The 57,671-nt window shown below is 31.9% G+C and carries 45 protein-coding genes, 2 pseudogenes and 1 CRISPR repeat array (2 of these 48 cut by a window edge); of the genes and pseudogenes, 11 read left to right on the top strand and 36 right to left on the bottom strand.

The features are described from left to right. The 6 genes in view from sbnF to sbnA are tightly spaced (at most 20 nt apart) and all read right to left on the bottom strand, a layout consistent with a single transcriptional unit that may run on beyond the window. Positions 1-1,244, bottom strand: the 5' portion of a protein-coding gene (sbnF, locus tag SAMSHR1132_RS00495; RefSeq protein ID WP_096001294.1) for a staphyloferrin B biosynthesis protein SbnF. Its footprint begins 619 nt before the window's first position; the window shows 1,244 of its 1,863 coding nt (coding positions 1-1,244); it begins with the start codon at positions 1,242-1,244; the stop codon falls past the left edge of the window. Then, positions 1,165-2,889: an L-2,3-diaminopropanoate--citrate ligase SbnE gene (gene sbnE / locus SAMSHR1132_RS00490; RefSeq protein WP_001179902.1), complete on the bottom strand. Its 1,725-nt coding sequence runs from the start codon at positions 2,887-2,889 to the stop codon at positions 1,165-1,167. Before sbnE ends, sbnF begins: the two co-directional genes overlap by 80 nt. Continuing rightward, positions 2,879-4,135 carry a staphyloferrin B export MFS transporter gene (gene sbnD, locus SAMSHR1132_RS00485; protein ID WP_000572580.1) on the bottom strand — a complete coding sequence of 419 codons (1,257 nt, stop codon included), beginning with the start codon at positions 4,133-4,135 and terminating at the stop codon, positions 2,879-2,881. The genes sbnE and sbnD overlap by 11 nt, the downstream gene beginning before the upstream one ends. Then, the gene (gene sbnC / locus SAMSHR1132_RS00480; RefSeq protein ID WP_000556879.1) at positions 4,128-5,882 is read right to left on the bottom strand and encodes a staphyloferrin B biosynthesis protein SbnC; all 1,755 of its coding nucleotides are present in this window, start codon (positions 5,880-5,882) and stop codon (positions 4,128-4,130) included. The genes sbnD and sbnC overlap by 8 nt, the downstream gene beginning before the upstream one ends. A gap of 20 nt (positions 5,883-5,902) precedes the next feature. Next, complete coding sequence (gene sbnB, locus SAMSHR1132_RS00475) at positions 5,903-6,913, bottom strand: N-[(2S)-2-amino-2-carboxyethyl]-L-glutamate dehydrogenase SbnB (RefSeq protein WP_001031189.1); 1,011 nt, start codon at positions 6,911-6,913, stop codon at positions 5,903-5,905. Next, entirely contained in the window at positions 6,910-7,890 is a 981-nt protein-coding gene (sbnA, locus tag SAMSHR1132_RS00470; RefSeq protein WP_000572871.1) for a 2,3-diaminopropionate biosynthesis protein SbnA, read from the bottom strand. The genes sbnB and sbnA overlap by 4 nt, the downstream gene beginning before the upstream one ends. A gap of 230 nt (positions 7,891-8,120) precedes the next feature. On the opposite strand from sbnA, the gene sirA reads away from it, so the two are divergent. The 5 genes from sirA (at position 8,121) to spa (ending at position 14,036) form a co-directional block, all read left to right on the top strand. Beyond that, positions 8,121-9,113 (top strand): staphyloferrin B ABC transporter substrate-binding protein SirA, encoded by a 993-nt coding sequence (gene sirA, locus SAMSHR1132_RS00465; RefSeq protein WP_001045122.1) that lies wholly within the window; start codon positions 8,121-8,123, stop codon positions 9,111-9,113. 15 nt (positions 9,114-9,128) lie between these two features. Beyond that, positions 9,129-10,124 (top strand): staphyloferrin B ABC transporter permease subunit SirB, encoded by a 996-nt coding sequence (sirB, locus tag SAMSHR1132_RS00460; RefSeq protein ID WP_000925009.1) that lies wholly within the window; start codon positions 9,129-9,131, stop codon positions 10,122-10,124. Then, positions 10,121-11,119, top strand: coding sequence for a FecCD family ABC transporter permease (locus SAMSHR1132_RS00455; RefSeq protein WP_000136646.1), 999 nt, complete (start codon positions 10,121-10,123; stop codon positions 11,117-11,119). Before sirB ends, SAMSHR1132_RS00455 begins: the two co-directional genes overlap by 4 nt. 366 nt (positions 11,120-11,485) lie before the next feature. Next, positions 11,486-12,238 carry an HTH-type transcriptional regulator SarS gene (sarS, locus tag SAMSHR1132_RS00450; protein ID WP_000876720.1) on the top strand — a complete coding sequence of 251 codons (753 nt, stop codon included), beginning with the start codon at positions 11,486-11,488 and terminating at the stop codon, positions 12,236-12,238. A gap of 421 nt (positions 12,239-12,659) precedes the next feature. Next, positions 12,660-14,036 carry a staphylococcal protein A gene (gene spa, locus SAMSHR1132_RS00445; protein ID WP_000728777.1) on the top strand — a complete coding sequence of 459 codons (1,377 nt, stop codon included), beginning with the start codon at positions 12,660-12,662 and terminating at the stop codon, positions 14,034-14,036. A gap of 306 nt (positions 14,037-14,342) precedes the next feature. Here spa and SAMSHR1132_RS00440 read toward each other — a convergent pair whose 3' ends face one another. The 3 genes from SAMSHR1132_RS00440 to SAMSHR1132_RS00430 all read right to left on the bottom strand — a co-directional run bounded on the left by SAMSHR1132_RS00440 (position 14,343) and on the right by SAMSHR1132_RS00430 (position 18,259). Then, positions 14,343-15,935 (bottom strand): L-lactate permease, encoded by a 1,593-nt coding sequence (locus SAMSHR1132_RS00440; protein WP_000173882.1) that lies wholly within the window; start codon positions 15,933-15,935, stop codon positions 14,343-14,345. Between the two features lie 262 nt (positions 15,936-16,197). Then, entirely contained in the window at positions 16,198-16,671 is a 474-nt protein-coding gene (locus SAMSHR1132_RS00435; protein WP_000036336.1) for a DUF1648 domain-containing protein, read from the bottom strand. Between the two features lie 190 nt (positions 16,672-16,861). Then, positions 16,862-18,259 carry an aminotransferase-like domain-containing protein gene (locus SAMSHR1132_RS00430; RefSeq protein ID WP_001151812.1) on the bottom strand — a complete coding sequence of 466 codons (1,398 nt, stop codon included), beginning with the start codon at positions 18,257-18,259 and terminating at the stop codon, positions 16,862-16,864. Positions 18,260-18,371: 112 nt separating this feature from the next. On the opposite strand from SAMSHR1132_RS00430, the gene SAMSHR1132_RS00425 reads away from it, so the two are divergent. From SAMSHR1132_RS00425 to SAMSHR1132_RS00415, 3 genes and pseudogenes are all read left to right on the top strand, one after another. Next, a complete protein-coding gene (locus SAMSHR1132_RS00425; protein ID WP_001038109.1) occupies positions 18,372-19,244 on the top strand; it encodes a DMT family transporter in 873 nt (290 codons plus the stop codon). 173 nt (positions 19,245-19,417) lie between these two features. Beyond that, a pseudogene (locus tag SAMSHR1132_RS00420) lies at positions 19,418-21,193 on the top strand (oleate hydratase). A 323-nt stretch (positions 21,194-21,516) separates the two neighbouring features. Next, on the top strand, positions 21,517-23,178 hold the full coding sequence (locus tag SAMSHR1132_RS00415) for a Na/Pi cotransporter family protein (protein WP_001800966.1): 1,662 nt from the start codon (positions 21,517-21,519) through the stop codon (positions 23,176-23,178). Between the two features lie 478 nt (positions 23,179-23,656). Here the strand turns inward: SAMSHR1132_RS00415 and norC are convergent, their stop codons facing one another. The 15 genes from norC to SAMSHR1132_RS00340 form a co-directional block, all read right to left on the bottom strand. Then, positions 23,657-25,045, bottom strand: a complete 1,389-nt coding sequence (gene norC, locus SAMSHR1132_RS00410; protein WP_001006437.1) for a multidrug efflux MFS transporter NorC — start codon at positions 25,043-25,045, stop codon at positions 23,657-23,659. Between the two features lies 1 nt (position 25,046). Further along, complete coding sequence (locus SAMSHR1132_RS00405) at positions 25,047-26,225, bottom strand: M20 family metallopeptidase (protein WP_042355841.1); 1,179 nt, start codon at positions 26,223-26,225, stop codon at positions 25,047-25,049. Between the two features lie 159 nt (positions 26,226-26,384). Then, positions 26,385-28,622, bottom strand: a complete 2,238-nt coding sequence (aryK, locus tag SAMSHR1132_RS00400; RefSeq protein WP_001188477.1) for a transcriptional regulator AryK — start codon at positions 28,620-28,622, stop codon at positions 26,385-26,387. Between the two features lie 97 nt (positions 28,623-28,719). After that, complete coding sequence (locus SAMSHR1132_RS00395) at positions 28,720-29,490, bottom strand: tandem-type lipoprotein (protein ID WP_174221210.1); 771 nt, start codon at positions 29,488-29,490, stop codon at positions 28,720-28,722. 51 nt (positions 29,491-29,541) lie between these two features. Then, positions 29,542-30,309: a tandem-type lipoprotein gene (locus SAMSHR1132_RS00390; RefSeq protein WP_000977792.1), complete on the bottom strand. Its 768-nt coding sequence runs from the start codon at positions 30,307-30,309 to the stop codon at positions 29,542-29,544. 64 nt (positions 30,310-30,373) lie between these two features. Continuing rightward, entirely contained in the window at positions 30,374-31,141 is a 768-nt protein-coding gene (locus tag SAMSHR1132_RS00385; protein WP_000595806.1) for a tandem-type lipoprotein, read from the bottom strand. Between the two features lie 51 nt (positions 31,142-31,192). Further along, complete coding sequence (locus SAMSHR1132_RS00380) at positions 31,193-31,963, bottom strand: tandem-type lipoprotein (RefSeq protein ID WP_096001293.1); 771 nt, start codon at positions 31,961-31,963, stop codon at positions 31,193-31,195. Positions 31,964-32,025: 62 nt separating this feature from the next. Continuing rightward, a complete protein-coding gene (locus SAMSHR1132_RS00375; protein ID WP_000977804.1) occupies positions 32,026-32,796 on the bottom strand; it encodes a tandem-type lipoprotein in 771 nt (256 codons plus the stop codon). 220 nt (positions 32,797-33,016) lie between these two features. Then, complete coding sequence (locus SAMSHR1132_RS00370; RefSeq protein WP_000786506.1) at positions 33,017-34,003, bottom strand: phosphatidylinositol-specific phospholipase C; 987 nt, start codon at positions 34,001-34,003, stop codon at positions 33,017-33,019. Between the two features lie 203 nt (positions 34,004-34,206). Continuing rightward, on the bottom strand, positions 34,207-34,689 hold the full coding sequence (locus tag SAMSHR1132_RS00365; protein WP_000714389.1) for a hypothetical protein: 483 nt from the start codon (positions 34,687-34,689) through the stop codon (positions 34,207-34,209). Positions 34,690-34,999: 310 nt separating this feature from the next. Continuing rightward, positions 35,000-35,596 carry a hypothetical protein gene (locus tag SAMSHR1132_RS00360; RefSeq protein ID WP_000908961.1) on the bottom strand — a complete coding sequence of 199 codons (597 nt, stop codon included), beginning with the start codon at positions 35,594-35,596 and terminating at the stop codon, positions 35,000-35,002. Between the two features lie 570 nt (positions 35,597-36,166). Continuing rightward, complete coding sequence (locus SAMSHR1132_RS00355) at positions 36,167-36,592, bottom strand: MarR family winged helix-turn-helix transcriptional regulator (RefSeq protein ID WP_000186204.1); 426 nt, start codon at positions 36,590-36,592, stop codon at positions 36,167-36,169. A gap of 162 nt (positions 36,593-36,754) precedes the next feature. After that, on the bottom strand, positions 36,755-38,320 hold the full coding sequence (locus SAMSHR1132_RS00350; protein ID WP_001064958.1) for an FAD-dependent monooxygenase: 1,566 nt from the start codon (positions 38,318-38,320) through the stop codon (positions 36,755-36,757). 316 nt (positions 38,321-38,636) lie between these two features. Beyond that, positions 38,637-38,933 carry a TfoX/Sxy family protein gene (locus SAMSHR1132_RS00345; protein WP_000190004.1) on the bottom strand — a complete coding sequence of 99 codons (297 nt, stop codon included), beginning with the start codon at positions 38,931-38,933 and terminating at the stop codon, positions 38,637-38,639. Between the two features lie 48 nt (positions 38,934-38,981). Then, positions 38,982-39,185 carry a DUF6007 family protein gene (locus SAMSHR1132_RS00340; protein WP_000502636.1) on the bottom strand — a complete coding sequence of 68 codons (204 nt, stop codon included), beginning with the start codon at positions 39,183-39,185 and terminating at the stop codon, positions 38,982-38,984. A 308-nt stretch (positions 39,186-39,493) separates the two neighbouring features. Here SAMSHR1132_RS00340 and SAMSHR1132_RS00335 point away from each other — a divergent pair, with 308 nt between their 5' ends. Then, positions 39,494-40,480, top strand: coding sequence for a tRNA dihydrouridine synthase (locus SAMSHR1132_RS00335; RefSeq protein ID WP_000662038.1), 987 nt, complete (start codon positions 39,494-39,496; stop codon positions 40,478-40,480). 210 nt (positions 40,481-40,690) lie between these two features. On the opposite strand, the gene SAMSHR1132_RS00330 is transcribed toward SAMSHR1132_RS00335, so the two are convergent. The 11 genes from SAMSHR1132_RS00330 to cas1 all read right to left on the bottom strand — a co-directional run bounded on the left by SAMSHR1132_RS00330 (position 40,691) and on the right by cas1 (position 52,925). Further along, positions 40,691-40,972, bottom strand: coding sequence for a hypothetical protein (locus SAMSHR1132_RS00330; RefSeq protein ID WP_001171263.1), 282 nt, complete (start codon positions 40,970-40,972; stop codon positions 40,691-40,693). A 719-nt stretch (positions 40,973-41,691) separates the two neighbouring features. Then, a complete protein-coding gene (locus SAMSHR1132_RS00320) occupies positions 41,692-43,218 on the bottom strand; it encodes an RNA-directed DNA polymerase (protein WP_000359390.1) in 1,527 nt (508 codons plus the stop codon). A gap of 1,192 nt (positions 43,219-44,410) precedes the next feature. Further along, positions 44,411-45,145, bottom strand: a complete 735-nt coding sequence (gene cas6, locus SAMSHR1132_RS00310; RefSeq protein WP_000608706.1) for a CRISPR-associated endoribonuclease Cas6 — start codon at positions 45,143-45,145, stop codon at positions 44,411-44,413. Beyond that, on the bottom strand, positions 45,142-46,410 hold the full coding sequence (gene csm6, locus SAMSHR1132_RS00305) for a type III-A CRISPR-associated CARF protein Csm6 (protein WP_000865882.1): 1,269 nt from the start codon (positions 46,408-46,410) through the stop codon (positions 45,142-45,144). Before csm6 ends, cas6 begins: the two co-directional genes overlap by 4 nt. Then, the gene (gene csm5, locus SAMSHR1132_RS00300) at positions 46,410-47,432 is read right to left on the bottom strand and encodes a type III-A CRISPR-associated RAMP protein Csm5 (protein WP_000153150.1); all 1,023 of its coding nucleotides are present in this window, start codon (positions 47,430-47,432) and stop codon (positions 46,410-46,412) included. The genes csm6 and csm5 overlap by 1 nt, the downstream gene beginning before the upstream one ends. Positions 47,433-47,434: 2 nt before the next feature. Further along, the gene (gene csm4, locus SAMSHR1132_RS00295) at positions 47,435-48,343 is read right to left on the bottom strand and encodes a type III-A CRISPR-associated RAMP protein Csm4 (RefSeq protein WP_000208938.1); all 909 of its coding nucleotides are present in this window, start codon (positions 48,341-48,343) and stop codon (positions 47,435-47,437) included. A 10-nt stretch (positions 48,344-48,353) separates the two neighbouring features. Then, the gene (gene csm3 / locus SAMSHR1132_RS00290; protein ID WP_000286996.1) at positions 48,354-48,998 is read right to left on the bottom strand and encodes a type III-A CRISPR-associated RAMP protein Csm3; all 645 of its coding nucleotides are present in this window, start codon (positions 48,996-48,998) and stop codon (positions 48,354-48,356) included. A 1-nt stretch (position 48,999) separates the two neighbouring features. Beyond that, entirely contained in the window at positions 49,000-49,425 is a 426-nt protein-coding gene (gene csm2, locus SAMSHR1132_RS00285; RefSeq protein ID WP_000599363.1) for a type III-A CRISPR-associated protein Csm2, read from the bottom strand. Between the two features lie 2 nt (positions 49,426-49,427). Then, positions 49,428-51,701: a type III-A CRISPR-associated protein Cas10/Csm1 gene (cas10, locus tag SAMSHR1132_RS00280; protein ID WP_000359018.1), complete on the bottom strand. Its 2,274-nt coding sequence runs from the start codon at positions 51,699-51,701 to the stop codon at positions 49,428-49,430. A 13-nt stretch (positions 51,702-51,714) separates the two neighbouring features. Further along, entirely contained in the window at positions 51,715-52,020 is a 306-nt protein-coding gene (gene cas2 / locus SAMSHR1132_RS00275) for a CRISPR-associated endonuclease Cas2 (protein ID WP_000281075.1), read from the bottom strand. Further along, positions 52,020-52,925, bottom strand: coding sequence for a type II CRISPR-associated endonuclease Cas1 (cas1, locus tag SAMSHR1132_RS00270; protein ID WP_000655858.1), 906 nt, complete (start codon positions 52,923-52,925; stop codon positions 52,020-52,022). Before cas1 ends, cas2 begins: the two co-directional genes overlap by 1 nt. A gap of 73 nt (positions 52,926-52,998) precedes the next feature. Next, positions 52,999-53,468: direct repeats of the CRISPR family, unit length 36 nt; unit sequence GTTCTCGTCCCCTATTCTTCGGGGTAGTTATCGATC. A 229-nt stretch (positions 53,469-53,697) separates the two neighbouring features. Here cas1 and SAMSHR1132_RS00265 point away from each other — a divergent pair. Next, entirely contained in the window at positions 53,698-54,324 is a 627-nt protein-coding gene (locus SAMSHR1132_RS00265; protein ID WP_000567257.1) for a restriction endonuclease subunit S, read from the top strand. Positions 54,325-54,365: 41 nt separating this feature from the next. Beyond that, positions 54,366-56,887: pseudogene (locus tag SAMSHR1132_RS14410) on the top strand (HsdR family type I site-specific deoxyribonuclease); the annotation flags it as partial. Positions 56,888-57,379: 492 nt separating this feature from the next. Here the strand turns inward: SAMSHR1132_RS14410 and SAMSHR1132_RS00250 are convergent. Continuing rightward, on the bottom strand, positions 57,380-57,671 hold the final stretch of the coding sequence (locus SAMSHR1132_RS00250; RefSeq protein WP_000673114.1) for a hypothetical protein. It continues 329 nt past the right edge of the window; 292 of the gene's 621 nt are visible here — the last part of the coding sequence; its start codon lies beyond the right edge, outside the window — the gene reads right to left on this strand; the stop codon is at positions 57,380-57,382.

Genomic DNA, 57,671 nt, shown 5'->3' with positions numbered 1-57,671 from the left:
AGTGGCACATCATCTTTGTCACTTGCATAAAGTGCATTAAACGGTATCGCTTCTTCTTCATCATTCAACATATGATAAATATTTTCACGCCATATCACACCAAGTGCACCGTATATTTCCGTTTGCTTATAAGATGAAAGTTGTGTGTTTAAATAAGACTGTCCTAAGACTTCCCCTAAGAAAACCGTCTTTAAATCATCACTTAAATACGTATCTTTTTGCTGAATATGCTTTAACCAATCCGTAATTTGTGCAGCATTTTCAATTGTGTGTGGTGCCAATACTCGTTTCGTAGATGTATTCGTTATACTGATTGGTACTTTAAGATAATATTTCGATGTATCTGTCGGGGACATAGTTCGAATCGATTGTTGAGGGTGATATACTTCATCACTTTCACCCAACCATAGCACCGTTCCGTTGAGCCACTCCTCTGCCAATTCAACTTGTATTACATGTTCAAATTGCCATGGATGAACAGGAATAATCTCGACATCCTCTATACCTTTGCCAGATTTCTCAATTTCATCTACAAAACATTGGTACGTTGCATCGCCTAGTTGTTGACGCAGCAAATCATTTACTGCGATATTTTGAGATACCGTTGACTCCACTTTATCTTTATCAATGGCCAGCCACTGTAATTTAATTTCTGGTACGAAATCAGGTCCATAATTCAAATTATCACTCAACGTAAATCCTAAGCGTGATTTATAACTCGGATGATATCGGTGACCCTCCATAGCATAAAATTCGAAATCATTGAATGTTTTAGGTTTCGCTGGTGGATGTTCTTCGCGAAAATGCAAACTTTGCGTATCTTTCAACTCTGTTTGTAATAACTCAATGATAAATTGTTCTAACTTTTCATCATCTTTAGGGAATGTAAACAAAGCTTCTCTTAATAATTGCGCATAATCTGTTGTCTCGGTAATATCATTTCCTACAATACGTGTAACTGGTGATGTTAGACATATACGATCAAAACTATGTGCATTTTTAGCAGTAAAATGATATTCAGAACCATTTCCTTCTATTGTAAAATGATGCACAGCCTCTCGATATGATTCCTTATATACAACAATATTTTCATAAATAAGTGATGATACAAGTTGCTGCATTACTCTAGTTTTAACACGGTCAAGAATTACGTTATTAATGGTATTATTCACAATACGATACCTCCTTGTTATGACAAATTGGATTTGGTATATGTGTATAAATCGGGTTTCCACCACAATCATTCAATTTACTCATTAAGTTTGCTTTAGCAGCAATCGTCGGTGATTGACATAAATCTTCAACACATTCAACAAACACTGCATTATCAGCATATTCTTCCTTCCAATCCATAAGACGGCGCGCTACCAATTGCCACAATTCATCTTCATTCTGTGTTGCCTTACCAATTGTAGATACTAAATGCCCTAAATGATTTACTACAACGTAATATTTAAGTCGATGCCACGCTTCGTCATGCGCATATACAACAGGACTTGATGTAGATACTACATTGGGGATAAGTTGTTTTTCCATGGCAATTGTCGTTGAAAGACAAATACCTTCTAAATCTCTGACATAGCATACTTCAGGAATACCGTCATTTAATTCAATTAATGTATTTTGCACATGTGCTTCTAGACTAATACCTGTGTTACTAAATAACGTTAATATCGGCAATAACGTGCGGTCTAAATAACATTCGAGCCATACTTCCGATGTTAAACCACTTTCCTCAATCACTAGTGATAACTTAGACGTCGGCGCATCAGGCATTGTTTCGAATAATGACGCCAACACATGGATGTCTTTTTCTGAATGATAATTTGGAATACCTTCACGTACAATCATGGCACTATTCGTTAATAAATCCATTTCAGGCTCAACTGATTGTCCTAGTGGATTAGGTAATAACGCACGGTATCCTTCTTCAAACATTAATTTAAAATGAGGTGTTTCTACATCATCTTTAATCGATGCAATAACTTGTGCTGCATCAATCGTACGTTCAATCTGTTCGAGATCATTCGTACGTATAAAGTTAGTAATTTTAACGTGGATCGGTAATTTCAAATAAATGTTTAATGCTTTTGAAAATACCGTTCTTACAGAAGAAGTCGGATATACAATGTCACCAGAAACACCTAAATCTTTAATTAAGCCTTGTTCACTATATTGTATAAACTGCGGATGTTGTCGCAACACACCAATTTGATAAGGATGTATCGGTAATAATATAAAGTCTTTGGGTAGCTCTGACATATCTAAACCAGCTAATTGATGCAATACTGTCGCAACTTGATTTTCCATATTTTCAACATAACGTGACAAAATAACATCTTGATGTACAGCTATATAATGCAATTGAAATGACGTATGACATTCGGGTGCATATCGTTCTAAATCAGCTTCTGAAAATCCACTTGCACTCTTTGGAGTTGGATGAAACGGATGACCTAAATAAAGTGATTGTTCCGAGACAATATAGCGATCCTCTATATAGTCTGTCTTGCTACTTTGCAAATAGCGCGCTGTTCGATGAATACTGTTATCGATATCAGACATAATTTGCGTCATATGTTGCTGTACAGCTGTTTGATTATCAGCACTTTGTGCCATATATTGTAAAATACGTGCAATTGCTTCCTTATATGTTGTTAATTTTTTACTTTTGCCATCAAGAAGCCATACCTCTGGACCATACAAGTGATGTCCCATAGCGGACCAATAACGAAATGTACCAGTTAACGTTTCGAGTTCTGATAATTGTATAGACCATTGATTATCCTGAGGTGGTGCTTGATATAAGTTACTCTCTCTAAAATACTCATTTAAAATGCGCTCGATAGCCGCATACGCTGCATATTGTATTAATTCTTTATTTTGCACTTTTTTGTTTCAACTCCCATAATTTCATTAATGTGTGATCGTTGATTTGATTAGTGATGGATGAACAAATTAAAAACAAGCTACTTACAGCAAATACCACGCCCATAACGATAAACGTAGTTGCCGGTGTAGTATAACTTGTAATGGCAGCGCCACTAAGGCTACCAATAATTTGACCAATGACTAACATACTGTTCGTCGTTCCAACAAATGTCCCTTTAAGTTGTTGATGACACGCATTTACGACGACAAACATAACACTCTGAATCAGTGCACTGTATGTCAATCCTTGAAGTATTCTTGCGGCCATTAAAAATTCTACGTTCGTCGCTAAACCTTGTAATATAGCACTACAGCCGCATGCTACCGTTGCAAATATATATACTGATTTAACGTAAGATTTATCATTAAAGCGACCCCATAAAGGCGCACTTAATATCGAAGCTGTCCAAAAGGCAGATTGTAGAAAACCAATTACACTACGATCATCTAATGTTGTGTGGTTGACTGATGATGCTAATGGTGATAGCGCAGTTAACATACCGTACATAGCAAAATTTGCTAAAACACCAACTATAATAAATCGACACGTTTGTTGTGTACATAACAGACATTGAAATGAACGACGAATGCCTTTATTAATATTAGGTGTTTCCGATTTCGGTACATGTGCAGTTTCAATTAATTTCCATGCGCCAAAAATACAAACAATAAAAGTAATGACAGCAATACTCATTAATAGTGCGCCAAATCCTAATATCGAAGCCGTAATGCCACCAATTAATGGTCCAACTAGTGAACCAGCACTCACTGAACTTTGCAGCTTTCCTAATACTTTTCCACGATCTTCAGCTGGCGCTTCGGCACTAGCAAATGCACTTGATGCATCAACTACGCCACCAAATAACCCTTGTAGTAGTCTCACAACTACAAATTGTAATGGCGTCGTACATAATGCCATCAAAAACAGACATATAGCTAAACCAAGTAACGCTCTCAAAACCATCCACTTCCGGCTAATTTTATCGCCTAACTTTCCCCAAATCGGTGACGCTATCATCGTCGTAACAGCGGGAGCAGCAATAGCAATGCCACTCCACAACTGTATTTCAACGACTGAAAGGTTTTGTAATGATGCCATATAAATAGGTAATAATGGCACGAGCACTGTTAGCCCAGCAATCGCGATAAACTGACTGAGCCATAAAACGCGAAAGTTACTACGCCAGATAGACTGTTCAATCATATGTCACCATTGGATTTGGTACAGTAGTTAAACCAGAAGGCATACTACCTCCGCCGCTATCTCGTTGATATAGCAATGGCAATAAGATTTGCTTAAACGGCCATGTCTGTTTTTCAAATAAAATATGTCTTACTGCTAACTGATCCGCTGTAACCCAGGAAATAGTCGCAACTTCATTCTTCAAAATACGTTTTAACAACGACATGAGGTCATGCTCACTTACACCAAATAAATCTTGAAGTGCATCAATAATGGCATATAGATTTACCGATACAGCTAACGTTTGGAAATAAGCAAAGAATGTTTCCAAATCTTCGTTAATTAGCGTATTAGGCGTATCTTCTCTTACAACATATTGTGGCAATGAAAGTTGATGCGCTGTAAGCCATGGTTTATAAATTCTGACAGTATCATGATCACGTAATACGCATTTTTGTACGCGTCCTTCTTCAAATGACAATAATATATTTTGACCATGTAACTCTGGTAATGCACCATATTGCATAAATGATAAAGTCACTTTTAAAAAGACTTGAGCGATATCTTCAAACAATGTCATGATGTCATTTTGGGAAAGATTGTCTTTTCCACAAATCATTTGATATAAGGTACGGTCATTCGCTGCAAGTGCAGCCATTGATACAAGTTGTTGTTCATCATTTTGGGCTAGCACTTCCGGATATTTTCTTAATTGAACAGTTAAATGTCCTAATTGGTCTTTGAAAATATCATTATCTTGACCCATATACGACCACCACGCTGTCTCATCACAAACTGTCACATATTTAGCTAATACTTCATCCTTATTAATAAGTTGACGCAATAATCGTTCTGCTTGTTCGCCATTTTTCATATAGCGCGTAGGCGTTAACCTTAATGCACCTAATGACTGCATCGCAAATGGTACTTTGACATGATTATAAGGAGATGCGACGTCAATTAATGAACGCATACTTGAAGATGAAAGATAATCACCGAATTTAAGCGGCAACAAGACAACTAATTTCTCAGCAATCTCTTTCGCAAAGATGTTCGGTAGAATATGCTGATATTGCCAAGGATGTACCGGAAATAGTACATAGTCATCTATTGATAACCCTTTATTATTTAACAAGTCTGTCGCTTGGTCTTTTATAGGTGCTGTCAAACTCTCTAACTCATCATAATCTGCTTCGTCACCGTGAATCATATGTGACTTTTTAACAGCTGCAACCATTAAAGGAAATGATTGATTTAATTCAGCTTGATAAACTTGATAGTCTGTTTCTGATAAGCCTCTTTTTTCTTTAGCTAGTGGATGAAATGGACGATCTTTTAAACTTGCATATTGCTCCGACATGACAAAAGGATGCGTTGCCAAGTCTAATTCAGATAATTGTTTAGCAAGTTGTGTTATAGCAGTATTTAGCCCCTCTTCAACGCGAGCAACTTCCCATTCATGGCTTAAATCACGATTCATATTAACAATCATTCGCCAAAATTCAGGCGCTGTTAACTGTTTGCTAGATGACTTTCCATCTATCGTAATAGGTTTTGAACTTTCATAGCGAAACATATTTAACGCACTAAAATAAACTGGAATCTTAATTTGTTGGTCTCCATTTTTATAAATCAATATCGTTTGTCCATGTTCTTTAGTTATCTCACTATTTGAAACAATCCCCGCGATATCTTCAAATAAAAGTGCATCAACTAAATCTCTTAATATTATCGTTTGTGCTGTATTCACTGCTTTATGAGTATGCAATATTTAGACACCTCGCATTCTTAATATAGGCTTAGTGTTGTACCAATATTTTGTTGCTGTGCTTGTTGATAAATAAAATAAGCACTCGCAATATCTTCAATGGCCATGCCCATTGGATTAAGTAATATGATTTCATCGTCATTTTCACGACCAGGAATTTCACCTGTAACAAGCTGTCCAAGTTCAGCATGCAGTGCTTCTTTGCTAAATTTCCCTTCTAATACGAGTTGATTAATCGTTTTCTTTTCACGATTGCATTGTGACCAGTCATCTACTACGACTTTGTCAGCTTTAATAAATACTTCTTTATGCACATCCATAATAGAAATATTGCTAATAAATGCACCTTTTTGTAACCAATCATATTCAATATACGGTTGATCAGTAACAGTACATGTAATGACTACTTCACCATTTGACACGGCTTCTTTAGCTGTTTCAGCTGCAATAAATCTGATGTCTGGGCGCTGTTGTTGCCATCTATCAACAAAGCGTGCACATGCTTCAGGAAATTGATCATATACGAAGACGCGTTTAATATGGTCGAATTGTTCTAACATACTTTGCAATTGCTTGTCTCCGATTAGACCGCAACCAATAATCGTTAAATCTTTAAACCCTTTTTTAGCTAAATGTTTGGCTGCAATCACCGAAACTGCTGCAGTACGCATACTACTAATTAAACTCGCTTCCATAACTGCAATCGGATAATTTGTTTCTGGATCATTTAAAATAATGACTCCACTCGCACGTTCCATACTACGTTTTGATGGATTGTCATGTTTACTACCAATCCACTTAATACCTGAAATCGCGTAATCACCACCGATATGACTTGGCATTGCAATGATTCTATCTGCGATATGTCCATTTTCAGAATCTTGTCTTAAATAAGGTTTAAGCGGTTGTACAAAATCATTATGCGCATGCGCAGTTAATGCTTCAGTCAACGCGTCCACATAAACTTGTGAATGATTACCTCCTGCTTGTTCAATATCTGATCTATTTAAATACAACATCTCTTTATTCATTCTGATTTAACTCCTTGTCTTGATTTCATTTTTTCTAACCATGTATCTGAGTACACTAAATCTAAATAACGATCGCCTCGATCTGGTAAAATCGTTACAATTGTTGCGCCTTCTTCAACCTTTGTTATTAACTGCTCAATTGCTGCAATAATTGAACCTGTTGAACCACCTGCAAAAATACCTTCATAAGCAATTAATTTGCGGCAGCCTAGTGCAGATTGATAATCATCTACATGAATGACTTGATTAATCTCTGATCTATTCAAAATTTCTGGTACGCGACTAGCACCAATACCAGGTAACTCTCTGTTAATAGGTTTGTCACCAAAAATGACTGACCCTTTAGCATCCACAGCAACAATTTGTGCATTGGGATGTACTTCTTTAATTTTTCTACTCATACCCATAATGCTACCTGTCGTGCTTACTGGCGCGACAAAATAGTCTATAGGCTGTTTAATTGTTTCTACTATTTCAGTTCCAGCACCATGATAATGGGCTTTCCAATTTAACTCATTTGCATATTGATTAATCCAATATGCATCTTTAATAGAAGTTAATAGTTCTTGAACCTTAGCAATACGAGTCATTAAATAACCCCCATGCTCATCAGGTTCTTCAACCATTTCTACATTAGCTCCGTAACTTTTAATAATTTTCAAATTTGTTGGCGATATTTTAGGATCAACAACACAAGTGAGCTTTAATCCTTTAATTTTAGCTATCATCGCCAAAGCAATACCTAAATTTCCAGAGGTACTTTCAATTAAATGCGTATTCTCAGTTATAAGACCAGATTCAATACCATGTTCAATAATGTACTTGGCCGGTCGATCTTTCATACTGCCTCCTGGATTCATATACTCTAATTTTGCAAACACTTGGTGTTTTGGAAATAGTTGATGAAGTTGAACCATGGGTGTCTGCCCTACAGAATCTAATAATGAATCGTGACATGCTTGACTTCGTTCAATCAAAAGCGCTTCCTCCTCAAATTTAAAATTCTATAATATTGTGTGTTACCTAATTGATAATGATTCTCACTATCAAGTAATTAGGATTATATTTTTTATGCATTTATATGTCAAATAATTATAAGTTGCATGTAAATCATAAATATTTTATTGACTTAAGAAATAATTTAATTCATACTTATTTGTGATAATGATTCTCATTGTCATACATCACGAAGGAGGCTAATTAGTCAATGAATAAAGTAATTAAAATGCTTGTTGTTACACTTGCTTTCCTACTTGTTTTAGCAGGATGTAGTGGGAATTCAAATAAGCAATCATCTGATAGCAAAGACAAGGAAACAACTTCTATCAAACATGCAATGGGGACAACTGAAATTAAAGGGAAACCAAAACGTGTTGTCACATTATATCAAGGTGCCACTGATGTTGCTGTATCTTTAGGTGTTAAACCTGTAGGTGCTGTGGAATCATGGACACAAAAACCGAAATTCGATTACATAAAAAATGATTTAAAAGATACTAAGATTGTAGGTCAAGAACCTGCACCGAACTTAGAAGAAATTTCTAAGTTAAAACCTGATTTAATTGTCGCGTCAAAAGTTAGAAACGAAAAAGTTTACGATCAATTATCTAAAATTGCACCAACTGTTTCTACTGACACAGTCTTCAAGTTTAAAGATACGACAAAATTAATGGGGAAAGCTTTAGGGAAAGAAAAAGAAGCTGATGATTTACTGAAAAAGTATGATGATAAAGTAGCTGCATTCCAAAAAGATGCAAAAGCGAAATATAAAGATGCATGGCCATTGAAAGCATCGGTTGTTAACTTCCGTGCTGATCATACAAGAATCTATGCTGGTGGATATGCAGGAGAAATTCTAAACGATTTAGGATTTAAGCGTAATAAAGATTTACAAAAACAAGTTGATAATGGTAAAGATATTATTCAATTAACATCTAAAGAAAGTATTCCATTGATGAACGCTGATCATATTTTTGTAGTAAAATCTGATCCAAACGCAAAAGATGCTGCATTAGTTAAAAAGACTGAAAGCGAATGGACTTCAAGTAAAGAATGGAAAAATTTAGATGCAGTTAAAAATAACCAAGTATCTGATGATCTAGACGAAATCACTTGGAACTTAGCTGGTGGATATAAATCATCATTAAAACTTATTGACGATTTATACGAAAAGTTAAATATTGAAAAACAATCAAAATAATTAAGGAGTTTTACGATGCTACTTAAACCGAAATATCAAATCGTTATTGCTGGTTTATGTCTTGCAATAGTAGCTATCTTAAGTTTAATGATTGGGAATACGCTTGTGTCACCTATTACGGTGATACAGGCGTTATTCAACTTTGATAGTGAAAACGATTTACATAATGTTGTCACTGGTGCACGTGCATCGAGAACCACCATCGCCTTATTGACTGGCGCTGCACTTGCTGTGTCAGGTTTGTTGATGCAAGCACTCACACGAAATCCAATAGCATCTCCAGGTCTTTTTGGAGTCAATGCAGGTGCTGTATTTTTTGTCATTTTTAGTATTACATTTATTCAAATTCAGTCATTTAAAATGATTGTCGTTATTGCATTTTTAGGCGCCATTGTTGTTACTGTATTAGTCGTCGCACTTGGTATGTTTAGACAAACGCAATTCTCACCTCATCGTGTCATTTTAGCGGGTGCAGCGATTGCGATGCTATTTACAGCCTTTACTCAAGGCATACTCATTATGAATGAAACTGACTTACAAGGACTACTTTTCTGGCTAAGTGGCTCTGTTTCATTGCGCAATATATGGGATATACCATGGATTATCCCACTTGTGTTAATACTTATTTTAATCGCGTTTAGTATGGCTTCACATATCAATATATTGATGACCAGTGATGATATTGCAACGGGACTTGGGCAAAATATTAAATTAATAAAATGGATAATTATCTTGCTCATTAGTATGCTAGCTGGTATTTCAGTTGCCGTTGCTGGATCAATTGTTTTCGTTGGACTCATTGTTCCAAATATTAGCAAACGTTTATTACCACCAAATTATAAATATCTAATTCCATTTACGGCACTAGCTGGTGCAATTCTAATGATTTTATCAGATATGATTGCACGCGTGATTATTAAGCCGTTAGAGTTACCTATCGGCGTTGTTACAGCCGTAATTGGTGCTATTGTCTTAATTTATATAATGAAGAAAGGACGTCAACGCTTATGACGGAAAAGATTAATAAAAAAGACTCTTATAACCTCATCTTCGCGTTAATCTTTTTAGCCCTCATATCTGTGGTAAGTATGATGGTCGGTTCTAGTTTTATACCATTACAACGCGTATTGATGTACTTTTTAAATCCTAATGAAAGCATTGATCAGTTCACATTGGAAGTATTACGTTTGCCTCGCATTACACTTGCAATTTTAGCCGGTGCTGCATTAGGGATGAGTGGTTTAATGTTACAAAATGTATTAAAAAACCCCATTGCCTCACCAGATATTATCGGTATTACAGGTGGCGCTAGCTTAAGTGCTGTCGTATTCATCGCATTTTTCAGTCATTTGTCGATACATCTACTGCCACTTTTCGCAGTATTAGGCGGCACATTAGCAATGGTAATTCTATTAATATTTCAAACGAAAGGTCAAATTCGACCGACGACTTTAATTATTATTGGTATTTCAATGCAAACACTATTCATTGCACTTGTCCAAGGCCTGCTCATTACAACAAAGCAATTATCTGCAGCTAAAGCCTATACATGGCTAGTTGGTAGCCTTTATGGTGCAACGTTTAAAGACACTTTTATTTTGGGTATTGTTATTATAGCTATTGTTCCATTGCTATTTCTTGTTATTCCTAAAATGAAAATATCTATACTTGATGATCCTGTAGCTATTGGATTAGGTTTAAATGTACAACGCATGAAACTAATTCAATTAATTACCTCTACGATACTTGTATCCATGGCAATCAGTTTAGTAGGTAATATTGGTTTTGTAGGCTTAATTGCCCCACACATTGCCAAAACAATCGTTAGAGGAAGTTACGCTAAAAAGTTACTGATGTCAGCAATGATTGGTTCTATTTCAATCGTTATTGCCGACTTAATTGGGCGCACCTTATTCTTACCCAAAGAGGTGCCAGCCGGTATATTTATCGCTGCATTCGGCGCACCATTCTTCATTTACTTATTATTGACCGTGAAAAAGTTATAAAAATATCTATCAAAACAAAATGACCTCACAACATTGTTAGCTTATAAAAGCTGGTATATTGTTGCGAGGTTTTTTCTTTACGAATGCCTGTATTGATTGTTAACATGTGTCGACTTCTTTCGTTGCATATTAATCCACTTTATACAATTAACACTGGCTCATATTCTATAATAGAGGGCAATATTCTTCTTTTTTTCAAATATCGATAGCTATTTCTTATTTAAATATAGTGTTTGATAATGTCATTTATTCAAAAACACAAATTTTAATAAAAATATCATATTATTTTTAATTGTAAATTATGGATTATTTTTCTTATTATATTGTGTTATATTAAAATAAAGTGCATATACAAGGAGAAAAACAATGAAATATAATAAACAAGACAAAATTAGAGATTTTATAATCATTGAAGCATACATGTTTCGTTTTAAGAAAAAGGTAAAACCTGAAGTCGATATGACTATAAAAGAATTTATATTACTGACTTATTTATTTCATCAACAAGAAAAGACACTACCATTTAAAAAAATCGTCTCAGATTTATGTTATAAACAATCCGATTTAGTCCAGCATATAAAGGTTCTAGTAAAACATTCATATGTTAGCAAAATTCGAAGTAAAATAGATGAGCGTAATACTTATATTTCTATATCAGAAGAACAACGAGAAAAAATTGCAGAACGCGTATCATTATTTGATCAAATCATCAAAAAATTTAATCACGCGGAGCAAAGTGAATCACAAATCATACCGAAAGATAGTAAAGATTTTCTTAATTTGATGATGTATACGATGTACTTCAAAAACATTATCAAAAAACATCTAACACTAAGTTTTGTAGAATTCACAATTCTAGCTATCATCACTTCTCAAAATAAAAACATCGTTCTTCTCAAAGATTTAATTGAGACGATTCACCACAAATATCCTCAAACTGTTAGAGCTCTCAATAATTTAAAAAAGCAAGGTTATCTAATAAAGGTACGCTCAACTGAAGATGAAAGAAAAATTTTAATTCATATGGATGATGCGCAACAAGATCATGCTGAAAAATTATTGGCACAAGTGAATCAATTATTGGCTGACAAAGATCATTTACATCTTGTTTTCCAATAAAAATTGGCCTCATGCAAGTGTACTGATTATTAAAAGTACACTTGTATTTTTATTTTACTTTACAGAAATCCTCTAAAAATTAAATGTTAGTCACAATGATATTAACCCCTTTTCAAATTTCAACGTAGTTCAAATTATTTCATCTGTTCGAATTTGTTGCTAAAAAATATAATTAACTCAGCTATATTAAATCGCTTTCATCGTTGATTTATCGCTACATTTTATCAGTTTTTATTATTAGATTTAAAGCGAATTTGCCCTACCGAATCTTTGTATTTCTGAAAAATTATTTACACAAAATATTTATTTAATAAGTTGTAAAACTTACATTTAAATTTAATTATAAATATAGATTTTAGTATTGCAATACATAATTCGTTATATTATGATGACCATATAAATACATACAGGGGGTATTAATTTGAAAAAGAAAAATATTTATTCAATTCGTAAACTAGGTGTAGGTATTGCATCTGTGACTTTAGGTACTTTACTTATCTCTGGTGGCGTAACACCTGCTGCAAATGCTGCGCAACACAATGAGGCACAACAAAATGCTTTCTATCAAGTATTAAATATGCCTAACTTAAATGCTGAACAACGCAATGGTTTCATTCAAAGCCTTAAAGATGACCCAAGCCAAAGTGCAAACGTTTTAGGTGAAGCTCAAAAATTGAATGACTCACAAGCTCCAAAGGCAGAAGCGCAACAAAACAATTTCAACAAGGATCAACAAAGTGCTTTCTATCAAATCTTGAACATGCCTAATTTAAATGAAGAGCAACGTAATGGTTTCATCCAAAGTCTTAAAGATGACCCAAGTCAAAGCAATAACCTTTTAGGTGAAGCTCAAAAACTTAACGATTCACAAGCTCCTAAAGCTGACAACAAATTCAACCAAGAACAACAAAATGCTTTCTATGAAATTTTACATTTACCTAACTTAAACGAAGAGCAACGTAATGGCTTCATCCAAAGTCTTAAAGATGATCCTAGCCAAAGCGCTAATCTTTTAGCAGAAGCTAAAAAACTTAATGATTCACAAGCTCCTAAAGCTGACAACAAATTTAACAAAGAACAACAAAATGCTTTCTATGAAATTTTACATTTACCTAACTTAACTGAAGAACAACGTAATGGTTTCATCCAAAGTCTTAAAGATGATCCTTCAGTAAGCAAAGAAATTTTAGCAGAAGCTAAAAAGTTAAATGATGCTCAAGCACCTAAAGATGAAGACAACAACAAGCCTGGTAAAGAAGATGGCAACAAACCTGGCAAAGAAGACGGCAACAAGCCTGGTAAAGAAGACGGCAACAAGCCTGGTAAAGAAGACGGCAACAAGCCTGGTAAAGAAGACGGCAACAAGCCTGGCAAAGAAGACGGCAACAAGCCTGGTAAAGAAGACGGCAACAAGCCTGGTAAAGAAGACGGCAACAAACCTGGCAAAGAAGACGGCAACAAGCCTGGTAAAGAAGACGGCAACAAGCCTGGCAAAGAAGACGGTAACGGTGTACATGTCGTAAAACCTGGTGATACAGTAAATGACATTGCTAAAGCACATGGAACAACTGCTGATAAAATTGCTGCAGATAACAAATTAGCAGACAAAAACATGATTAAACCTGGTCAAGAACTTGTAGTTGATAAGAAACAACAAGCAAATCATGCAGAAGCTAATAAAGCTCAAGCATTACCAGAAACTGGTGAAGAAAATCCATTCATCGGTACAACAGTATTTGGTGGATTATCATTAGCATTAGGTGCAGCATTATTAGCTGGCCGTCGTCGCGAACTATAAAAAATAAACAACTATAGATATCATTTTATCCAAACCAATTTTACCTTATATATTTAAAATATTCTTATTTGTACAGATGAGAACATTATAAATGCACTGGCAACATCTTTTGTTGCTAAGTGCATTTTTTTGATTTTTTATTAATCTCATATTTCTGACTGCCATCGAAAAAACATATAGCGATAACAAAAGACACAACAAGAATTTTCTAACGTAAAAAATCGAACTAGTGAAATACATATAGTATCTCGTACTAGCTCGATTCTTCATTTATTATTTAAATTCATTCAAACACACAACGTATATTTAGAATATTAACGTTAATATAAACGTCCAAACACAGATAAATGCAACAAATATAATACTGTATTTTAACGTCATTTTTAATAATGCAGATTCTTCACCAACTTTTTTAACAGCTGCAGTCGCAATGGCAATTGATTGTGGTGAAATAAGTTTCGCTGCTACACCACCTGCAGTGTTGGCTGCTACAAGTAATGAACCACTTGTTGAAATTTGTTGTGCTACTGTCGCTTGGATAGGCGCGAATAAAGTATTGTTATTTACAACTGAACCAGTCATAAACACACCAATCCAACCTAATACTGGAGAGAATAATGGGAAGATTGCTCCAGCTTTAGCAATACCTTGTCCAATTGCCACAGTCAAACCACCATATGTCATTACTTTAGCAATGGCTAAGATAGCTGAAATTGTAAGGATTGGTAACCATAATTCTTTAAATGCTTCGACCAATAAAGCACCTGCACTTTTCCATTTTAACTTCGTAATTAAAATTGTAATAATTACCGTCAGTAAAATCGCTGTCCCAGTTGCCCCAATTAAATCGAGACGCAACGCAATACCTTTAGGCGATAAATCACTCACAGTATTTGGAATTGGCATTTTTAATACTATACTTTCAAGCGCACCACCAGGTTGGAATAATTTTTTGAAGAATGGCGCACTCCATACTAATACAAAAGCAGTTAAAATGACGAACGGACTCCATGCAAAGACGATTTCTTTAGGTGTACGCTTTTGAATTTTATGCTCTGATTCTTTCAACCTGAAAATATTTTTCGGTTTAAATTTACGACAAACAAATGCTAACACCACCATTGTTGCTAGTGATGGAATAATGTCTGCTAGTTCTGGACCATGGAATATTGTTAATAATAATTGTAATCCAGTATATGTACCACTCACTGTTAAAATAACAGGTAAAATTTCTTTAATACCTTTCATGCCATCTATAACGAATACTAAAACAAATGGAATAATAAAGTTTAAAATTGGAAGTGTTAATGCTGAGTATCTCGCAACATCTAATGTTGTAACACCTCCGCTTAAGTTAAATGTATCAATAATACTAACTGGTAAACCTATCGCACCAAAGGCACCTGCTGCACCATTAGCAATTAAGCATAACATCGCAGCTTTTAATGGTTCAAAGCCAAGTTGAATTAATAACACTGCACAAATTGCAATCGGCACACCGAAGCCTGCTGCACCTTCTAGAAATGCGTTAAAACAAAATCCAATTAATAACAGTTGGATACGTTGGTCTTCTGAAATACTAGCAATACTATCTTGAATAATTGAAAATTGTCCTGTTTTAATAGAAACTTTATACAACCATACCGCCATTAAAACGATATACCCTATTGGGAAAATACCAGCAACAACGCCTTCTGTTATTGCGCCTGCTGATACACGTGCCGGTAATTCAAACACAAATAAAGCCACAATCAATGTAACAACCAAAGTTGTCAATGCTGCATAAATGCCTTTCATTTTAAAAATGGTTAAGCATAGTAAAAATAAAATAATAGGTACTGCTGCAACTAAGGCTGATAATCCAACATTATCGAATGGATTTACAGTAAGTAGTGTCATAATGACTCCCTCTCTTTATCTAAAAATATTTATCATCCTGATTAATCTAGAACCTATTTCAACTTATATTTTGCGATGATCACGTATTTAAAATGTAACATTCCTATATGTGACAGGCAATCGAATTTTTACAAAAAGTTCACAAAATATACACAATATTTAACTACAATAAATAATATATCATTTTAATTAAAAATACTAGATATTATTTATATTAATCTTCGACATCCGCTTCAAAAATGCATCATGACAGCGTATATTTTTATTGAGAATCTCTCATTTTATGAATGGTAGGGAGTAAACAAAATACGACAAGTGTCAATCCAATGATAATGATAAATATCATGTTAAACCATAATAAACCCAATTGATGATTGTGTTGTATTTGCCAAATTTCTAAAATCATGAAAATAGAAATATAACTCATAATTTCCAAGTTTAATGTACTTAAAAATAACTTAATCGTCTGTATTTCACGTGGTGTGTGATTATAATGTGACCATTTAGCAAATCGTTCATAGTATCTACCTGCGATGAAAAATATAAGCCATATCACTATAAATGCAGCATTAATCAATAGCAACACCCATTTATCAGCTAAATCATCTGCGTTCCCTGCTAAATTATAGTGAATAGGCACTTTCGATGGTAATTTCGAATAGTTCATTACTGTATAGCACATCATAACTAAGTAAATTAGTAAACTTAATATTGTAAAAGACCTGATTTTAGACATTCTATCGCCTCTTTCTTTACATTTTATGTATAACACTCTGCCTATTTTACCTTTTAATTACATTACCCCAAACGATTAAACAATATGTAATGATACTATAGTTGCGTCAGGAATATTCGCTTGTTAAATGTGCATAGCTTATATTTACCTGTTTAACATGCCACAGTAATGATTCGAATTATTGTTTTAATTAAATATTTTTCACATATGTATAAATTTTATAGAGTGCATGCTTAATATTTTCATTTGATTCAAAGGCAAAAGATAGCCTTATACTCTTTTCTTTACTACCATAAATGTAACCCGGATTGATTAATATTTTTTCTTTACTTAACAATTCGTAGAATAAACATTTAATATCTATATCTATTTTAAAGACTAACCATACAAAATAACCTCCACTTGGAACTTCCCAATGTGCTATATCCTTAAATAAATTATTGAGGATGTTTAACATAAAGTCTCGTTTATCTTTTAAAACATACCTTAACTTTACTAAGTGTTTATCATAAGACTTATTTTTCAACATCTCATATACAACCATTTGTGACAAAATACTGGATCCATAGTCAATTTGCATTCTTACATCTGCCAATTGCTCTATTATTTTTTCAGAAGCAACAATCCAACCTATTCTTATTGCTGGTGCAATCGTTTTTGAAAAACTGCTTATATGTATAACTTTTCCCAATTTATCATAAGTTTTGATAGAAGGAGTTGGATCGCTAAAGAAAATATCTCTAAAGATATCATCTTCAATGATAGGAATATTATGTCTTTCGCTATAAGTAATTATATTTTGCTTTTGCTCATTCGTTAAAGAACGACCTGTCGGGTTATTAAACCTAGGCTCTATATAAATCGCTTTATTTTTAAAATTAATAAATCTATCAATAATGGTATTAATTTCATTAATTTGATTATAAGGAACATCAATATGTCTAAAATTCAATTGCTCAAAAACATTTGTAGAGTGAATATATGATGGTGTATTTGAAATTATTATGGTATCTTGACCTAAAAATCCAATAGATAAAAGTTGAATGGCATGTAAAGCTCCTGAAGTAATCATTACATTTTCTCTACCTACATTTATACCTTGCTTTGACAATCGTTCAGCGATGATATCTCTCAGCTTGATATAACCATAGCCATTATTATAACCAAATGATAAGTCTTCAATATGACTTGCTGTATTAGACATGGCTTTTTTTAATTGAATATGAGGCATTAACGATATACCCAATTCACCTTTACTTATATGTATATACGAATCATCTGTCTCAATTTTATTAATTAATTGCACAGTATAATGACTTCTTTGTCGAGAAGACCATAACATCATTTCAGACCACTTATTTGTAATATGTGCTTCGTTCAAATAGTCATTAACATATGTTCCACTCCCCACTTTAGTATAGATAAATCCTTCAGCTTCTAATAACTCAATACTTTTAATAATCGTTACTCTATTTACGTTGTACTGTATCGCCAACTGCCTCTGTGAAGGTATCTTCATTCCATAAAACCAATCCCCTGCGATTATTTTATCTCTGATGTCACTAGCAATATCTTTATATTTCGCCATCTTCTCCCTCCCTTTTAAAATTGGATAGGTAAATCCATTCAAAATTGGTTGTACTCATTTTAAATCATATTTTTTAATATAGGAATACATAATTAAAGGAGTGATGATATTAATGAATAAGCTTCGAGACACTACTTTTCTATCATATTTATTTACTATCATCTTGTGGGGATCTGCATTTCCAATGATAAAGATTGCGTTAAATGATTTTAGTGCAGAATCATTGTCGGCATTTCGTTTAATTTTAGCAACAATAATTCTCTTGCCGTTCGTAATTATAAAGAAATTGCCTACCCCTGAACTAAGAGATATCCCTGTTATTTTTATTTTAGGATTTTGTGGATTTGTGATTTATCACACAGCTTTAAATTTTGGTGAAACTTTAATTAGTGCAGGTATATCTGGAATTCTAGTCTCTACAACACCTATTTTTTCTAGTGCTTTAGCTTATATATTTTTAAAAGAGCAATTTTCAAAATGGAATTGGTTAAGTTCACTCGTCGCATTTATAGGAATATCCATTATTTCAATAAGTAAAGATGATTACACAACTATTAATGTATTAGGTGTTTTTATTATTTTACTTGCATCTTTTAGTGAAAGTTTGTATTTTACTTTCCAGAAAAAATACATAGAAAAATACGGCTTCATCGCTTTCACACTATATACAATAATGGCAAGCTCACCATTTATGCTTATTTTTATTCCTGAAATCATCAACGATATACACGGCGCCACTTTTACATCAATAGTATCGGTACTTTATTTAGCTATATTCCCTACTATAATTCCATACATTTTGCTTGCTTATATCGTGAAGTCAGTTGGTGTCTCTGATGCAACAATGTCTCTTTATTTAACACCTATTGTTTCTTTATTATTATCTTATCTATTATTAGACGAGCTACCAACAACCCTTGCTATTATAGGTGGACTTATCACTCTACTAGGCGTTAGTTTAAGTAACTTCTTTCAAAATGCATAATTATTCCAATTCCCGCACCTCAGAATCCAAAAACATTCGAGTGATAAAATTTTAAAAATAAAAAATATAAAAATGATCTAATTTCGTCATATTTACCAATATAAATACTAATATTTGCAATTCACAAAGGGGTATAGTCTGAGTGTATTCTAATACGAAAGGACTTGGTGGATATGTATTACAGTTATGGAAATTATGAAGCATTTGCGCGCCCTAAAAAACCTGAAAATGTAGAAAACAAATCTGCTTACTTAATCGGGTCTGGGTTAGCTTCACTTGCTGCAGCTTGTTTTTTAATAAGGGATGGTCAGATGGAAGGTTCGAAGATTCATATTTTAGAAGAGTTACCTAAAGCAGGCGGTAGTCTTGATGGTGAAAATATGCCTTTAAAAGGCTATGTTGTCCGAGGTGGTCGTGAAATGGAGAACCACTTTGAATGTTTGTGGGATTTATTCAGATCTATCCCTTCTTTAGAAATCGATAACGCGTCTGTATTGGATGAATTCTATTGGCTAAACAAATAAGACCCTAACTATTCTCGCTGTCGCGTTATTGAGAAACAGGGTCAACGTTTAGTCACAGATGGAGACTTCACTTTGACCAAAAAAGCGATTAAAGAAATTTTAGACTTATGCTTAATGAATGAAGAAGATTTAGACGATGTCAAAATCACAGATGTATTTTCTAATGACTTCTTTAAGTCAAATTTTTGGATTTACTGGAAAACAATGTTTGCATTTGAACCGTGGCACTCTGCTATGGAGATGCGTCGCTATCTAATGCGATTCGTTCATCATATTGGTGGTCTCGCAGACTTTTCAGCTTTAAAATTCACTAAATATAATCAGTATGAATCTTTAGTATTACCTATGGTTGAATATTTAAAATCACATGGCGTTCAATTTGAATACGATGTAAAAGTTGAAGACATCAAAGTAGATGTTACGACAAGTCAAAAAATTGCCCGAGAAATATTAATTCACCGTAATGGTAATGCAGAATCAATTAAACTTAGTGCAAACGATCTTGTCTTTGTGACAAACGGTAGTATTACGGAAAGCTCTACGTATGGTGATAATGATACACCAGCGCCACCAACTGACGAATTAGGTGGTAGTTGGACACTATGGAAAAATTTAGCACGACAAAGTCCTGAATTTGGTAATCCTGATAAGTTTTGCCAAAATATTCCTCAAAAAAGTTGGTTTGTTTCAGCAACATCGACAACAAACAATAAAGAGATTATCGGTATTATAGAAAGTATTTGTAAACGTGACCCACTTGCAGGCAAAACGGTTACTGGCGGTATTATTACAATCAATGATTCTGCATGGCAAATCAGTTTTACAATCAATCGTCAGCAACAATTTAAAGAACAACCTGAAAATGAAATATCTACATGGATTTATGCCTTATATTCAGATGTAAACGGCGATTATATTAAAAAGCCAATCACAGAATGTAGTGGTAATGAAATATGTCAAGAATGGCTGTATCACTTAGGTGTACCAACTGACAAAATTGAAGACTTGGCAAAACATGCATCTAATACGATTCCTGTTTATATGCCATATATTACCTCTTATTTCATGACGCGTGCTATCGGCGACAGACCTTTAGTCGTCCCACATCAATCGCAGAACTTAGCATTTATTGGTAACTTTGCAGAAACAGAACGTGACACTGTATTTACAACAGAATATTCTGTTCGTACTGCAATGGAAGCTGTTTATCAATTATTAAATATCGATCGTGGCATTCCAGAAGTCATCAATAGTCCATTTGATCTTCGCGTCTTAATGGATGCCGTATACGAACTGAATGACCATCAAGATTTACGCGAGATTACTAAAGATTCGAAAATGCAAAAACTCGCATTAGCAGGATTCCTTAAAAAAGTAAAAGGTACGTACATTGAGACTTTATTAAAAGAACACAAATTATTATAACGAGGCACATTAAATAAGTCTATATGGTGATTTCAAATCATGGAGTGGGATAGAAATGATATGTTCACAAACTTTATTTCTTTATCCCACTCACATGATTTTTTTGATGAAACATAATTGCATGATTGATTGCATCATTTTATTAAACAAGTGATTGCAAACTTGCCATTTCACACTGAAAATTTACATAATAAGTGGCGATATTTTACAAGTCATATACAAATAACATATATTGTTAAATAATTTTACCTAATCTTAACATTAAATTTACAATTATAAGCGATAATCGACATATAAAGCTTATTTGAGGTGAAATAATGGAAATGTCGGTTACAGAAGTCATTTTCTCCTTTTTAGGTGGTCTAGGTATTTTCCTATACGGCTTAAAAATCATGGGAGACGGACTTCAAGCATCAGCAGGAGACAGACTACGAGATATTTTAAACAAATTTACATCAAATCCAGTATTAGGTGTTATTGCAGGTATCGTTGTAACTATTTTAATACAAAGTAGTTCAGGCACGACAGTTATCACAATCGGACTTGTCACAGCTGGATTTATGACTTTAAAACAGGCCATTGGCGTGATAATGGGTGCAAATATCGGTACCACGGTAACTGCATTTATTATTGGTATAGATTTAGGCGAATATGCAATGCCAATTTTAGCATTAGGTGCATTTTTAATCTTTTTCTTTAAACGCTCTAAAATCAATAACATTGGGCGTATACTATTCGGTTTCGGTTCTCTATTCTTCGGTCTAGAATTTATGGGTGATGCCGTTAAACCTTTAGCATCATTAGATGGATTTAAGCAATTAATGCTTGATATGTCATCAAATCCAATACTTGCTGTCATTGTCGGCGCAGGGTTAACAGCACTAGTTCAAAGTTCAAGTGCGACGATTGGTATTTTGCAAGAATTTTATCAACAAGATTTAATTAGTTTAAATGCAGCAATCCCTGTGTTACTAGGAGATAATATTGGTACAACGATTACAGCTATCTTAGCTAGTTTAGCCGGCTCAATCGCTGCAAAACGTGCGGCGCTTGTACACGTCATCTTTAACTTAATCGGAGTAATTATCTTCACAATTTTCTTGCCAGTTGTGATTCATTTGATTAGTTTGTTACAAGATGTATGGCACTTAAAACCAGCGATGACGATTGCAGTATCACATGGTATCTTCAACATAACAAATACTTTGATTCAATTACCATTTGTAGCAGGTTTAGCATGGATAGTTACAAAGCTTGTCCCAGGAAAAGATATTGCTGATGACTATAAACCTCAGCACTTAAACAAAGATCTTGTTTATCACGCACCTGGTGTTGCATTACAAGAAACTCAAAAAGAATTACAAAATGTGGGTCAGATTGTCTTATCAATGTTTGAAGACATTCGCGAAATTACAAAAGACGATAAAAAATTGATCAAGAAGCTCGAACAAAAGCATCAAGCCGTTGAAACAATTAATGACAGCATTCGTAATTATTTAGTTAGAATTTCTACAAAAGCCATTACGAAGGCAGACGTTGAGCGTTTAGCAGTTATGTTTGATGTCAATCGCTCTATTTTAAAAGTAGCAGAGCTAACAGAAGAGTATGTCGCTCAATTAAAACGACAACATGATGAAGATATTCGAATTACAGAAGATGCACAACGCGGTATGGATAAATTATTCAACCATGTTGCTGAGTCATTTGATAAAGCAATCGATATGTTAGATGTTTATGACAAAACGAAAAAAGATGAAATTGTAGAACGTAGTAGAGAATCATTTAATATTGAACATAAATTACGTAAAGGCCATATTAAACGTCTTAACCGTGGTGAATGTACAACAAAAGGTGGATTACTATATATCGATATGATTGGTGTTCTTGAACGTATCGGTTATCATTCACGAAATGTTTCTGAAGCACTTGTCGGTCTTAACGATGATGTTCCAACAGACGAAGAAATTGCAACAACTGAAATTTAATTTTACTGTCTTATTTATATTCATATTTTTTATAAAATTAGAGATTCAGATGCATGTAAAAGCCAATCCAATATTCATGGATTGGCTTTTTTGTTTAGCGAAATTCATTATCTCAAATCGGCTATAATCATTGTTATAACAATATTTTACTAGTATGCGGTAAGCATGACGGACACTGTTCTCGGAGTCTGACCCCCAATTATTCAATATACACTTTTACGTATTGCCCTAATTGAAGCATATTGCTATAAACTTCATATTAGATTTAGTTCCACATAAGTGTCCAAATTTTTAGAACAACGCAATAAAACCACCCACCTGACTTATCTAAAGTTTGGGTGGATGGTTTTTATTTTCGCTTATATTAGTGCAAATCTAATCATAGATTTATCTATATGAACTGCTCTATACATTTCCTCATTTAATTTGCTTTATTTTCATTTAAATATTCACCAAAATACTGGGCGTGTCAACATTATTATTTCGCGTCTTTTAAGCGCTTATCATCATTTGGAATCGCAAATAAGATTGCGATAAATGCAATGATACCCATTAATACGTTAACCCAAAGTGCAATCATCGCACCTGTATGAATGCTCGTAGCAGCAACTGCACCAGCATATACTGCACCACTAATTGCGACACCGAATGCGCCACCAAGTGATGAAGCCATTTTATAAATACCTGATGCAACACCTACTTTATCTAAAGGTGCATTTGAAATGGCAGTATCTGTAGAAGGTGTTGCATAAATACCTAAACCTAGTCCGAAACATAAATATCCTACAACACAACTGATAACATAAAAGATACCTGGTAAAAATACTAATGAAATAAGCGCAATACCAATGACTACAATGAATGTACCTAATAACATTGGTCGCTTAGAACCCATTCTTTGTAATAATTTTTCACCAACACGAATCATCAATAACACCATGATTAAATAAGTAATTGATAAGTATCCAGCCTGCAATGCTGTATAACCTAAACCTTGTTGTACAAATGTATTCGCTACAATTAATGTACCTGCGACACCATTTAATAAGAAGTTAGAAATCGTTGCACCTGTATACGGTTTATTTTCAAATAATTTAAAATCAATAAGCGGATTGTCTACTTTTTTCTCAACTTTTAAGAACATAAAGAATGCTACAACAACGACTGCAATTAAACCAAAGAACCATAGTGACGTATAACCAAGTGCCGCGCCTTTAGTAATGACAACGTTTAAACTTAGTAACATAACTACTAGAACGATTAATCCAACAACGTCAAACTTATGTGTATTGGTAACTTCTGATTTCGTTTCAGGTGTCCCTTTGATGAGTAACATTGAAACAATGGCAACGATAATTGAGAAGATGAAAATCCATCTCCACCCCATAGTTGTCGCAACTGCCCCACCGAAGAGTGAACAGATACCACTACCGCCCCAAGAACCGATAGACCAATAACTTAAGGCACGTTGACGCTCTGCCCCTTGATAATATGTTTTCATAATAGCTAATGTGGAAGGCATTATACATGCTGCTGATACACCTTGTATAATACGACCTAAAATTAATAATGCCGGTAAATTCGTAATAATAATTAAGGCTGAACCAATAATACTTAATAATAAGCCGATATTCGTCATTTTCACGCGCCCAATTTTATCTGCTAGTCCGCCTGCCCCAACAACAAACATACCTGAAAATAGTGCAGTTAGACTGACCGCAATACTAATTGTCCCCATGTCTGCACCAAAACTTTGTTGTAAGTTTGGTACAACATTAACAAGTGATTGTGCAAACAACCAAAATGTAATAACACCCAATACAATACCTAAAATTAACTTGTTGCCCCCGCGATATGTTTCATTCATGTTAGTTATCTCCTTTAAGGTAATCTAAAACAACTGTCCCTACAGCTTCTGCCGAAATAAGTAATGATTTTTCTGAAATGTTAAATTTAGGATGATGATGTGGGTAAATTTCACCATCTTCCACAGCTGCACCTGTATAAATAAAGGCACTTGGTCGTTCCTTAGCATAGTATGCAAAGTCTTCTGAAGGTGGTTGTGGTTCACACATTTCAATGCCAAAATCAAGATTTGCTTCTTTTAATGTGTTAGCTACGTACTCAGTGAATTCTGGATCATTATATAATGCAGGATAATCATCGTTATATTCTAATGTGCAAGTTACACCATACAATGCTTCTAATCCTTTTGATAAACGTTTAATTTCTTTTTCAATTGTTGCTTTTGTAGCATCTGTTAAACCACGTACATCGCCCTCAATTTCAACAATATCTTTAATGACATTGAATTGACCTTTACCGTCAAATGAACCGATTGTGACAACTCCTGTTTCAAATGGGCTTAGTCGTCTAGATACAACTGTTTGTAACGCTGTGACGAAGTAGCTACCTGCAACAATGGCATCATTTGCCATATGTGGTGATGAACCATGGCCACCTTTACCTTGAACTTTTAATTTGAAGAATGCACGTCCTGTTTGAACATAGCCCGGTCTGTAATATACATTACCTGTTTTCATCGTGCTCATGACGTGTACACCTAATACATGATCAACACCGTCTAATACACCATTTTCAATCATTGCTTTAGCACCACCCGGTGGTACTTCTTCAGCTGGTTGATGTATCACAACGACTTTTCCTGTAAAACTATCTTTCATTTCAGCAAGTGTCTCTGCTAATACAAGCATGTAAGCTGTATGTGCATCGTGACCGCAAGCATGCATAACACCTTTATTTTGTGATGCAAAAGATAAGCCTGTATCTTCAGTAATAGGTAAGGCATCAAAGTCTGCACGGATTGCTAATGTTTTACCAGGTTTCCCTGAATCAATCGTTACTTTAATCCCACGCGGTCCGACATTCGTTTCTACTTCCACATCTTTACCTTTGTAAAATTCAGCGATGTATTTCGCCGTTTCATCTTCATGAAAAGATAATTCTGGATGCTGATGTAAATAACGTCTGATCTCAATCATTTTGTCTTCTTTTGCTTTTAAAGTTTCAATTAATTGTTGATTCATATCCTTCATATCCTTCATCTCCTTAGTTACATCATAAATGATTAATCATTATTTATATTGCCAACAACAGAGATGTTAACCATTAATTTTTTGCAATTTTGACTTTGAATGTGAAAAATCACAAATTATGTATAACGTAATTTGTGATTTGTGATCATTTTATGAACATGGGTAACGTTTTACTTCAATTAAATGAATTCCATTTGTAATCATTTTAATATTTAATGCCAGCGTATCTGTAACATCTATATCGTACACTTCTAATTTTGGAAAACTCATTCGATTAACGTAATCTATAGAATCCTTGTCCATGCCATGTATTGTATGATGTTTTCGCCAAAGATTAAATAACGCACCATTTTCTTTATCTAAGGTAAAATGTTTAATCTTATACATACCGTCTTCTAGGGCATTTATGTTCAAATGAATCATTTCCGTCGCACGCATATTCATTTGATTGTCCAATGCTAAGTATGGATTGAAATGTTTAGCGTCATATAACAATATTTGAAAATTTGAATCAGTTCCCGTGACAATACATGTATCATCAGAATACAAAATATTGCTTGTTAATTTATTAAATAACAATGCCGTGAAATAGACCGGCCGTTTTCCATTATATTGATGAAACAGTTCAATTGAATTCATATAATCGCGTTCATTTTTACAATGACTGACGTGCAAATCATAATTCAACCAATACCCTATACCTTCTACCTTTGAGCTTAACTTTAATAATTGCTCAATGATGATTCCACCTCTAAAATATTCGCCGTTTGTAATAAATGTATCACCCGTCAATGTATTCCAATTGAGTAAAATGAGTGGGCGCTTTAGGTTATGACGATGCATTAAATCGATAAGGTAATTCGTTTTATTAATGATTATTTGACTTGCGGTTTTAAATTCATCATCATTCATTTTATTAAAATCAACAGCATCATTTGAATTGGCATCAAATACAAAATGGTCGATGTGTGGCTCAAGTCGTTTCAACAATGGTAAATGTCTTTGGGCTGTTTGATCTAAGTGAACGTACAAGCCACCATTTGGGAATAATGCTTTAAAATAATCAATCATTTCAATCAAAGAAGTATGCAATGTCGTTACATACAAGTTGAACTTCAAATCTTTTCTATGACTGACATGCAGAGCAACATGATGGATAAATACTTTAAATGCATCGATATAATCACGTGAATCATACTGATTTAAATGCATAGTCAGACTAAAATTATGATCTAGTAAAAAGTCTAAACATAAATCGATATCATAAAATATATTCGAAATTTCTGCATCATACGTGAATGGCGCATTGAGCTTTTGCATGATATATGGCATCACATCATAGGCTAATACTTCATTGACATGAAAATCATGATGACATGTAAGCAACTGTGATTGGTACTGTGTATTGAGCAAATTCCTCAAATAGCCCACTTGAATGATATGATTAAATTGATTTAGTTGTTGATTAGTTGGTTGTAAAGCAATCTCTTTATAGTTCACCTTTTCAATATCTTCAATAAAATGATTCATTTCTTCAATGTAGTCATTTAAAAGTAATATCAATTCACGGTCGTGATAGCCATGTTGTGTTGATTGCTGGTTTGTTTTAATTGGTGGGCGATCACCTCGATATTGTTTAGGCGTTTGATGCGTATAGTGTTTAAATGTTCTCGCAAAGCTCGCTGCACTTGAAAAGCCATTTTGCAATGCAATATCAGTAATCGTTTCATCCGTGTATGTCAAATCGAGTTTCGCATGCTCAATTCGTGTCGTATTTAAGAAATGCTGGAATCCTACACCTAGCGATTCAGTAAACTTTTTAGACAGATGGCTCTCTGACCACCCTACATATTCGCTCAATTCAGTAAGACTTAAATCTTCATGAAAATGCAGTTCAATATAGTCGCATACTTGATTCACTTTATTATCATTTAAGATACTTTGGTTCGAATGATATGTACGCGGGACATAATGAATCATATGCATAAGTAATTGAATCACAAGTTGTTGCTCAGTCAATTTAGACAACTCATTATGTCGAATATGTGTTGAAACCAGTCTTGCCATTATATTCCTCAGTTGATGTATATTCTTTGTTGTGGTCGCATCTGTTAAGTGAAAATATAGACAATGCGCATCATCAAACTTGTCTGCTAAATATTTCATTTGGAAATGGATATAACATATGATGCCATCTTGTTGAAGTTGAAATCGATACAAGTCGCGGTGGTTAATGATGAAAATGTCGCCACTGGCGCATTGCGTCATATTATTTTCATCATAAATATGTGCCTCACCTTTAATAACAAAACCAATCATTAAACCATTGAGCCTTTTGAAATCTGACATACTTTCAGTTTCTACTCGAATTAAATAATCACGTTGCATACTATCCCTCAATTCAGTAATATGAATACGTTTATTTTACATTATTTTATAGCAACATATTTGAAATTCGTATTGAGTCGTGTGGGAGGCAGTGAGGTTATTTATCCTCGCTCGGTTCAAGATGTAGACTATCAGTAAAGTATATATTTTCACCTTTTTTCTCTACAAAAGTAAATTCAATGTCTTTATATCCAACTGATGAACCTTTTAAATTCCCTGTACCTTTCAACAATAGCTTCGGCGCTTTTTTTGTTGGTATATCATATCTTTTATGTAATTGTTTTACATTATAATCATCATTAGTTAATTGATATTTGGCTGAATAACTCGGCACCTCTGGATTGTAAGATATATCACCACCTTTGTACTTCGATAAATCTTTAAAATTGCCATATTGAACGAAAAACTTAAAATTTTCGATTTCCTTTTTTATTTTTTCATCTTTGATATCTTTAGTAGGAATGATTTTATTGCCAACCATTTTAACGGGATATTCTTTATCTTTACTCTTAGGTCTACCATCTTCATCATGAAGTGTTTCACTCACTATATACTTCCCGGTTGTAGTCTTAGTGTTTCTATTCATATATAGAACCATACCTTTTGATTTCATACGTTCCCCTTTAGGTTGAATAACCATTTCAGAATTAATAATCCATGTGCCTTTATCATTTTTATCAAACTGATCATCACGATAGCCTTCTTTATCGTATAAATCCTCTAGATTTTTAATCGGATACATACTCAATGTCTTTTCAAAACTTTTCTTAATTTCCGCCTCTTTGCCCATGCTACAACCAGCAGTAATACTAATGACTAATATCAAAAAACTGATACCTAACACTAATTTGTTTAATCGTTTCATAATTTCATCACTCTCTTTTACCGGGATCGATTTCATATTTTGATCGAGTCATGATTATTTATCCTCACTTGGTTTAAAAATTAACCCATCACTAAAGTAAATGTTTTCACTTTTATTCTCTACAAACGTAAATTCAATGTCTTTATATCCAACTGATGAACCTTTTAAATTCCCTGTACCTTTCAACAACAACTTCGGCGCTTTATTTGTTGGTATGTCATATCTTTTACGTAATTGTTTTACATTATAATCATCATTAGTTAATTGATATTTAGCCGAATAACTCGGCACCTCTGGATTATATGAAATGTCTCCGTCTTTATAATTTTCCAAATCTTTAAAGTTTCCATATTGAACAAAAAACTTAAAGTTTTCGATTTCTTTTTTTATGTTTTCCTCATTAATTTCTTTAGTAGGGATTATTTTATTGTCAACCATTTTAACAGGGTATCTTTTTTCGTTGTCTTGATGTTTACCTTTATCCTCGCCCTTAATCACATTAACATAATAATAGCCATTTGTTGTTCTTGTATTTCTATTCATATACAGAACCATACCTTTTGATTTCATAGGTTCTCCTTTATTTTGAATTGCCATTTGAGAATTGATAATCCATGTTCCCTTATCTTTTTTATCAAATTGATCATCACGATAACCTTCTTTATCGTATAAATCCTCTAGATTTTTAATCGGATACATACTCATTGTCTTTTCAAAACTTTTCTTAATTTCCGCTTCTTTACCTATGCCACAACCTCCAATAAAAATTGTTAAAAATAAGAAACTAATACCTAACACTAATTTATTTAAACGTTTCATCACCTTACAACTCTCTTCTTTTTATTTTGTTTCCTTGAATCGATTTCATACTCTTTATTAGTCGCGATTATTCATCATTACTCGGTTTAAAATGTAGGTTAGCTGTAAAGTATATATTTTCCCCTTTTTTCTCCACAAAAGTAAATTCAATTTTTTTGTATCCAACTGATGAACCATCTAAATTTCCTGAACCTTTTAACAATAACTTTGGAGCTTTATTCGTTGGTATATCATATCTTTTACGTAATTGCTTTACATTATAATCATCATTGGTTAGTTGATATTTTGCTGAATAAATCGGGGCTTCTGGATTATATGAAATATCTCCATCTTTATACTTCGTCAAATCTTTAAAATTGCCATACTGCGCGAAAAACTTAAAGTTTTCAATTTCTTTTTTTATTTTTTCATCTTTGATTTCTTTTGTTGGAATGATTTTATTGTCAATCATTTTAACAGGATATTCTATTTGATTATCCTTAGGTCTGCCATCTTCATCCTTCTTTATTGCATTAACATAGTAAAATCCTTTTGCACTTCTTGTATTTCTATTTATCTTCAAAACCATTCCTTTTATATTTAAGGCTTCTCCCTTTTTCTGATTTGCCATTTCAGAACTAATAGTCCATGTCCCTTTATCCTTTTTATCAAACTGATCATCACGATAGCCTTCCTTATCGTATAAATCCTCTAGATTTTTAATAGGGTACATACTCAATGTCTTTTCAAAACTTTTCTTAATTTCCGCTTCTTTACCTATGCCACAACCTCCAATAAAAATTGTTAAAAATAAGAAACTAATGCCTAATACTAATTTATTTATACGTTTTATCATTTCATCACTCTCTTTTTTCAGAATCAATTTCATATTCTGGTTTAGCCATAATTATACTTCTTCACTTTTTTTATAATCTAAGCTATCACTAAAGTATATATTTTTACCTTTTTCCTCTACAAAAGTAAATTCTATATTTTTATATCCAACTGATGAACCTTTTAAATTCCCTGAACCTTTTAACAATATCTTTGGAGCTTTATTCGTCGGTATATCATATCTTTTGCGTAATTGTTTTACATTATATTCATCATTAGTTAATTGATATTTTGCTGAATAACTTGGCACCTCTGGATTATATGAAACATCTCCACCTTTGTACTTCGACAAATCTTTAAAGTTTCCATATTGAACAAAGAACTTAAAGTTTTCGATTTCTATTTTTATGTTTTCATCTTTAATTTCTTTTGTTGGAATAACTTTATTATCAACCATTTTAACTGGGTACCTTTTTTCATTCTCTTGGGGTCTTCCGTCTTTATCATTCTTTATTGCATTTACATAATAATATCCTTTTGTTGTTTTGGTATTTCTATTCATATACAAGACCATACCTTTAATTTTTAAAGCTTCTCCCTTATTTTGAGTCGCCATTTCCGAATTAACAACCCATGTCCCTTTATCCTTTTTATCAAACTGATCATCACGATAGCCTTCCTTATCGTATAAATCCTCAAGATTTTTAATTGGATACATACTCAATGTCTTTTCAAAACTCTTCTTAATTTCCGCTTCTTTACCTGTACCACAACCAGCAACGATACTGATGATTAAAAACAGAAGACTAATACCTAACACTAATTTATTTAATCGTTTCATAATTTCACAATCCTATTCTTTTATTGTCTTTCCTGGATTGATTTCATATTTTGATCGAGTCATGATTATTTACCTCCATTTGGTTTAAATCCTAAGCTATCACTAAAGTATATGTTTTCTTCTTTTTTCTCTACAAACGTAAATTCAATGTCTTTATATCCAACTGATGAACCTTTTAAATTCCCTGTACCTTTCAACAACAACTTCGGTGCTTTATTTGTTGGTATGTCATATCTTTTACGTAATTGCTTTACATTATAGTCATCATTAGTTAATTGATATTTGGCTGAGTAACTCGGTACCTCTGGATTATATGAAATGTCGCCATCTTTGTACTTCGATAAATCTTTAAAGTTTCCATATTGAACAAAGAACTTAAAGTTTTCGATTTCTTTTTTTATTTTTTCATCTTTAATTTCTTTTGTTGGAATGATTTTATTGTCGACCATTTTAACTGGATATCTTTTTTCATTGTCATGCGGTTTTCCTTCATCCTCGTCCTTAGTCACATCGACATAGTAATAACCATTTGTTGTTCTTGTATTTCTATTCATATATAGAACCATGCCTTTAGCTACCATATCTTCATTATTAGGTTGAACAACCATTTCCGAATTAACAATCCACGTCCCTTTATCATTTTTATCAAACTGATCATCACGATAGCCTTCCTTATCGTATAAATCCTCTAGATTTTTAATAGGGTACATACTCAATGTTTTTTCAAAGCTTTTCTTAACTTCCGCTTCTTTACCCATACCGCAACCAGCAGTAATACTAATGACTAAAAATAAGAAACTAATACCTAACACTAATTTATTTAAACGTTTCATCACCTTACAACTCTCTTCTTTTTTAAATGATTTACTTTTATAAATTACATATTAATATCAATTTATAACACTTTTTCACTTTAATATTATCAAAAAATTCACAAACAATCTGTTGAATTTATAATATTGTTGAATTATTACTTATTTTTAAAATAAAAACGAGTAGTGAAAATAATTAGAATCTAACTATTTTCATACTCGTCTTAATGTCATGATTGAGTTCTTATTTATTACTATCTATAATTTCGCTTACGATATCATCATATCCAGGCCACGGATATCCTGCATAGTCAACAATTAACCAACCCGTTCTAGCTTTCCCGTTTGCTTTAATCGTTTTTGCAATTTCAGGATTTATATGTGACGCATAATTGTAAGTACTATTAAATGCACTACCTCCAGACGCCACACGCAAGAAATTCACATATACATTGTCTTTGTTACTATCCGTTTTAGCTTTAGCCAATAAATTTTTAACAGCTTCAACTTTTTTATCATAGTAATCTTTGTACTCATCTTGTACTTGTAAATTTAAGCTGCCATTATTAATTTTCGTTTCAAATGTCGCGTTATCTGCCCATTGAATGCCTGACGTGTCAGCACCATAACCACTATTTATGTATGTGCCACCCATTCTATTGAATAGGACAATTTTACCTTTCGTCTCTTTTAAAGTAGGATTCGCGCTATTTCCTGTGTAAAAAAGATTCTGATATTGCGGATTATTAAAATAATACTCTCTAAAAATCTCTTCAAATGTCTTTGTAACTTTAGAATCGCTACCATAGTCCTTTTTCATAGACATCACAATTGTTTCGTTTGGATAGGCACTCAAATAATATTTAGCATCATCAAGAAATTTTCCTAATTCATGATGCAAATAAACCATGCCATGATGTACTGAAATGATATTATTAGCACTTGCTCTACCTCTAATATCAAAAAATCTAATCCCAGATTTCATTTGCGTAAGATAATCTTTATCTTGAGTCTTTGCCCAAACTGATTTTACTGGATCCTTTAAAGTGAATGAACCACTATCATGTGAACCCGGTATATTAATCTCAGTTAAATGTTTGCTATCATCAAGTTTACTCATCCAATTTTCCGGACTTTTACTCAACGAATCTGACGCTTGTGCAGAATGGCATAAACTACTCGCCACTATCAAAATGATACTTAAAAACAAAGTCTTAATACAATTTTTCATAACATCAACTTCTTTCTATATTTTATATATAAATTATACACCTTTTTAAAATAAAAATATTTATAAAATTTTAAAAACTATTTAATTGATGTTTAAGTGAGTTTATTATAGAAATTAATAACGTATGAATCAAAACCTTGTGATAGTTCTTTACATATGAGTTAAAAAAGGAGCTAGCTTTATAATCGCCAGCTCCTTATCTTTTATTTTTTATCTTCCATTGTGTAACATACGAGGCCAAATATAATACCACCTATGCTCCAAACGATTAAATCACTTCTAGTATTTCCTAAGTCAGTGATACCGTATATATCAGCTACAGTGCCTGCTGTCAGCGCCAATGATGTAAATAAAATTGCTACTAAAATCGATTTTAGTTTAACGAAATCCTTACTATTTTTCTTATTTTCTTTATCTTTGCCACGCCTAACATCGTACATTTTCAAGAAACGTAGTCCAATTAATGATTCAATTAAAATCAAAACGATGATGATTTGAGTAGTGATTGATAGTTTAGGCTCCAAAATGTGAATGAATATGTTAGAAATTACTAACGCAAGCAAAACGAGCATTGAATATGCATATAAAATGATAAATTTTGCCCCTTTTAATTCTTCAGTTGTTCCATTCTTGTCTGTTTGAGATCCACTTATTGCATTTAATATCCAGTTGTTAAATTTTTTCATTATTCAATTTTACTCCTTTTAAAATGTATAAATTGCTCAGTAATTAAGTATCAAGTAATACCATTATTAATAGTATATATCATCTTCAATCTAAACATTCATAAATATCACATGAATTAAAATTTTACTTACTTAAATCAAAGCTCTATATTTTATAGGTCTTTCGCTGATGAAGATATTATGTATAACTTTTTACTGTAACTATATTACTCAAATGACTTCAGTAGCTATTTAAATGCGCCTTAAACTTCTTTATTTTTTGCTTAATAAACGCATAAAAAAGAGCACTCCTGAATGAGCACTCTCATAATTATCCTTCAATTGTATTGTCGACTGTTTCGGCTTCTTTATTTTTATTTGTAACTTTTTTTGCAACAATTAACAACGTTGAAAGTACTGCTAAAGCTAAATAAGCATAACCACCCGCTTGTTTCATTACAAAACTACCGTAATAGTATCTTACGCCACCTTCGTCCATATAAATTTTCGTAGTGTGAACCAAAACTAGAGATAAGCCTAGACAAATTGACAAACCAATCGTTGTGTAAACCATGTATTTTTTAAATGTCTGTTTTTTCTTTTTTTGCGTATAAAACGGAAGAAAACATAATCCATAAGGCATTAAAAAAATGATACCTGCAATACCAAAGGTAAGTATGACAAGCCAAAAAAGAAACGCTGATACTATATAATATAGATAAAATTGAGAAATACCAGCCGTAGCCAAGATTAGAAATAAAAAAGTAGTAGCGAATTTATATGTCTCACTTACTTTATTAACTTGGTTAAAAAAGTTATCAATTGCTTTATTCTTTTTTGAAATATGTACTATACCTTCTATAAGCGCCCAAATAATACCACCAATAACTAACAAAGCAAAAACGGGGACTACGAGACTAATTAACATATCATTCACCTGCTCATCTATATTTTCAAACAATTGTGATTGAATTGAATCATTCTAATTTCATAAAGTTACTTATTCAATTTATTATATATATTAACTCTATGATAACAAAAATACTGTTTGTGTATAACAATAAATTAAGATACTCAATAATTTGATAATATGGAAATGATGCTTTTCAAAATAGTTGAGCATGACAATTTATGATGTGTTTTGCAATCAATATTTAGCAGTTGTCGTTATGATTTAAGGTGAGTCCAGTCGCCGTTGTAGTGCTTTGTAATTGTACTATTTTATAAGATAAATAAATGTTATAGATGACGTCATTCATAATTAATGCTATTTAAAGATTTGAAAAAAGTGTGAAACAATCGGGTCGTGCTTAGTGGCATTTAATGATTATGAGACGATTGAAGAAATGATCGAACTTCTGTAGTATCAAAGCTGTAAGTTACATAGATAAACTTAACGATATCCATGCTGCTATAAGGTGCACTTATCATTTACATAATGCACTCATATAGCAGATTATATATTGAATAACTCAAACCAATTTATAGTTTTCACGTACTAAAATTGTGTTTTTATCTTAACTAGTAACTCATGTAAAGTCTTAAACTCTTCTTCTGATAAAAAGCTCTTATATTTTTCATTGTTTTCTTTTATTTTTTTGTCAAAATCATCAATAATACTTTCTCCTAATGGCAAGACAATAATATCGTATTGTCTCGCATTTTCATGCTTTCTCGTACGTTTAATGTAATTGTGTTTTTCTAACACTTTTAGAGAGCCACCAATACTTGCTGTCGAAACGTTAAAGTAATCGGCTAAATCTTTTTGACTCACAGACTGATCTTGATGTGTATAAATATATTTAATAATGCGACCTTGTTGCGCAGATAATCCCAAATCTTGAATCGCTTCATTTGCATCAATTTTACTTTTTAAAGCAATTTCTTGAATTTCTCGTATCGTTTGAACAGCATAATTTGTCATAGTTTAAGACCCTTTCAATACGTAATTAATAATACAAACTCCCTTAGTACCTTTGCAAAAGTATTTAAGGAAGCTTGATTTAGTATAACTTAAATATGAATGTATCAACTGTAATTTTCAAGCATCACTGTTACATTACTCTTTAAAATAAAACTTCGGTAGTTATTTATCTTTAAATAACAAGTTGTCTAATGCTGATTTCAAAATACCTCTTGTATCTTCAGGTCTATTTTCAGAGCGCCAAGCTATTACACCATCTGGTCTAACAACTACTGCACCTTCTTCGCTTATACCAAATGCATCACAAAATGTTTGCTTACCTACATTTTTATTTGTTACTTGGAAAATATCAATCGTTGCTTCAAATTGACCAACCATTTCCTGGGCAATACCTTTCCATACTTTATCTGCTGTTAATATAATCCAATTGTCACCAACGATATCAAGTGTTGAACTTTCTTTTTTTTGATTATTAAAACTTAAATACGGTACTCGTGTTCCAGGTTGACCTTTCCATTGATCAAGACGTAAAGCTGATGGCAATGAGTCGTCTGCTCCAATAATTGCATCAGAGCGATATAATTCACCAAACTCTATCGCATCATCGTCAATTACAGCAATGTCGTAATTATTTTGTGTATATGATTTGTAATCAGGACGAGCAAACGTTTGATCATGTCGCATATTAGCCACAGGTCGACGTTCTTTATCATACGTATCTAACAAATCTGGTGTTGCTTTTTTAGATATAACTGCAGCTAGTTTCCAAGCTAAATTATATGCATCTTGGATTCCAGTATTTGCACCGAAACCTCCTCGTGTTGGTGGCAATGTATGTGCTGAGTCTCCTGCTAAAAAGATTCTACCTACTGAAAATGTTTTAGCTATTAAAGCAGCTAATTCCCAACGACCACTTGTAATAATTTCGATATCTAAATCGTTACGACCAATAGCTTTAATTATATCTTTATGCATCTCTTTTTCAGTTCGCTCAATATCGTCTTTAAACATTAATACCCAACGACTGTCACCATAACTTGTTAAAAAGGCTTTTAAATCTTCTTGATCTATATCAAATTGACGTACACCTGATTCTAAATATGCATCTAATGGCGCTTTAAATAGAACACTACGCATAATTCTTAAATCCCCAACACCTTCACGTTCAATTCCTAATTTTTCACGAATTGGACTACGATTACCATCTGCTGCTACAAGATAGTCGGCTGTAATTTCGTATTCTTCATTATTTTCACGGTTTCTAACAGTTGCAGTAACACCATATTTATCTTGACTAAATGAGACTAGCTCTGTGTTCATTCTAATGTCTGAGCCAAGTTCTATAGCACGATTCATAATGATAGGTTCTAATTTATCCTGCGCAATTGCGGCACCATTAAATGGTGAGTAACTAACTTTACTTTCATCAACATCACCAGGTGTCCATTCTGTTTCCTCAAACCATTCACCGTCTAAACTTTCAATTCTAGCTCTTCTTAATCGGAAATTAGATGGTGACTGTGGAATCAATTTTGCGATATCAATTTTATCGAATATTTCCATAGTTCTAGGAGTAAATCCCATCGCTTTAGGATGCAACGCACTACCCGGATGACGTTCAATTACAATATTTTTCACATTTTGGTTTGATAAAAATGCACTAGTAGACAAACCTACTAAACTACCACCTACTACAAGTACAGACGTATGATTATCTCTATTATTCATCTTAAAGACTCCTTTTAATTTCAATTTTAAAAGTAGTTAATTCTATAGTTAGTTGCTTATCTGTTAAGTACTTTACTATTTTGGCGAATGAATGTCAAGCCTTTAAAATTTTAACTAATATGAGCTTGTTTGAAGGCTTAGAGTGCGTAGTTTAATACAATACAAAATTAAATTTTCCAATGCTATATATTCTGAAACCAGTGCTTTCGGACTATATTTTAAAAGTTAGAACAAAAAATATGCACCTCAAAATTTAATTAACGAAGTACTTTTTTATGCGTAACTATTTTAAATTGATTGTGTGTACACCCTCGCTTCACTTTTTCAAATCATTTTTTACGATTTTAAATAGATCAGTGAGATTTGTTGCTTCGGCAAAGTCTGGAATTAATATCATTTCCTTAGCACCTGGATATGGCGAAACTAATGTATTATCTTGCAATTGATGACGTGCACTTTTAGTCGCTTTGACCAGCAATCTATTATCATACAAACCACCTATAACAACACCATCATAGTAAATAATATATTCTCCCATCATCTTTCTAGTTTTAACGTCACTTGAATTCACTAGATTTAAAAACAAATCATTTATATCTTGCTCTGTCGCCATTGTAATCGCCCCTTCAGTTTTATGTTTAATCACATTCGTATTCATAAATTATTTCGAGTTGTTCTTAATTTTATCTATCATTATATGCGTAGTTAAAATCAGGCCTATGGAAAAGAAAATAATGATAACAATGTTAAGAAATATAGTTATAAAATTATAGTTTGGTAAGTACGCGAATAACAGAAACATAGGTACTGCAAAAAACAAATCCCACCAACCTAAACCTTTTAAAGATTGCTTTAAATCTCCCATAATATCACCTTTCTAAATTTGTCTTTGTTAAAAGGTAACGTAAAAATCACTTTACTGTAAAAGTAGCCAAAGAAAATTCTGAATCATATTAATAAGTAGTGTATCATTAATAATGAACAATTTAACGTGATAATCCTTGATTTGTATATTGATCAACTTACCACAATATTCATTTTAGACTACTCTTAGACTTCCCTTTCAAATGGTTTTATCTATTGAAATTCCTTTTGTATAAGTTCGTCTTTTGTGGTAATATCATCATGCATAAAAAATCGAGATACTAATTATAAAGAGGGTATAAATATATTATGAAAGAAAATTTTTGGAGTGAATTACCACGTCCATTTTTTATTTTGGCGCCAATGGAAGACGTTACAGATATCGTCTTTCGACATGTTGTAAGTGAAGCAGCTAGACCGGATGTGTTTTTCACTGAATTTACAAATACTGAGAGCTTTTGCCATCCTGAAGGCATACATAGTGTGCGCGGACGCTTAACTTTTAGTGAAGATGAACAGCCGATGGTAGCTCATATATGGGGAGATAAGCCAGAACAGTTCCGTGAAACGAGTATTCAATTAGCTAAAATGGGTTTCAAAGGTATTGATTTAAATATGGGATGTCCTGTAGCAAATGTTGCTAAAAAAGGTAAAGGTTCCGGATTAATCTTAAGACCTGACGTCGCTGCCGAAATTATTCAAGCAACTAAAGCAGGTGGGCTTCCGGTAAGTGTTAAAACACGCCTTGGCTACTATGAAATCGATGAATGGAAAGATTGGTTGAAGCACGTGTTAGAACAAGACATTGCAAATTTATCTATTCATCTTCGTACACGTAAAGAAATGAGTAAAGTAGATGCACACTGGGAATTAATCGAAGCTATTAAAAATTTACGTGACGAAATTGCACCAAATACATTGTTAACAATTAACGGTGATATTCCCGATAGAAAAACAGGACTTGAACTTGCAGAAAAATATGGCATTGATGGCGTCATGATTGGTAGAGGCATTTTCCATAATCCATTCGCATTTGAAAAAGAACCACGCGAACACACAAGCAAAGAACTATTAGACCTGTTGAGATTACATTTATCATTGTTTAACAAATATGAAAAAGATGAAATAAGACAATTCAAGAGCTTGCGTAGATTCTTTAAAATCTATGTGCGTGGCATAAGAGGCGCTAGCGAACTTCGCCATCAATTGATGAACACACAATCAATTGCAGAAGCACGAGCACTTCTAGATGAATTTGAAGCCCAAATGGACGAAGACGTTAAAATTGAATTATAGTATGAGTAATAAAGGTTAAGGAGGAATTTTAGTTTCCTCCTTTTTTGTTTGTGTGAAATATTTAAAACCATAATAAATTTAAAGAAATATATTCAATAGTGTAATTTTGAATATATTTTCATTGGTATAAAGCTGTTCTGCATAAAAACACTAAAGATATAAATTATCATCGCTACTTTATATAATTCTATTATCTGGAAAATACATTATTCAATATTTCTTAATTTCAGGGAATAACTCTTTTTGGTAATCACTACCTAACTCATAAAAAATAGTCTCATTATATTTCTCATCATAACCAGGAGTAAAAAGTAGGCAATTAATTTTATTCTTATCATCTAATTTTGCTATTATACCTCCAACCAAATTCATTTTCTTTTTCGCAATTTCAGATCGAAAACATACATTATATGACTTTTTATCAAATGTTGAAATATATGCCCAAGCATCTTGAATTACTTCAGGAGGTAAATCAAAGAAATTTTTTTGCAATAAGTTCTGAAGTTTTGTATAAGTGTTCAGTACCTTCACCTACTTCCCTACTATATTCTTCCTTCAGAAAATTATTAATCATTTCATGTATAAATATTGCTTTTCTACTTTTTATATTTAATTTTTCATAATTATATTCTCCTCCAATTATATTAACGTTTATATCCTCTACCGCAGTATATTTTATCAATAAAAAAATTGTCCAGGTTTAATTTTTAATTCATTAATACAAACATAAGGGTCTATCGGAGATACATATAATAATGATTCCCCAATTTTGTTTAATCGCCCAGGCTTTTTTACTAACTTTTCTGGAGGATTCCAAAAGTCTTGAGGATTTTGCATAATTTGATCTATTTTATCAACTTTATCAACATTAAGTTCCCTTACTCTAAAAAAGTTTGTACCCGCAGGGTAATGCTTTAGATTAACTATATAACTAAAACCTTTTTTCCATCACATAATGTTTTAAAAATCTCTTTGTTTAAATCATTGTTATTCATATTTCTAATATCTAAATTTCTGAACCTTTTAATTTTATCTTGTAATATATACTCGTCCACACACTCTAATTTTTTTACAACTTCTTCGTAATTATAAGTAGACATATCATAATCCTTTCTGCATATTATTAATTGAACTTTTGACTTTGAATATCTATACTAAATTCTTTTATGCTAAAATATATTTCAAATAAGTAATAAAAACATTCTTAACATTTAGTATAAAAACAATGATGTCTCTTCGGGGCTTATTATATTTTCCATATTCTCAATATAATCTGTATCAATTATATTTTTTAATTCAACTTGATTTTTAATTCCTTTAATCCAAGAAATATTGAATATTTTCTCTCTGTTGCCACATACAAATTCACATAAATTAGTGTCATATTTCAAAGAGTTAAGTTCTTTAATTGTCAATCTTTGTAACCATATATTGACTAAATCCACATTAGGGGTACTAGATACCTTTTTAATAATTTTTTCTATGATTTTTTGTTTTTCACATATATCAAATGAATTGATAAACGAACTTATTATTGCTATACATAATGGAGTGGTCTTAAGATTGGTCATCATTATTTCCGTCAATATACTTATACATTGTATATTGTAAGTATGTTCATTTAATTTAATATCATCTAATCTATATACATGGAATTCATTTAACATTTTCATGACACTTCCAGAATTAGGGTATCTTTTGCTAAACATTAGTATCTTTAATAAATGTTTTGGCAAATTCAAATGAAATACCAATTCATTTGGACTAATCTTTGTATAGATAGACGAAATGATATCCTGATAAGAAATTTTATCTTCTTTTATTGAAGAAATAATAATATCTTCTGAGTATACTGTTTTCTTAGAATTCAATTTAAAATTTAATGTCATTAAAACAACGTTTAAAGCCTTTGTAACTATATTAATAGTTTCGCTATCATTAGCAAATATCCTATAATCATCTCTATATCTAATTATTTTATAATCAATATCATAATCTCCTATTTTGTTTTCTAGTAATTTATCTGCATAAGTTAAAATTATTTCGGCAACAAAATCCATCAATATACTTCCTTGAGGAATTCCATTAGTCTGGTTATTTTGCATTAATTGTATTAAATAGTCAATTTTATTACCAAGCAAATTTTTGTTTCTTTTTTGGTTCTTCGCATGATTTTTACCATGAATAGCCCAGGAAATAACGTGTGTATAAATTGATCCATAACAATTGCTAATGTCTAAATGTATAATTTTTTTATAATCTAAAGCATATACTATTGACTCTTGCTCAACCTCATCCCACCAATTATAAATTTGTTCTTTCTTATCTTTAGTGCTAATCTGAGACTCTACTGGTATGCTAGCCACTGTAATTCTTTCCACTTTATTATTATTAAAGCAATTGACTAATTGATACCATACATCCGTTCGTGTCAAATATCTAACTAAATAAATGTATAAATATGGATTTATAATTTCTAAAGGACGCCAATCAAAATTCCCATCTTTGTTTGCATATATTTTACAGTTAATATCGTCTTGTTCTTTCAAATTGTTCATCTTTACATAATTTTTAACATTATTCTCATTTATTTTTTCAAATTTATTATTAATTTCTTCTAATATACAATCAAAATTAAAGTATCCAGGTAAATCAATACTACAGTAACTTTGACTTTTTAATAAAAATGCTCTAGCTTCTTTATTGCTCATTTCAGTTATTAATTTTAATTTATCCATAGATATCTTTTCCCCTACTTATGATACGCCTCTCCCTATCAGTGATTTTGCTAAAAAACTTTCAAAGTTATTATTCTTCAACAAATACTTTAGTTAATTTTTGATAGTCAATCTTAGCTACAGCTCCGGCGTCAGTTTCTACTAAACCGTATTCATACTACATCCTCATGTTCAGACTTATTAACATAAAAACTCACAGAATGATCTACTTTATCTTCAATTTTTTTAAAAAGTTCCATTTTCTAAATGGTAATCTTGCTCTTTTATAATACTAATACCTATATCTGGAGCATTGCTAGCTGTCACTTCGCTTTCATCCGTATACTAAATAATAAAGTATTTACTAATATAGTTATGGTAAAAATATTTGTTTTTATATCTTGACTCAGATTTAATTCTTATTGTTTATTTTCTTAAGTAGTAGTTCTCGAAATTGCACCACACTGCATCCAATTCCTCAATAATATACATTCCATTCGTTTAGTATTAGTTTTCTAATTCCAACTTAATCACAAAGAAATTATTTGTATGAAAGTTATTTTTGTCTCTGCTTATTTAGAAATTGAATGTCAATTAATTTCAAAGATAATGAATTACAGTTTAAATCTTGATTTTTTTGTCCCCTTTTTTGCAGAATATTTTATCAAACCAAATATATTTTTAATACTTATTCTCTATTCTACGAAAGGTTATCGATTTCTTTTTAACCAGGCCAATTGGGATCATCAAGATGAGGTTTTCGCCCCCTGTTCTCCGGGGTATTTATCGAATACAGAAAATATGGGACGCTATTGTTGAGATCTTTAAGTTCTCGTCCCCTTTTCTTCGGGGTAGTTATCGAATAGACGAATTCACTAAAACAGTTAAAAAGTCAGTTGATGGTTCTCGTCTCCTCTTCTTCGGGGTAGTTATCGAATAAAGAAATGAGACTAGATGAATTAATTAAGTGGGCAGTTCTCGTCCCCTCTTCTTCGGGGTAGTTATCGAATTAAAGGATTGATTAATTATGAAAAACACAGTAAAAGTTCTCGTCCCCTCTTCTTCGGGGTAGTTATCGAATAGATAGCTCTTTAAAGCCTATTAAATCAATAGTTCAAATATAAAATTTGCTGTCAAAAATAGTGACAAATCACTTGTACTATAAGTGCAGAATGTCACATTTTTTGACAATTAAATTTCAGCTATATTCTAGTTATATTATACTATATTTCCCCATGCCTAAGCTTGTTTTCATACCTGATCCAGAAAATTCACCAAACTTCAATAAAAAATGAGTTAATTGTAGAAAAGGTAATGGTCCTTTAATTTTAAACACTATTTCTCCTGTAAATGAAGGAATTTTAACTTTTTCTAAGTTAAACCGTGTGCTTTTCAATTTATAGTCAACAATATTGATATTCTTTTCTAAAAAATCTAATGTTTCTTTATCGTACATTTTATATTCTTCAAAAAAAGCATCAAATTGTATCATAATACTTCTAAAGAAACGTTTAACCTCAGGAAAAATCATGTAACTACTCTGATATTTAAAAGACATAGGTGTCTGTATATTAATTCTTACATAACGATTCAATTCTTCTGTTTGCAAGAGTTGATTCATAATATTTTGAACGTTTACCTTCTCAATATTAAAAGAATAAATCTCAATATAAACTTGGTAATATTTTAAAAACAACCTATTTTTAGAAGTGAATAGCTTGGCTATCTCATTAAATAATCTATCTGACATACAAACAATTTCCCATATTACTTTTTTGTTTTTATGATATATCCTTTGCTTCAATGGACTATAAGCAAATTCATGATGTAGTTGATCAGCAATATCATTAGGAAGATAATCCATTAACACGCCATGTAAAATACTTCCTAAATATTGAAAACGAATACTATTTGGTAGGTTTAATTCTACTGTAATTTTGTTTATCATAATAATTCTTTAAATTCCTTATTTTTTTCTTCAAAGTAATTATAGTCTTGTTCATCTATCTCAGGAAATGAAATATTCAGCATATTTTTTATAGCTTCAACAGATAACATAATTTTTTTATAATTTTTATTTTCATCTAGATGTAACACTTCTAAATTGTGAGCTATAGAATTTCTTAATCCATTGATATCATTCACTGCTTTTACTTCTTTTAATAATTTAGACTTAGGTTCTAAAATACTAAGCATATCTATAAATGCTGGAAGACCTAAAATTCTTGAGGTATCTAAATTCTGTTTTCTTTTTTCTAATAATAATTTATATTTGTAAATAAAAGATAAATTATCTTCAGCATTTAAGTATGGTTTACCGTCAATTTCAATCATTAAATGAGTCCAATGATTTTCAAGATATGTTTTAAGTATAAACTCAGCAATAGACTTCACTCTAATTAATGTTTCAGCCACATCAAGTCGATTATATCTCATATTTACTAGTAAATAATGAAACAATGATTTTTTTAAAGCTGCATTATTATATTTCACATTAATTTCTGGAAAGACTTCATGTGTTTTAATTTGATTTGTTAAAGCTAATAATTTTTTTCTTAATAATTTTCCATTACGAAAAGACTTTTGATTACTTACTAAATTAAGCGCACCTTCATAATCATAATTATCTACTAAACCTTTTATCTGTGAACGCACCATAACTTCTCTAAAACTTATAATATCAATTGATTTGCTTCTATTAGTAGCAACTTTTTCATTATCATTAACTTTATTTAAATCTTCAATCAAAGTTTCAGGTTTCGCAAATGAACGTCTAGGCCCTTCAGTAGGCGCAGGCGTTGAAACTTGTATACATTGCATATTATTAGGGTTAGAAATGTATTCTAAACATAAAGTAGATTCCATTTGTGGCGTGCCACTTGTAACATTTAATAAAATTTCTGCCTCGGAATATTCAGTTCTTATCTCATTTATATAAAAGTGAAATAAGTCTTTATAGCTATCAAAATCATTTTCATATTTAATGTTATCAACTTTTATATTTACTTTTGTTCCTGGAGATACTTTTAAAATAATACTTTCCCAATCAAAGTTTTTACGTCCAGGTATATTTTTATTACCTTCCCAGATACTTTCAGTAAAAAATAAAACTACTATATCAGGTTGATAATGACGTACGATATGAAGCATTGCACCATCTCTATCATTACTCCATGGATCTGAATTACCTATTGGACTAAATAGTACTTTCATTATAACACCTCATTATTTAACTCTTGAAAACTTATTTTACACATACCTTGCTGGTATGAAGTACGACGACTTTGGTTAGTTGTCCCTTTTAAAGCAACAGGTACGTTAGAAGGTATTTCTTTCATTTTTCCATAAGTTCTACGGAATTTTTTAGTTAACTCTTTAAAAGAATCTCTTTTCGCCTGTTCTCGACTTTTTAATTGATAATGTGTCGTTTTACTAACAAATCCTGCGCCAGCTCCTAAGAATAAAATATTTTGGTTTAGAACATCGGGCATACCACCTTCTAATGCAAATCGTCTTCCACCTTTTGTTTCTTTAAAACCGACCAACCATTTGTCATAATAGTTTTTGTAAAAATCTCTGATACTTTGTTCAATTTCATTAATAGAATAAATTTCATCTTCGATGGTTAACTTAAATTTTATTTCAGTATCTACATCTACACACTCTCTATATAGAGGCATTGGTTTTTCACTTTTATTAATGTCTATTTTTTGATAAATCGCTAAATGACTTTCATCGATAGGCTCTGAATCGCTGACTTTAATTTTGCTATAAATATCTTTATTTTTTTCATTATCATATTTTGATACAAGGGCTATTTTGATAGCGCCTTTAATTGAACTACCTGGAAGATACACTTTATTTTGCCCATCTCTTATCATTAGATGTAAATCATTTAGCGGTTTAGGACGTATATTACCATATTTCTTGCCTTGATTGACCTTTTCAGAATAACTCACAAATGCTTTCCATTCACTTTGCTTAACATTTTGAGCGTCTAAATAGTCTTTCAGTCCATTTTCTCTTGGATTTTTTGGTGGGTTTCTCAAAAAGTTTTGATATGTATCAAGTAAATTTTTTCTTTTTAAAAATTTAACTAGTTTATTGCCATTAATCATATAAACTTTAGAATTATAAAAATCATAAATGTAATCTTGCTTCTTCATAACTTGACCACTACCAATATGAACTGGACCTAAAGTTTTAATAACAACTTCATAATTTTTTATTGTCATACTTATACCTCCAACCATAAAGGTTTTGCATAGCGATAGACTGGATGTTTCCCATTATGTCCAACATTAAAAATGTCGCCATTAAAGATATTTTTAAAAACTGAACCCGAAGAAAAGCTATAGAAATCACTTTTTTTAACTAGAATTTCAGAATAATTCGTTGATTGTATAAAACCAGAACGTTTATTTAAAATATATCTCGCTTCTTTTAAAGCACTCTCTATCTCTTCTTCTTTAGCCATTGCCGTTGATAAAAGAATAGAATATTCTCCCTTTTGATTCAATAATTTAAACAATTGTTGATTATTTACCATTTCATATTCAAATTGTCCGTAGCCTGCATTACGTTTACCGCCTAAACCCGAGTACTGTAATGAAGTCATAATATCTTTTAAATGGTCAAGTGTTTCTTCTGATCCTTTTGCAATAAAATATAAACCAGCTTCAGGTTCAAAAGTAAATGTACCCACTGAATAAGGTTCACTGTCAGCACTTGAATCAATTTCTTGTGCTGATAATGAAACCTTTGTTTGTAGAGAAAAATACCCAATATTAAAAATATCATTTAAATCTGTCGCATCTTCAGCGCTTATCTCACCATTTAAATATTGATTATAGTGATGAACCGGAACATATTTTAACTTTTTAAATGCTTTATGGTTGCCTTCTTCTTTAGATTCTATTTTTATTAAAGGTTTAGGAAGATAATAAAGTTCATTTTCATAAGGAAATGTATCACTAATGATTAAATCGTTTAATAACCAACCAGTTTCTTTACCCAATTGAAGCGTTTCAATAAATAAAGCACTAAACAAAGTATCAGACGTTATTGTCATTTCCCCATCTGACAAACGTTTTTTTCCAAAATGAACAGGAGTCTTAAAAGAAAGTTTAAATACTTTTGTTGTCAATGTCTTTCACCTACTTAATTTTAAGATTTGTACTGTCGTATTCTCCAACAACTGTCTCGATATTTATATCATTAAATTGGATACGTCCGTTGCCTCTGGTGCCGCCGCCACCAAGATAGTCATTCTCTAATAAGTGAATCGCTTTTTCAATATTTTCAAAATCATCCTCAACTTGTGACTCTTCATCGACATTGTAAATAAGTACAAAGTCAAACTCAGATCCTCTTGTTACTCTCTCAATTTGTCTTGGATTTGCAACTGCAGTTAAACGATTAATTGCATTCTCAAATTTCGTCTCTGTATAAGCAATATCATTTTGCGCAAAATGCTCTTTCGTTTTTTCAGAAAAGAATGCATCAGAAATTTGTAGACGAGCTCTTTGAATATTCCCTTTTTCACTTGAACCAAATAATCTTAAAACACGTTCATCGTCTTGATTATGATTCTCTTGTTTCATTTTCAAGCCAAAATGTTTTGCTAATAAACTTCTCATTTTTCCTTTGATTGAACTGCCAGGTATGATAGGTAATTTAGTTTGTAAATCTCTAACTACAGGGGAATCAATTGCTCCAATCATACTAGATTCACCGCCCCCACCGATGTGTAAACCAGTAACTACTTCAATTGTTCCTGAAATTTTAATTTTTGAATACATATTAATCCTCCTTTTGATAATATTTAGCGTATGCAACTAAAGCTTCAAAATATTTACAATAATCTAAGAAAAATTTTTTTGATTCTTTTTGTATCACTCTATCAATAATTGGAAACATCAATGTTTTTTTCAAAAATTCATCAACGCTTTTTTCTCGACCTGCCTCGTAATAAAATTTAATTTTTAAGTATTCTAATTCATCGATAAATTCTTCATTTAATTGATCTTCATTTGAATTAAAGGCAATAGTATAAAGTCGATTCACCTGCTCCATTAAATTTCTTAACTTGCTTGTTGTAAGCCCGTTAAATAAAACTTGTTTTTCTCTGCCTCTTCGATCTTTAACATTTTTCACATTATTTTTTACAATCTCATGTGCAAAAGTTAAATCTATCGTTTTACCACTTTTTGTTTTAGCTAATATCATACTTAATCAGCCTCCCTTATTTGATAAACATAATATTCTAAAGCTGTAATTAATTGATCTTTATCTTTGTCATTTTGAGCCCAATTAAAAATTTTAGATGTAAATTCCTCTGACATTTTGCTTCTTGCTAATAAATAGGCTAATCGAGCTATATTAATTACTTCATTATTTCTTAATAAAGCTAGCATTTTATATATAAATGCTTTTCCGTGTTCATCTGTTTGCAAAAATCCCTGTTGTAAAACGAGAAGCTTTTCTTCTAAAATATACTTTTTAAACTCATCCCAGTTATATACTTTTTCTTGCACCCAAAGTGCTATCTGATTTTTTTCATCAGTTTTAGCTGCTTCTTCAAGTAGTCCTGTCTCAAAAGCCATTTTAGAAACTGGATACTTGCCACTGAACATTCCAACACCAGCAGACATTGTTAATTTACCAAGCGTAAACTTTTTAAACTTGTCATTTATATAAACGCTTGCTTCTATAATGTCATCCCATGCGCCAATTAAAAATAAATCGTCGCCACCTGAATATATAGTTGTAATTTGATAATTTTCTAACAAATGATTTAATTCATATTTAAAAAATAATGATAATTGACGAGACAACGTAGCTGTTCTTGAAATTGAATTATATTTTTCTGGAATCCCTGATATAAATGTAGCGCCAAGATTATCTATGTCAGCACGTACAACGCCTAAACGCTTAATACCTTCTTCTCTTTCTACATAACTTCCAATACTTTTTTCTCTCATATCTTGATTTTGACTAGCATAGTCGTAATCACACATCCATAAATTCGTTGATATTCCTACACCAATATAAGGTTTATTTTTACTGTAAATACGAATCTGATTATTATTTTGTGCTAATATTTCTGCTTCTTCATAATCGATAACCGATATAAATTTATCGAATGGCATTTTTAATTTTCCAGTTTCTGATAGTACAAAGAATGATTTATCTCTTAAGTCATTTGATATATTAATGATTCCTTCACATATACTGCATAATCCATCATCATTAATATCTATGTCACTTCTTAAACATTCTTTACATTCTCGATCTCCATATGAATGAAAATGATTTAATTTTAATATATCTTCTGCAGAATACTTATGTGCTTTAATATCAGAAAGTTTACTGCTGACATTACGCCAAATAGTTCTATAATTACCATTGGTATTCATTAAATCACTGCCACTACATTTTTCAAAAGCAATTGATAATGAGAGATCGGTTGTGAATTCTAACATAAACCAATTTTTTAACTCAGTATTAAATTGATTTATTTTTTCTTTCACTTTATCTGTATTAGAGACTAATAAATATGCATGACCGCCACCAGTGTATAAAAGATTTGCTCGTGTTAATTCTAATTTTTCTAGTAATTGATCAACAATTACCTCAAGCATGAGTTCTAAGTAAAAACTACGAGATCTTAAACTTTTTAATGTTTTAGAACCGCTTATGTTGTAAATAAAATCTTGAATACCACTCATATCCATACTAAGTAGTAAAAAAGCTTCTTTTTGATAAAATGCTTTGGTATTTTCATACTTTGTAAATAATTCATCTTTGTAATTATGTATATTATTTTCATTTAAATAATCAAATATACAACTGGCAATAGCACATGTAATACGACTATGATCATAAAGAGAAATATCAATTAATTGATTTTTATTTGTTGAACTTGGCACATATTGCCATAGACTTTCTGTCCATTGTAATAATGAAGGAAATGTATCTTCTTTAATACTTAATTTGTGCTCTAAATCATAACTCATATCTTTCATTAGTGCTGTATAATTTCCACTTGAATATTGAATATTCTCAGTTTTAGGATACTCAATATTACTTTCATTAGAAAATTTAAACTTCCCACTTGTTTGTTTCAATTTTTCAGAATTCACAATATTAAACACACTATATAGGGGTGTATACTTATCAAAATTAAATGGTTGTTTTTCGTATTCTTCATCGCCCTCTTCTATAATATCTCGTCTATCAATACCACTCGCAATATTATCGGCAATATAGGTAATATAAGCTGTATTATCATTAGCTAAATTAGCTTTTGCAAGTTCTTTATAATGATGATAAGCAACGCTATCGATTAGTTCATTGTCTTTAAATTCTGAAAATTGAGACAAAAATTTGTGTCCTAACTTTGAATGCGTTCCTCTTGCAAATGCATGACCGTTACTCCGATAGATAATTTTACCTATATCATGTAGTAAAGAACCATACATTAATGTCGTTTTTTTATCCATTGTAACCTCCATTTTATAGAAAAATTAGCTTAGGTTCTTTTCTCACAACAACCTTAACCTCTTTTCCTAATATGGTAATCTGACTATTATTTACCTCATCAGGTAAGACATATAGAGTAATACTTCCAGTATCAGGAATTTCTTGTTGTAGAATTTCTAAAATCTTATCTTTTTTCTGAACATCGCTGACATACCTTTCGTATAAACTAAACTGTTTCATACTAAAACCGAGTTCTAATAATCGAGTACGATACACACTTGCCATCTTACGTTCAAATTTAGTATCTCTAGGTAAGTCAAAACTAACTAATAAATACATTAGTTCCCCACCTCAATCATTTTAGGTAGAGATAAAGGCGTAGGCGTATTTTCGTCGTAACATTTAATTAACGACTGTACGACTATTTTGATACTATCAAGTAATCTCACTACTTTTTTATCTATAATACACTTTTCATATAAAACATTTAATAATAGTTTCTTTTCATTTATATCAAAAGTATTTATATTGTTTTTAAAAACTATATCATACACTATATTATCAATGAAAGGACGAAAAACTTCAATAATATCGTCAGCTAAATTAAAAGGATTTTCCTTTGAGTGATGTTTAATACCTAAACTCATTTCGAATCCATGTAAAGCTAGTTCTTTTTTAATAAAAGATCTAAGTATAGAATACCCATAATTTAACCCTGAATTAATAATATCATTATACCGCCCACGTTTAAATTGTTTACCATATAAATCTTTAAAATAAATTCTTGCAGCCTGTGCTTCTTTATTACTTTTATCTCCAGAACTAACATCTTTTGCTAAGTTTACTAATAACTTCACATTCTCATTATGTAAATTGTTTTCTAAACATTTTGATTGATTAATAATTTTATTTACAACAATCTTTTTCCAAATTCTATCTCTAGTTCTCCCAGATAATTGAAACTGACTTTGAATCCTTTGAAGACGATGAGTCATACCGTAAGAAGAAATAAGTTGCGTTAATGGAGAGTGCTTTTTATCACAAAAAATAATAGCGATATCATTTTCAATACATTTAATTACTAACTTATGAGAAAAATAGCTTTTATAATGATCAAAAATAATCGCTTCTATTTCTTCAAACAAATAAAATTTCTCACTTTTATCTATTACATTTCTAAATTTAATACTATTTTCTTTCACGGTAACAAAGTAATGGTTTTCTACATAAATAACATCTTTCATTTTCCATCCCCTAAAAATTAATCCATGCGTATTCCATTAAAAATTCACGAATTTTAGAGTGTAATTAAATTTACACTCTGTCCCCTATTCTTCGGGGTAGTTATCGATCATTGTACTCATGCCGTTTCTATACTTCACTACAGCGTGGTTCTCGTCCCCTATTCTTCGGGGTAGTTATCGATCATACATAACTAGAGCTAAGAGCAATCAAAGATTTAAGTTCTCGTCCCCTATTCTTCGGGGTAGTTATCGATCAAAAAAGAAAAGGGATTGATTAACTATGAAAAACGTTCTCGTCCCCTATTCTTCGGGGTAGTTATCGATCCTATTTTAAATGCAAATAAAGCAAACCGTTTTAATCAGTTCTCGTCCCCTATTCTTCGGGGTAGTTATCGATCAAGAAAAAGGATTGATTATAATGACAAACTTAAACCAGTTCTCGTCCCCTATTCTTCGGGGTAGTTATCGATCTGACGAAATTGTTGAAACATATAACTTTTTAGTAGAGTTCTCGTCCCCTATTCTTCGGGGTAGTTATCGATCAGATACTTTAATAGATAGCATAACCACAAGGGTTCAAGTATTATTTTGGCTGTCAAAAATTGTGACAACTAACACCGCGCTACTATATGAGATGTCACTTTTTTGACAAATATTATGATGATTTTACTTATATTAAGAGTATACTACATTTAATACGTTAATAATTAATCATATATAAAACTTAATATAAATTTAACTTTCTCTTCCTTATAAATCTAATGGTGGAGAAATGATTGATAGTGAGTTAGGTGAAATACCTTTAAATTGGAATATTAATTCATTAAAAAATATAGCTGATATTAGAACAGGATACGCGTTTAAATCTAGTGAATATATTTACAGTAGTAAATTATCAGTCTTAAGAACTTTAAATATATCTAAAACTAGCTGCTTAATTGAGAGGAATAATTTAAAATTTGTTTCTAATGATTATATAAATATACCAAAATATAATAAATATTCATTGGAAATTTTTGATACTTTATTAGTAACAGTTGGGGGATCTATAGGTAATATAGGTATTATTACAGAATCTAATTTACCATCTTTACAAAATCAAAATATGTGGAGATTTAGAACTCTCAATTCAAAGATAAATAATCCTTTGATTTATAATATAATAAAAATAATAAATAAAAATGTAAGTAACCAAACATCAGGTTCTGCTAGAGAATTTTACACTAAGAAAATATTTGAAAATTTTAAAATTGCTTTACCTAATTTAAATCATCCAATGTTATCAAAAGCAAATCAAATTCATTCAACTCTTTTCAATAACATTAGTAATCTTAATAAAGAAACTAATAATTTAGTAAAATTACGAGATACGCTTCTTCCTTCATCCTCGTTTTATTGAAAAAGCGCTACATGAACTAACTTTAGAGAAGTCGCCCAATCAATCTTTTGGAAAATAACCTTACCTTTCATGAAAATTTAATCAATGGTATTGAAGTTGAAGATTATGATGATGAAGGATAATCGATTGTAGAAATTGTTAAAATCGTTGATTTTGAACATCCACAAAACAATAATTTTTTAGCAGTCAATCAATTCACGGTCGTTAATGGAGACTATACAAAACGTCCCGATATTGTCCTCTTTATTAATGGCTTGCCTATCGTTGTGATTGAACTTAAAAATTCAACCAATGAAACCGTAGGCGTCGAAGATGGTTATCATCAATTAGAAACGTATAAGATGCGTATTCCACAATTATTTACGTTTAATGAAGTGGTTGTTACAAGTGATGGCATTAATACTAAAGTCGGTTCACTAACTGCGAACTATGATCGTTTTATGACTTGGCGTTCTAAAGATGGAGAAACGGAATCTTCGTCAAGTTTAGCTAGCTTAGACGTACTGATTCATGGGATGTTAAATCCAGAAACCTTACTTGATTTAATTCGATATTTTGTATTATTCCAAGATAATGGTAAAGGGCATATCAGTAAAATTCTAGCAGCGTATCATCAATACTATGCTGTTAATAAAGCTGTTGATAGAGCTTTATTAGCTTCATCTGGACGAGGTGATGGTAAAGGCGGCGTCATTTGGCATACCCAAGGGTCTGGTAAAAGTTTAACCATGGTCTTTTTCTCTGGAAAATTAATTCAAATGCTTAATAATCCTACCTTAGTTGTCATAACAGATCGTAATGATTTAGATAACCAACTATACAGTACGTTTGTTAAATCAAAAGGTCGCTCTGGTAAAGGATTATTAAGACAAACACCAAAACAAGCTGAAACACGTAAAGAATTAAAATCGTTATTATCTGTTGAGTCGGATGGTATTGTATTTACAACAATGCAAAATTTGAACCTGAACAAAATGAAACGACCATGGCGTCCCTAACAGAACGTAAAAATGTGTTTGTAATGGCAGATGAGGCTCATCGTACACAATATGGTTTTAATGCAAATTACGATGATAGAGGCGAAGGCATTAAATATGGTTATGCTAAATATTTAAGAGATGCTTTACCGAATGCAACATTTGTTGGATTTACGGGCACACCCGTAGCTTCAACGGATAAAAATACGCAAATGGTCTGTGGGAACTATATCGATGTTTATGATATGACACAAGCCGTAGCTGATGGAAGTACAGTTAAAATTTACTATGAAAGTCGCGTAATTCCATTAAATTTACCTCAAAATTTAGACTTAGACGAAGCATATAATGACATTACAGAAGATCAAAAAGAGGATGTAAAACAGCGTTTAAAATCAAAATGGTCACGAATTGAAGCCTTAGCAGGCGCAAAACCTCGTGTAGAAGCTTTAGCCAAAGACATCATCCAACATTTTGAAACACGTCAGCAAGCGATGAAAGCTAAAGGAATGATCGTAACGATGAGTCGTCGAATTGATGTTGATTTATACGATGAAATCATTCGTCTAAAACCGGAATGGCATTTGGATGATGATGATAAAGGTGTTATTAAAGTAGTAATGACAGGCTCATCTAGTGATCCTGCTTCTTTCCAAAGACATATTGGTCCTAAAAAACGTCATAATTTATTAGAAAAACATATGAAAGATGTGAATGATGAATTACAACTCGTGATTGTTCGAGATATGTGGCTGACAGGATTTGATGTTCCTTCCATGCATACGATGTATATTGATAAACCAATGAAAGGCCATAATTTGATGCAAGCAATTGCTCGAGTTAATCGAGTGTTTAAAGATAAGCCGGGTGGATTAATTGTCGATTATGTGGGTATCGCCGAAAGTTTAAAAGAAGCACTTAAAGAATATACAGAATCTGATCAAGCTCAAACGACAATAGATACAGATAAAGCGGTTGAATTGATGTTATTGAAGTATGATGTGATTCAAGATATGTTATATAATCTTGATTATTCTAAATTTAATTCAGATAAAAAATCAGAACGTTATTATACAATATCGAATACGATGGATTATGTGATTGGTTTAGGCGAATAAGAACGCCAACGTTTTATTAAAACGGTCACAGAGTTAGGTAAAGCCTTTGCGCTTTGTGCGACTGAACCTACAGCCCAAGAACTCAATGATGAAATTGCCTTCTTTAAAGCGGTTAAAGCAGGACTTGTTAAATTGTTATAACCGCCAAAAGAAGGAAAAACACGTAAAACGCCTGCAGAAATTGAAGCAGAGATTAATCAAAAGCTTTCTGAACCAGAAACGAAAAAAATCTATAGTCAAAGAAAAATTGATGTAGAGCCTGTTTTTGGATTTATGAAGGCTATTTTGGGTTTCACTCGAATGTCAGTTCGAGGAATAAATAAAGTTAAACGAGAGCTAGGTTTTGTATTAATGGCACTTAATATAAGGAAAATAGCAGCTCGACGAGCTGTATATTATCAAATACATTTAAAAAAAGCTGATTTCTATCAAATAATTAATAGAAATCAGCTTTTTTACATTGCCTAAGAACTTAATGTCCCAGCCTCCATTTTTCTAGTATTTATGCTCACTCTCTTCAAACTATATTAATCATTTTTTGATTCTCATATTCTCCGCCACAATAGCTGCATTCTATTAAAGTTACTATATATTCAATCAATTTCAAAGTGAGTTATATACAACCTATTTTTTAGTTTCATTTATGATACGCCTCTGCTTATCAGTTAATGATGCGGTTTTTGAAAAATAACTACAGAAATTTATAGAAGAACAACAAAACTCAAACGCTATATCATATAATAAGTTCTTAGAAGCTTACAAAGTAGACACGTCTTCTGATTAAACTAATACAGTTGATGAATTAACAGAAAATCCAGTATGTACTGAGTACATAAGAGATCGAACAGAAGCTAGAGAAAAAGGTCAAGGTAGAACTTATTAAGCATATTAAATTAATTAACTTGATACTTTTCAATAAAAAACAGAGCACCTCCATAACGTGGAGGATGCTCTATTTTTTTATAACGCATTTACTAATATTTCAAATTCATCTTTATTAATATTAATACCTTCAAGATTAACATTTACTAAATTAGGGTGTTGACCGCTTGTTAGGACATATACTTCAATATGTGGACATGTTTCATTAACGATAGGCATGATTTCTTCATCAAACCGCTTCGGTCCATTGTTTTCACTGTAAATCACAACATGAAATTTAATATCATCAGCTATATTCATAGGAATTTTGTCTTCTCTCTTTCTAGACAATACACACTGTTTTCCTACGATATTTGAAATCCATTCTTCT

The organism is Staphylococcus argenteus (assembly GCF_000236925.1).
Taxonomy (GTDB): domain Bacteria; phylum Bacillota; class Bacilli; order Staphylococcales; family Staphylococcaceae; genus Staphylococcus; species Staphylococcus argenteus.
This window is presented reverse-complemented; position numbering and strand designations above follow the sequence as displayed.

What these genes read in the sequence shown, in the direction of transcription:
- SAMSHR1132_RS00320 (WP_000359390.1), bottom strand. Translation starts at nt 43,218, where the DNA reads ATGGATAAATTAAAATTAATAACTGAAATGAGCAATAAAGAAGCTAGA.
- csm6 (WP_000865882.1), bottom strand. Translation starts at nt 46,410, where the DNA reads ATGAAAGTACTATTTAGTCCAATAGGTAATTCAGATCCATGGAGTAAT.
- SAMSHR1132_RS00430 (WP_001151812.1), bottom strand. Translation starts at nt 18,259, where the DNA reads ATGGCGAAATATAAAGATATTGCTAGTGACATCAGAGATAAAATAATC.
- csm2 (WP_000599363.1), bottom strand. Translation starts at nt 49,425, where the DNA reads ATGATATTAGCTAAAACAAAAAGTGGTAAAACGATAGATTTAACTTTT.
- SAMSHR1132_RS00455 (WP_000136646.1), top strand. Translation starts at nt 10,121, where the DNA reads ATGACGGAAAAGATTAATAAAAAAGACTCTTATAACCTCATCTTCGCG.
- SAMSHR1132_RS00425 (WP_001038109.1), top strand. Translation starts at nt 18,372, where the DNA reads ATGAATAAGCTTCGAGACACTACTTTTCTATCATATTTATTTACTATC.
- SAMSHR1132_RS00385 (WP_000595806.1), bottom strand. Translation starts at nt 31,141, where the DNA reads ATGATAAAACGTATAAATAAATTAGTATTAGGCATTAGTTTCTTATTT.
- SAMSHR1132_RS00435 (WP_000036336.1), bottom strand. Translation starts at nt 16,671, where the DNA reads ATGTCTAAAATCAGGTCTTTTACAATATTAAGTTTACTAATTTACTTA.
- sirB (WP_000925009.1), top strand. Translation starts at nt 9,129, where the DNA reads ATGCTACTTAAACCGAAATATCAAATCGTTATTGCTGGTTTATGTCTT.
- cas1 (WP_000655858.1), bottom strand. Translation starts at nt 52,925, where the DNA reads ATGAAAGATGTTATTTATGTAGAAAACCATTACTTTGTTACCGTGAAA.
- cas2 (WP_000281075.1), bottom strand. Translation starts at nt 52,020, where the DNA reads ATGTATTTATTAGTTAGTTTTGACTTACCTAGAGATACTAAATTTGAA.
- csm5 (WP_000153150.1), bottom strand. Translation starts at nt 47,432, where the DNA reads ATGACAATAAAAAATTATGAAGTTGTTATTAAAACTTTAGGTCCAGTT.
- sbnB (WP_001031189.1), bottom strand. Translation starts at nt 6,913, where the DNA reads ATGAATAAAGAGATGTTGTATTTAAATAGATCAGATATTGAACAAGCA.
- sbnD (WP_000572580.1), bottom strand. Translation starts at nt 4,135, where the DNA reads ATGATTGAACAGTCTATCTGGCGTAGTAACTTTCGCGTTTTATGGCTC.
- SAMSHR1132_RS00370 (WP_000786506.1), bottom strand. Translation starts at nt 34,003, where the DNA reads ATGAAAAATTGTATTAAGACTTTGTTTTTAAGTATCATTTTGATAGTG.
- SAMSHR1132_RS00405 (WP_042355841.1), bottom strand. Translation starts at nt 26,225, where the DNA reads ATGAATCAACAATTAATTGAAACTTTAAAAGCAAAAGAAGACAAAATG.
- sarS (WP_000876720.1), top strand. Translation starts at nt 11,486, where the DNA reads ATGAAATATAATAAACAAGACAAAATTAGAGATTTTATAATCATTGAA.
- SAMSHR1132_RS00345 (WP_000190004.1), bottom strand. Translation starts at nt 38,933, where the DNA reads ATGGCGACAGAGCAAGATATAAATGATTTGTTTTTAAATCTAGTGAAT.
- SAMSHR1132_RS00335 (WP_000662038.1), top strand. Translation starts at nt 39,494, where the DNA reads ATGAAAGAAAATTTTTGGAGTGAATTACCACGTCCATTTTTTATTTTG.
- SAMSHR1132_RS00365 (WP_000714389.1), bottom strand. Translation starts at nt 34,689, where the DNA reads ATGAAAAAATTTAACAACTGGATATTAAATGCAATAAGTGGATCTCAA.
- SAMSHR1132_RS00340 (WP_000502636.1), bottom strand. Translation starts at nt 39,185, where the DNA reads ATGGGAGATTTAAAGCAATCTTTAAAAGGTTTAGGTTGGTGGGATTTG.
- SAMSHR1132_RS00355 (WP_000186204.1), bottom strand. Translation starts at nt 36,592, where the DNA reads ATGACAAATTATGCTGTTCAAACGATACGAGAAATTCAAGAAATTGCT.
- cas6 (WP_000608706.1), bottom strand. Translation starts at nt 45,145, where the DNA reads ATGATAAACAAAATTACAGTAGAATTAAACCTACCAAATAGTATTCGT.
- SAMSHR1132_RS00350 (WP_001064958.1), bottom strand. Translation starts at nt 38,320, where the DNA reads ATGAATAATAGAGATAATCATACGTCTGTACTTGTAGTAGGTGGTAGT.
- SAMSHR1132_RS00415 (WP_001800966.1), top strand. Translation starts at nt 21,517, where the DNA reads ATGTCGGTTACAGAAGTCATTTTCTCCTTTTTAGGTGGTCTAGGTATT.
- cas10 (WP_000359018.1), bottom strand. Translation starts at nt 51,701, where the DNA reads ATGGATAAAAAAACGACATTAATGTATGGTTCTTTACTACATGATATA.
- norC (WP_001006437.1), bottom strand. Translation starts at nt 25,045, where the DNA reads ATGAATGAAACATATCGCGGGGGCAACAAGTTAATTTTAGGTATTGTA.
- SAMSHR1132_RS00360 (WP_000908961.1), bottom strand. Translation starts at nt 35,596, where the DNA reads ATGTTAATTAGTCTCGTAGTCCCCGTTTTTGCTTTGTTAGTTATTGGT.
- aryK (WP_001188477.1), bottom strand. Translation starts at nt 28,622, where the DNA reads ATGCAACGTGATTATTTAATTCGAGTAGAAACTGAAAGTATGTCAGAT.
- csm3 (WP_000286996.1), bottom strand. Translation starts at nt 48,998, where the DNA reads ATGTATTCAAAAATTAAAATTTCAGGAACAATTGAAGTAGTTACTGGT.
- SAMSHR1132_RS00265 (WP_000567257.1), top strand. Translation starts at nt 53,698, where the DNA reads ATGATTGATAGTGAGTTAGGTGAAATACCTTTAAATTGGAATATTAAT.
- sirA (WP_001045122.1), top strand. Translation starts at nt 8,121, where the DNA reads ATGAATAAAGTAATTAAAATGCTTGTTGTTACACTTGCTTTCCTACTT.
- SAMSHR1132_RS00440 (WP_000173882.1), bottom strand. Translation starts at nt 15,935, where the DNA reads ATGACACTACTTACTGTAAATCCATTCGATAATGTTGGATTATCAGCC.